Below are 57,671 nucleotides of genomic sequence, written 5' to 3'. Positions count from 1 at the left end.
TCCTGTGAATAACTGCCACGAAATGGTGCAGGACAGCAAGGGCCGGCTTATTATGGTCGGTGACGAGATCAAAAACAACATCCTTATTTACGACCGGTCGGGCAAGTTGCTTGAAAGCTGGGGACATGAATTTCCTGGTGGCCATGGACTTACGCTCTGGAATGCCAACGGCGAAGAATCTCTCTTCATTACCGACCCCAATACAGGGAAGGTATTTAAGACGGATTTGAAAGGCAAAATCCTGTTGACTATTGAACACCCCTCAAAAGCCGGTGCTTACAAAGAAGCTGATCCATTCAAGCCAACGGAAACAGCAATCGGCCCCGACGGAACAATTTACGTTGCAGACGGTTACGGATCACAATGGATCTTACGATATACACCAAACGGCGAATACATTGACAAATTTGGCGGATCCGGAGACGGTGATGCCCAATTCTCAACCGCTCACGGCGTAGCTATTGACTATCGTGATAAAGCGAATCCTACTCTTCTTGTAACTTCCCGGGCTCACAACGCTTTCAAACGTTTTACACTGGACGGTAAATACATCAGCACATTATTCCTTCCAGGTGCGTTCGTATGCAGGCCTGTTTTTAAGGAGGACACGCTTTTCGCTGGTGTATGCTGGTCAAGATTACGTTATCTGAACCAAACACCAAACTCCGGATTTGTCACTATCCTGGATAAAAACAACAAGGTAGTTTCAAATCCAGGTGGTACAAAACCAACATACGTGAACGGTGAGTTACAATTGATGATTCAGGACAAACCGATTTTCATGCATTGCCACGATGTATGCATAGACAATGACCATAACATCTACGTCTGTCAGTGGAATGCAAAAAAGACCTATCCTGTGAAATTGGAGAGGGTTTAAGCCAAGTGCAGTCAGGCTGATTGATGATCAACGAACCAGCCTGACTGTCACCGCATTGATCAGCATCGTTCCGATAGTCAGAATTCCGTACGCCATGCCAATAGGCATCTGGGGTACGAGCCAAAAAACCCCCACCAGAAAGGCTGTAAATCCATATCCCGCCAAAAGAAGTCCGTAAAGAATTCTGGTCGCCGCATTGGAACCCTGCTGAGCATGGGTAAAAACTGCTAGCGTAGAAGTCATGATAGGGAACGGCGTCAAAATCCCACTCCAAGTAGGTCCGAGAAAATCTGCCGCCTGCGTTAAGATGACCACGAAGAAAGTCGTCACAAGCATCCTGAGAGGGATATCGTACACTGGCTGCTTTTTTACATCAGCATTCCCTTTGGGCTTTGGAAAAAAATAAAGTACCGAGGTAAGCATTACTAAATTTAAAGCTGCCGCCGCAGGAAGAGACACCGCCCTGCCCAACGACAATAATGCCACAGCAAAAAAAGCAAGATAACTGATCAGTACTGTCGGAAACCATGACAAACGTGGAGAAACAATCGCGTATACCAGGGCAAACAGAATTGTTCCGACAGAGCCCAGTAACGCCGAAGTAATGGTAGAAGCAGCAAAAAGAGCCCCGTGTTCCAATGCAATAAAAAAGGAAATAGGGCCTGCCACCCAGGGAAATCCGCCTATCAAACCGCCAAGGCCCTCTCCCCACCTCCTGACAGCAAGCGTTACACCGGCAATCAAAGGCGGCATTAAAAGTATTTTCGTAATTAACAGGTCAGACAAAATCGGAAAGAAAAATTAACGGTGCAAATTTACGATCCGCCAGTCAATACCGCCGAAAAATGATAAAATAGTTGCAAAAATTTCTTGCAACAAAGTTGCATTACTGGTACTTTTGCAGCACTTTCAAGATTTTCGATGAACCGTCTTATATTCAGTGCTTTAATAATTCTTATTGCCAGCAACGTTTTTGGTCAAAAAACAGACTGTGAATGTTTTGTAAAAGGGATTGTCAAGGATCAACATACTAACTTGCCTATTGTTGGCGCAACAGTACTTGTGGTTGGCCAGAACAACGGCGTTTTTACAGATGAAAAAGGCAGGTACCAGCTTGGCAATCTTTGTCCGGGAAGGTATACGCTGGAATGCCGCATCATAGGTTACAATTCATTCCGGGAAACACTCGATCTGACTGAGGGACATGAAGAAAATTTCAGCTTGCTGGAGCAGGAAGTCCACCTGAAAGATGTGGAAATAACAGCACACCGGTCGAATGCCCCCTCTTCCCAGCCTTTGAGTACCATCAGCGGAAGCGATCTCGAAAATACCCGGGGACAAAACCTTGCAGAAAGCCTGAAAGGACTGAGTGGCGTAACAACTCTTCAGACAGGATCTTCCATCTCAAAACCGGTCATACACGGACTCCACAGCAACCGCGTGCTGATTATGAACAACGGGGTGCGGCAGGAAGGCCAGCAATGGGGCTCGGAACATGCCCCCGAAATAGATCCTTTTATTGCGACCAGACTATCTGTAGTGAAAGGCGCAGCTGGTGTACGGTACGGCTCAGATGCAATCGGCGGGGTGATCCTGGTGGAACCTGAGGAACTGCCATTTGACAAGAGTCTGACTGGGGAGGTGAATATGGTCGGGTTTACAAATGGGCGACAGGGTGTTGCGTCGGGAACCTTACAGGGAGGATTCAAAAACCTGAAGGGTTTTGGCTGGCGCGCACAGGGTACTCTGAAGCGCGGCGGAAACATCAGAACGCCAAGGTACTTTCTGGATAATACCGGAATCAGTGAGAACAACTTTTCACTGGCTGCTGGTTATCGCAATAAAGGATTTGGAATTGATATCTTTTATAGCCGTTTTGATACCAAAATCGGCATTTTCTCAGGTTCGCACATTGGCAGCGTAACAGACCTGCTTAACGTGATCCAGAATGGAGAGCCTTTTATTAAATCAGGTTTTAGTTATCAAATCGGTCGGCCAAACCAAAATGTTACGCATAATCTCCTAAAGGCAGAGACCCACTACCATTTCCACAATGGCAACCGTATTCAATGGACCATTGCCAGGCAATTTAACAATCGGAATGAATATGACCTCCACGTACCTAGGAATGACTCCATAGCCGCGCTGAACCATCCCGAGCTGAGTTTTAAACTAACTACCTTAACAAACGATATCGTTTGGGACCATAAACCTATTGCAGGAAAGCTGGCAGGACAACTGGGGCTTAGTACACTTTATCAATACAACTTAATGGATGGCCGTCCCTTGATCCCGAATTTTAACCAGTTTAATATTGGTATTTTCTGGATGGAAAAGTATGTTAAAAATAACTGGGAACTGGAAGCCGGCATCAGATATGATTACCGGACGTTGAAATCCTACCGTATCGTAAACCGGGAAAAGGTGGCTGATGAATTTTCTTTTTCAAATTTTTCCGGCACGCTTGGCGCTACCAGGACATTTTCTGAGCATCTCTCGGCCAGGCTCAATGTCGGCTCTGCCTGGCGTGCACCTAACGTAAGTGAGTTGTTCAGTGACGGCGTACATCACGGCGCGGCAGCCTATGAAAAAGGCGATGCTACCCTGAAACCGGAAAAAGCACTCAACACCATTGCAAGTGTCAAGTATTCTGACGCAATTGTGACATTCGAAATTGGAGGTTATTACAATTTTATATCCGATTTTATTTACCTGAAACCTCAACCAGAGCCAATTTTAACTATACGGGGTGCATTTCCCTATTTTAAATACACTCAAACAGACGCAACGTTCAAAGGGATTGACGTGTCGGGAAGCTGGCTCTTTACCCGGAATACAACCGTTTCAAGTAAGCTAAGCTATCTGAGGGTTTACGATCAGCGGAACGACAGTTATCTGGTGATGATACCTTCCAACCGACTCGACAATCAATTGAAATATGAATTCCCTGATTTGGGAAAATGGCAAAAGGTTTTCGTTTCCGTGGGAAATCTTTTGGTAGCCAGGCAAAAACGTGTGCCCGAGGCCAGCGACTTTCTCCCTCCTCCAAAAGGTTATTCACTGTGGAACGTACAGGCAGGAGGCTCTTTTAAGATCGCTGAAAAACATGAGCTTGAGGTAGGAGTTTCAGTACAAAATCTCTTCAACACGGTTTACAGAGACTATTTAAACCGTTTCAGGTATTATGCGGACGACATGGGCCGCAATGCTTCCCTTCGCCTTAAATGGAAATTCGGGGGCTGAGATTATTTACAATTCGGGCAGATTCCCTGGATTAGCAAATTGAAATTTTCAGGCTGATATCCTTTTGGTAACTGAACCGCCGGGATATGCAGATTTTCCAGACAATTTGTTTCCCCGCATTCATTGCATTTGAAATGGATATGATCGTGGTGATGCTTTTCTTCGGAGCAATTCTGCGAACACAATGCATAACGCAGCCCTTCGTCGTCCAAAACCTTATGAATGATACCTTTTTCCAGGAAAGTTTTCAGGGTCCGGTAAATGGTAACGCGATCGTAATTTTCCCCCAAAACACCTTCAAGGTCTCCGTGCGAAAGGGCATTCTTTTTATTTATAAATGTGGAAAGCACATCCTCTCTGCAAGTTGTAGTGCGAAGATGGTGTCCTTTTAGCGTCTCTCTTAACTGGTCCATTGTTTCCAACAGTTAAATTATTAATCAGGTGTCACAACTGTAAAACCCTTCGCATCAAAGTTAAGTTCTATGACCCAAAGTTTCCAATTCTTTTCCACAATCGTTGAAAAGCCGGTTTCGTTCAATCTGAAAAATGGTGTGCAACTCTGTTGCAAATGAACAGACTTAGTTGTATTTTTGCAACGTTATTGTATTTAGCATGAAAGCATCACACGCACATGGCAAGGCCGACTACATTGGGATTCTGGGTTCTGTATTATGCATAATCCACTGTCTTCTCGTACCTGCGCTTGCATTTGGAACGACTTTGAGCCAGGACCATCACGTTCACTCAGGCCTTATCTCTCTGGATTATCTTTTTATCCTGATCAACGGTGTCGCGGTTTATTATGCTACCCGTGAGCATAAGTCACTTCCTGTAAGAATTCTGTTGTGGGGAGCTCTGCTGATATTTTCAGTATCCCTCATTTTCGAAAACCGTCATGCCGCTTTCACCTGGCTGGGATATGTAGGATCGGGTTTATTGATTATCGGACATCTGATCAATCTGTATATCTGCCAGATCGCCCCGAGGCTGAAATTCAAGCTTTTTTAATTCTTTCTATTTATCGTATTGCACTTCGTACCGGCTGAGGTCCGGACGCACAAGCCTTTTGCGGTTAAGCTCGTAGTCGAAGATGGTTTTCCCGAGATTCGCCAAAAACGGAAGTCCTACCGAATCGTATTCATATTTATCATCATTGAAAATCTGGTCTTCGTTGCAATAGATCACGGCCGTCAGCATAAATTCGATCCCTTTCTCAAAGTCTGCTATGTAGGCATTATCCAGCAAAAACCCATAGGCATCTCCGGATTTGTTGAAGAGACGGATATGCCTCGGAAGACGTGTTTTAGTTGCCCCGAATAACAAAAATTTTGTATAGCCGTCGTAATAATCGTCGGTATAGCTGGCGGGGAAACTGGTCTCCACCGGAAACTGCGACATATATTGGTATAAAAACTGGTAATCGTCCTTTGTCAGATTAAAGCGCTGCGATGGTGACACATCTTCGGGGAAAAACAAAGCTTTTAATAGTTTGTGCTGTTCTTCCAGGGCAAAGAAATTCTTGGCAGCAAAGTCAAAAGGTTCATTGATCAGTTTTCCATCTTTAATATAACCGTTACCCCAAAGAATTGGCTGCGGCGAAGTATAATCCTTACTACTATACGCAGCGGGTTGGTCGTAAATTACCTTCTCGTCTTTTTCAAAGCGGGCAGGATTGGTATGCCTGTTATCCTCCACACTTGCCGGTATTTCCAGGCGGTGCGTGATTCTTGTATTCTTATAACCTTTTTTCCGGAGGGAATCATTAAATTCCTCCTGCCCGATAAACTCATACAATCTGTTAAAAGCGTCATTATCGCTTGCCAGTAGTATTTTTTTTGCATAATGGGCCACGGAAGGCAACCCGTCTTCGGAACTGCTATCGCTCGAAACAGCAGTCTGCCCAGGCCTGGCAGCGCCTGTGAACATGGGCGTATACTTGTCTATTCCAAGGCGGTTGAGCTTTTCAAATGCAAGGGCAACTGCAGAAAGTTTTACGGTGCTGGCCGGGTAGAAATAGTCGTCACTTTTTACGTGATAGCCATGCGTCGTAAAATGTGGTACGTTCTTACGGTTCCTGTCGATTCGGGTATAAAGTATCTGGACTTTGTACTTTTCCTGATTTTTTAAAATTTCCGAAAACCGTTCGGGATGTTTTTTAAGGAGTTTTTCTAAAAAATTATCATCCTGAAATTGTGCCGTTGACTGCAAAGCAAACATTTGTAAAAGCAACAACAGCAACAATTTATAGTGTCTAAACAAAGTCATGAACAATCCGGGCACGTGTAAAACGAAGATACTATATTTATTTTAAAGCGCTCGCAGAATTATATTTTACTGATTCGGGGCTTTACTTATTTAAATATAAACTATGGCGAATAATGGAGGATAATAAATTGCGCAGTCGCGGCTGGTTTGGAAAGTCTGGAAAAGACGGATTTATATACCGTGCGTGGATGAAAAACCAGGGATACCCGGCGGATGTATTTGAAGGCAGACCGATCATCGGTATTTGTAATACTTTTTCGGAATTGACACCATGTAACGGGCATTTCCGTGAACTGGCCGAAGCCGTAAAACGCGGGGTTTGGGAAGCAGGCGGGTTTCCGCTGGAATTTCCTGTAATGTCCCTGGGCGAAACCCTGATCAAGCCAACAGCTATGCTCTACCGTAACCTGGCAAGTATGGATGTCGAAGAATCCATCCGGGCGAACCCAATCGACGGTGTGGTTTTGCTGTGTGGCTGCGACAAAACGACCCCATCGCTGGTTATGGGCGCTGCAAGTGTAAATATTCCTACCATTGTGGTATCCGGCGGCCCTATGCTGACAGGCAGGTACCGCGGCAAAACCATCGGGACAAGCGACGTCTGGAGGTTCAGCGAAATGCACCGCAAAGGAGAGATTTCCCAGGAAGAACTCACCACCGCAGAAGCCTGCATGTGTCGGAGTAATGGTCACTGCGCAGTGATGGGCACCGCGTCGACGATGGCTTGTATGGTTGAATCGCTCGGACTCACATTGCCGGAAAATGCGGCTATTCCTGCTGCCGACTCCCGCAGGAAAGTGCAAGCGCATTTGACCGGACGCCGGATTGTAGAAATGGTAAAAGAAGACCTGCGCATGTCGCAGATTTTAACGAAAGAAGCTTTTGAGAACGCAATTATGCTGAACGCGGCAATCGGTGGCTCAACAAATTTCGTGATACATCTCCTGGCAATTGCCGGTAGGATCGGTGTGGACCTTTCACTGGACCACTTCAATGATCTCTGCTCAAAAGTACCGCTGTTGCTTAATTTACAGCCTTCCGGCGGTTATTTCATGGAAGATTTTTATTACGCGGGAGGGCTGCCCGTAGTGATTAAGGAAATGATCGGGATGCTGCACGATAATGTGATCACCGCCAATGGGAAAACAATGGCGGAAAACTGCGCCTCGGCAGAATGTTTTGACACCGATGTGATAGGTACTTTGCAGGACCCTGTGAAAACGCTGACAGGACTGGCGGTCGTCAGGGGTAACCTGGCCGAAAATGGAGCGGTGATCAAGCCCTCAGCCTCTCTCAAACCTGAATTGATGCAACACCGTGGGAAGGCGGTTGTTTTCGAAGATATAGACGATTACAAAGCGCGTTTGGACGACCCGGATCTCGATGTAGATGAAAACAGCATCCTGGTACTGAAAAATGTGGGGCCAAAAGGATATCCGGGAATGCCGGAGGTCGGTAATATGTCCCTACCCAAAAAATTGCTCGCACAAGGTGTAATTGATATGATCCGGATATCCGACGGCCGTATGAGCGGCACCGGGTTCGGAACAGTTGTGCTGCACGTCTCTCCGGAAGCTGCCGTCGGCGGAAATCTTGCTTTGGTGCAGGACGGAGACTTTATTGAACTTGATGTAGAAAACAGAAGGCTTCATTTGGAAGTTTCGGATGAAGAACTTTCCCGCCGCCGCTCTTTTTGGCAGCCACTGGATATGGGTTATAATCGCGGATATGTCAATCTTCATATCAACCACGTTACCCAGGCCCATGAAGGAGCTGATCTGGATTTCCTCAGGGGCGGTTCAGGCGATAAAGTGACCAGAGATTCTCATTGATATTTTTCCCGGAGGAAATAGCACCTCCGGGAGTCTAACTTTTGAATATAAAAAAATGCATAACCAGCTATTCGACAACCAGGTGGCAATCATTACCGGCGCCGGGCAGGGGATCGGATTTGAAATAGCCAAACAACTTGCTTCCCAGGGAGCGGGTATTATCCTGAATGATGCTGACGAGACACTAGCAGCCGAAGCTGCACGTACCATCAGAGATAAGGGTGGAGAATGTGTTGCTTTCGCAGGAGATGCATCGAATCCCGAAATTATTGAAGGAATGGTGGATGAGTCGATAAAGTGTTTTGGCAAACTTACCATAGCTGTTGCCAATGCCGGCATTACCCTGTTCGGAGATTTTTTTGAATACCCGGTTGAAAGTCTCAGAAAAGTGCTGGAAGTAAACCTGATGGGATCTTTTATGCTTGCCCAGGCCGCCGCCCGGCAGATGCGTCTTCAAAAAGAAGGTGGAAGGATCTTGCTAATGTCATCTGTTGTCGGGCATCAGGCGCATCAGTTTCTCGGCGCCTACGCCATGACAAAAGCCGGCCTCGAAATGCTTGCCAAGAATCTTGTTCTTGAGCTCTCACCGTACGGTATTACCATCAATAGCGTTGCCCCGGGTGCTACTCTCACGGAAAGAACGCTTGCCGAAGATCCCACTTACCCCAAAATATGGTCGGCGATCACCCCTATGGGCAGACCCGCTATTTGCGAAGACATTGCGAATGCGGCCTTGTTTCTGCTTTCACCTTTATCAGGACATATAACCGGGCAAAGCCTGGTGGTTGACGGCGGATGGACATCTGTGAGCCCTCTTCCTGACCTTAGTAACCTGGATGTAAAAAAAACAAACCTGGGCTAGTCGCCCAGGCCTTGTGAAAACAGCTGCGCCTCCAGATCATCAATATTTCCGTCTTTTGAAATAAATAACTCTCTCGGTTTCGCGGAAGCAAACGGCACGACAGTCATGAAACTCCTGTACTGTTCGTCCGTAATTATTTTTAAGGTCAAAGCTCTTTTCAAAACCATTGGAAACGGTACTTTGAAGAAATTGGCAATATCTGCGGCAAGAAATCCGGGAATTTTAGAAATATCATTCCTGAAAAAACTTTCTACTTCTTCGAACGGAAGCAATGCTTCAAATATCAATTGCTCGGAGCGGGCCGCCAGTGAGTTTGTATTGTAATATAATGAATGCAGGCCCAGAGAAACAGTTAATAAATGAATGTGGTAATTACGTTCATTTATTTCCGAAGCAGCATTTACAAATACCCAACCTTTCTGACGAAAAATCGCTGAAAATCCTTTGAACGCAAGGTCTACGTTGTGGAGTTGCGCAATTTTGATACCTTCGGGGTAGGGTAATTTGTGGCCGATCTGATGTACAATATCCTGGGCATAAGAAACATCCGCTACTTCACCCGCAGGCTCTATCATCCAGTCACCGTTAACCAAACCGTTAAAAAGATGGTCAGCCAAACGCTGGCTTTCAACTTGCCCGAGTTGCAGGACGATACGGTTTCCTCTAACCGAAAAATCAAGTGAAAGCTGGTTTTTAGGTTGTTTTTTTGGCATAGTGCATATAGAGTTGAGGTGAGAACCTCAAAGATACGTGCTAAGAATTTCCACTCCAATAGCCTTTCTAATTTTTATCTCCACTGCAAAGTATTGAGAAGCTGGATCATGTCTTTCCGTAGATAATCAATAACTGGAGCTAGGGAGTCGTTCTTTGTCGCGGTCGGGAAATAGATAGCCCCTCTCAGAAAATGCCTGGAACTATCCGTAGTATAAAACTGATACGGACTTGGCACATCTCCTTCAATCCTGAAAATAACCGCCGTTTTTCCACTTTGGCTTAACACCCTCTGTTCCTGAATCGATGACGCCCGGATCTGATGTTTTGTAGTCAGCTTGTATGAGTCTTCGATAAAATCTTTCAGACTTTGAGGGCTATTGTTCAACGGTTTGTAAGTAAGCTGGATATTTGCTTTAAAAGCAGGATAGTTTACAAAGATCCAGTCTTTCCCCGCCATTGGAAACGTATCCGGCACTACCTCCGCGTACTTTGAAAATTCAAATGTATAAGGATGTATCTCGGTAAGTTTCCGGTAAGCGTGCGCCGGGAGGTCAATTCGGTTATATCCTTTGGGTTTTGGCACGTAATTCTTTTCTTCTTTCCCGCATGAAAACGCAGCGAAAATAAGAACTGAAATTAGTACGGAATGGAGAAATAGCTTAAACATGCGATTGCAGGGGAATCCAGAAAATAAATGATTGCGCAAAACTAACGAAAAGGCGCATACATTATTTCCGGGTTCTTACTCGACTGTTACCGATTTGGCAAGATTGCGTGGCTGGTCTACATTACGTCCGCGCATCACAGCGATGTAGTAGGAAAGCAGCTGCAACGGGATCACTGATACCAGAGGAGTCAGAAGCTCATGCGTCTTTGGCACCTCGATCACGAAATCCACAATTCCCGGAATAAAGGTATCCCCCTCAGTAATTATAGCGATTACCCTACCCTTCCGCGCTTTTACCTCCTGAATATTGGAGACTATTTTCTCATAGGAACTATCCTTTGTGGCAAGAAAGACAACCGGCATATCTTCATCAATAAGCGCAATGGGTCCATGCTTCATTTCGGCAGCGGGATATCCCTCGGCATGTATATAGGAAATCTCTTTGAGTTTAAGCGCGCCTTCCAATGCCACAGGGAAATTAAGGCCTCTTCCCAGATAAATAAAGTTGCGGGCATAGGTAAAAATGAACGCGATCTCCTTAATCTTTGATGCGTTCTCAAAAACCTTCTGCACTTTGGCTGGAATTGCTTCGAGTTCCAGGAGCAACTCCTGGTAGGTCTCGATGGAAATTGTCCCTTTCCTTTTGGCAACAGCAATGGCCATTAATGCAAGAACTGTCACTTGCGCAGTGAAGGCTTTTGTACTCGCCACTCCAATTTCAGGTCCAGCATGTGTATAGGCACCGGCATGCGTTGCCCGTGCAATCGACGAGCCAACCACATTACAAACACCAAAAATGGTCGCTCCCTTGGACTTGGCAAGTTCAATAGCTGCCAGTGTATCAGCGGTTTCCCCGGATTGTGAAATAGCTATGACAATATCATTTTCGTTAATCACAGGATTTCTGTAACGAAACTCAGAAGCATATTCTACTTCCACATTGACGCGGGCCAGCTCTTCGAACAGATATTCCGCCACCAGGCCGGCATGCCAGGAGGTTCCGCAGCCTACGATCACGATCCGGTTTGCGGCAGCCAAGTTGTCAAGATGATTGTTGAGTCCGCCGAGCAGTAACTGACCTTCCCCTGCATGCAATCTTCCGCGCATGCTATCGGTAATGGAACGTGGCTGTTCAAATATTTCTTTGATCATGAAATGCTCATAACCTCCTTTTTCAATGGTATCCAACTCCATTTCCAGCTTTTGGATATAAGGGATGGTTTCTGTGTTGTCAAGATTCTGGATACTCAGCTTACCATCGTTCACTACGGCTACTTCGTAATCATCCAGATAAACCACATTTTTGGTGTACTCAATAATCGGTGTTGCGTCGGAAGCAAAAAAGTACTCATCCACTCCTATCCCAATTACCAGGGGGCTTCCTTTTCTCGCAGCTATGAGTTGCCTTGGATTATCCACCGACATCACAACTATGGCATACGCGCCGACAACCTCTTTAAGCGCCAGTTTTACAGCCGACTCCAGAGAACCGCCAGTCTCCCACTGAATATCTTCAATAAAATGGATCAGAACTTCTGTATCCGTATCGCTGAGAAAAATATGTCCTTTCTTGATCAGGTTTTGTTTGATCGAGGAATAATTTTCTATAATTCCATTGTGGATGATGGATAATTTTCGGTTGTTGGAATAGTGCGGGTGGGCATTTACATCGTTTGGTTCTCCATGAGTAGCCCATCTGGTGTGACCTATACCAATGGTGGCTTGCAGATCTTTTCCGGCAAGCTCGCCTTCCAAATCCGCTACCTTTCCTTTTTTCTTGTAAATATTCAATTTGTTGTTTTCCAGGAGCGCGATGCCAGAGCTGTCATAACCACGGTATTCAAGCCGTTTTAATCCCTTTAGAATTAAAGGATATGCTTTCCTGTTTCCAATATAAGCCACTATTCCGCACATAATTTCGAAAATTTGGTTTAAGTGTATGTTTAACTTGACATACAAATTAATATCAATCAAACCGTCACGACAAGACAATTTTCAATTAAATACTAAAAAATATCCAATTTAGATTGAGTGTTCGTACACATGACTGATATTAAATCTGAAACATAATCGAAAAAAGGCATAAAAAAAGCGGCCAAAATAGCCGCCTTCATTTCAATCACTTCATGTTATCACTAGTTCATCAAATCCGTGTACAGATTGTAGTATGATTCAGAGAACTTTTCATCCTGCTCGTCCAGTTCGACGCGCTTAGGAGCATTGTTGAAAATTTGATTCAGGCTTTCGCTGCAATGGTCGTCAGCTTTCAAAACTGCATCGGCATATGCACAGCCTATTTTAACAAAGCCTTCAAAATCCGCTGAGTGCAAATGTGCCAAAGCCTCATCACTCACATCCATCGCTTTCGCTTTGTTTTGTAAATCCGCATCGAATTTGAAATCAAACGCATTGTTGTGTACTGTAAAAACACTTTTCGTATCCTTAAACATCGGATCGTTGCGATAAGTTGTTTTCAGGTACAATGGGATCAAGGCAGTCATCCAATCATTGCAATGCACCACATCCGGAGCCCAGCCCAGTTTTTTTACTGTCTCCAACACACCTTTGCAAAAGAAAATCGCACGCTCATCATTATCATCATAAAAATTATTCTCCTTATCAAAGAATACTGATTTACGGTGAAAATAATCGTCATTGTCAATGAAGTATACCTGTAACTTCGCATTTGGTATGGAAGCAACTTTGATAATCAGTGGCTTTTCTTCATCTCCTACGGTAATATTTATTCCTGACAGTCGAACTACTTCATGAAGCCGGTTTTTGCGTTCATTGATAAGACCAAAACGGGGAACAAGAATTCTAATTTCTGCACCTCGTTCCTGCATTGCCTGAGGAAGTTTTCTTACGTAATCGGCAACATCGGTGGTTTGGAGGAAGGGGTTGATTTCACTGGCTACATACAAAATTCGTAGTTTCTCCATAGATCTTTTAGCAGTTTGTGAAAAAAAGTTTTGCAAAATTATACAAAAAAAATCGCAAAATCAAAAGATATTCCAAACTAATTGTAATATTGCGTTCAGTTTGGCATCTCCCAGTCCAAAATTTTCCAATCGGTACACGCGCTTTGATTTTCTTAAAAAAGCGAACTTAAAAGGCCGGTTACTCTTCAGATTTAATTTTTTCCATGGAAGTATTTACTTCAGTTAAAAGTCTCCGCATTTTCCTGGATCAGCAGCTTTCCCATCAAAAAACCATTGGATTAATTCCCACTATGGGTGCTTTGCATGAGGGACATATTTCGCTGATCGATGCTTCGGTAAAGGAAAATGATATCACCGTATGCAGCATTTTTGTAAATCCTGTTCAGTTCAATAATCCAGAGGACCTGCTGAAATATCCCCGCACGTTGGAAGCTGATTGCCAAATGCTTGAAAAAGCAGGCTGCGACGCAGTATTTGCACCGTCCGTAGAAGAAATGTATCCTGAACCGCCGCTCTTGACAATGAATTTCGGTGCATTGGAAAATGTGATGGAGGGGGCTTCACGCCCCGGCCACTTCAACGGTGTCGGAATTGTAGTTTCCCGTTTATTTAATATAGCTCGCCCGCACCATGCCTATTTTGGGCAAAAGGATCTGCAGCAGGTTTCCGTCATCAAACGATTGATAACTGACCTTGCATTTGATCTTAAACTTGTGGTCTGCCCGACAGTCCGGGAAACGGATGGGTTGGCTATGTCGTCACGAAACAGGCGGTTGAACGATGAAGAAAGAAATACCGCTCCTTATATATATCAAATACTTTCGGCGGCGAAAGAAGAACTTTTAAGGGGAAGGGACATTTGGGAAGTCACCGCAGCAGCCCAGGGCCGGTTCGCAGCTATTGGATCTTTTACGCTGGATTACCTCGAAGTGGTAGATATCAAAACCCTGCAGCCCATTCAGGAATTGGGACCGGAAGGTAGTAATGCAATATGTGTGGCAACCTTTCTTGGCCCGGTACGTTTGATCGATAACCTGATATTTTAAATGTCGTACTGAGCGAGGGCTAAAAACTGTCATGTTAAGCGCAGTAGAAGCTGTTTGGGCTTCTACTGCGCTTAACATGACAAGAACAATTAAGACAATTTCCAGTCTCCGCGGTACTTGCGCTTTACAAACTGGTTTGCTTCGTCGAAATTGGTAATTTTCATATTGTTTCCATCCCAAAGCAATTTCTTGCGCCCCGGGAAGTCAAAACCTTTTCCATCTGCCTTGGCCTGGCGTAAATTATAGCTTCTGATGCCAAGGTTACCCATGATAACCGTTTCCGTCAAAGGACCGGCGTAGTCGAAGGAAGAAGTAAGTGCTTTATGCTCTTTGCTATTGAACCCAGCCTTACAAGCATCCGACCATGAAACATGGTGCCCGAATTCCGGCATTGTTGTGTATTTATTACCGAAATCTCCGGCCTTATATTCGAGTTTCGAGCCGTCTTTCAGATATACTTTCGGAGAAATCCCATAGGTTCCGCAAGTCATAACCCCTTTTTCACCGATCAAAAGTACCCCATTGCTGCTGTCTGGTTCGCCAAGCGGATCATTTGCAGGAATAAGGTCCGGATGGAACGGACGTAAGCCGCCGTCGTGCCAGGTAAGGGTTACTTCCGACTTGTTTATTTTGTTAGCAGGAAATTTAAGCTGTACGCGCGCAGATGGCGGGCAACCTTCCGGGATATATTCAGCAGTCCAGTCTTTAATGAAAACCTGACCTACGCTGCATTCCAGCTCTGTCGGATAGCCTAAGCCAAGCGTACGGAAAGCCGGATCGATCAGGTGGCATCCCATGTCTCCCAAAGCACCTGTTCCGAAATTCCACCAACCACGCCATTTGAACGGGTGCCAGGCAGGATTGTAATCCACCCATTCAGCGCAACCTACCCAAAGCTCCCAATCAATATCTGCAGGGACATCAAATTTGCCGGTAGGAACAGGAATTCCTTGAGGCCACACGGGCCGGTTTGTCCATACGTGTGCTTCGTGTACATTCCCTATCAACCCTTTGTTAAACCATTCTTTCATCTGGGTCTGAGCAGGATTCGATGCTCCCTGATTTCCCATTTGGGTCACCACCTTGTATTTGCGGGCAGCTTCTGTCAACATTCTTGCCTCATAAATATTATGTGTCAAAGGTTTTTGCACATAAACGTGCTTTCCCCTCTGCATGGCTGCCATGGCTATAATCGCATGCATGTGGTCCGTTGTAGAAACAGTCACCGCATCGATATCTTTTTCCATTTCATCAAACATCTTTCTGAAATCCTTATACTTTTTAGCATCAGGATGCAGTTCGAAGTTCTTTTTTGCCTGTCCCCAGTCCACATCGCAAAGCGCAACCAGATTCTCCGCACCTTTGTTCCAGGCATTGTTCGTGTCAGAAAAACCTTTTCCGCCCACTCCTATACCTGCAATATTCAACTTATCGCTGGGTGCACGGTATCCTTTACCCAATACATGCCTTGGGACTATAAAAAAACTGCCGACTGCCGCTGCCGTGCTCTTCTGCAGGAAATCCCGGCGGGTCACATCTTTGGGTTTATCTTTTGTATTCATTGGTTTAATAATGAAAAAATAAAGTTGATAATAATTTCCTAAAGCAATTCTGATCTTATAATTACTTAACAGCTAAAAAGCCCCGATAAATATAACGATGTTCCAATAAATCCAACGAAAAATGCACTATTAATGGACAACAAGTATCGCTTACGCCTAGTTATCAGCGGCTTATTTTATTTCCAAACTGCAAAATTCTAACCGGGAACCCTAAGCCAGGGCAGTATGTTTTGAAGGCAGCACATTATTCCTGTAACTTTGCGGAATAATGCATTTTTGAAATTAAGTCTCGACCCACATCACCGAGTAATGCAAATAACAATCATGAAATCGAAGATTCACCGTGTTAAGGTGACTCAGGCGGAGTTGAATTATGTAGGCAGCATCACCATTGACGAAGATTTAATGGACGCGGCCGGGCTGGTAGAAAATGAACAAGTACATATTGTTAACAATAACAATGGAGAGCGCTTTGTAACCTATGTGATCAAAGGAGAGCGTGCATCCGGGATGATCTGTCTTAATGGCGCTGCGGCCAGAAGGGTTCAGATCGGAGATATCATTATTATCATTGCGTACGGTTCCATGACCCAGGAAGAAGCGAAATCTTTCAAACCAATGGTCGTATTTCCTGACCACAACAACCATCTGGTTGTCTAGTGATCGGCCTGCTTTATAAACACCACTACTTTATCCTATCCAACAATTATGAAAAGTGCGCTACGCTACGCCATATCTCTTGTGCTTGCCGGAGGTTTGATCTGGTTTGTTTTCAAAGATATCGACACATCCGAAATGCTCGACAGATTTGCCAAATCGGATTGGAGATGGATAGCGGTATCATGTGCCTTTTTGCTTTGTGCCCATGTACTGCGGGCGTGGAGGTGGAGCATGCTTATCGAGCCATTGGTTCACAAGCCCGGGCTCTGGAATAGTTCCATCTCCGTTTTGACAGGCTATTTTGCCAACTATATTGTTCCAAGAATGGGAGAAGTTACCCGTTGTGGTACGCTATACCGGTTCGAACGTATACCTGTCAATCTCAGCTTCGGGACGGTTGTGGCTGAACGTATCTTTGATGTACTGATCTTGCTGGTGCTCATCGGCCTGAACTTTATTCTTGAATTTGAAAGGCTCAGTACTTTTTTCACCGATTTTTTTCAAAGTAAAATTAGTGGCGGGCAAACCAGCTCCGGCAGTAGCTTGCTGCTGGGTATCCTGATTACCGGCATGCTGGCTTTTTTGATTGCAGCATTTTTGATTTTTAAAAATGCGACGCTGCGAAACAAACTCCAGCAAAATGCGATCATTCAAAAAATACTCGGATTTGTGACAGGTATGCTTGAGGGACTTCTTAGCGTACGCCAGCTCAAAAATCCAGGGTTGTTTATCCTGAGCACTATAGGAATCTGGATTATGTATTACCTCGTTTCCTATGTATTGTTTTTCTGTATTCCCGAAACATCCGATCTGGGTCCTCTCGCAGGATTGACACTACTGGTAGTCGGTGCGATAGGAATGACGGCACCTACCCAGGGCGGAATCGGTGCTTATCACTTGTTGGTCGGGAATGTGATGGTTTTGTACGGATTATCTCAAAATGACGGTATTACGCTGGCAACATTTATCCACGGGGCGCAAATGTTATTTATGTTGCTGGTCGGCGCACTTGCTTTTTTATATGTGCTTTTGCAAAACAAAAAAGCTGTTCCCTCTGCTGTGGAAGTTCCCGCAGAAAATTAAATCATATTAATTCGATAGTCTGGAGGCAAGGAAAGTCAGTATTTTACCATATTGAGTTTCAAAAATCCTATACCTGTTCAACAATGAATTCCACAGAAAGTAAAATTTTAAGATTAGAAGAAGCCATTACAACCGTAGAGGACTGGCAACGGGCAGGCCAGAAAGTAGTGTTTACCAATGGCTGCTTCGACATTGTTCACCTCGGCCACATAGACTACTTGGAAAAAGCCCGCGCTCTGGGGGATAAGATGGTTCTGGGCCTGAATACTGATGCTTCCGTCAGTCGGCTGAAGGGTCCGTTGCGTCCAGTGGTAAATGAATATGCCAGGGCAAGATTAATGGCTGCACTTTCTTTCATAGATGCTGTCATTTTGTTCGACGAACCGACGCCTAGTCAGCTTATCGAGGCAGTAAAACCTGACATTTTGGTCAAAGGGGACGATTATACGGTAGAGAATATTGCTGGTGCGGATTTTGTTCTTGGTAAAGGAGGTGAGGTGAAAACGATAGCCCTTGTAAAAGGTTACTCCACAACCGCACTGATTGAAAAAATAAAACAAGGCTACAATTAACGTCCAACATTTTGAATGTTACGTTATATTTATTCGTTGTTTTGAGTGAAGAGTTAACTATTCGTAACAATTTAAAAAGTAACTATGGCTGGTGCATATTTAATTGGTATAATCGTCATGGCCGTCAGCTTTTATGTCCAATGGCGGTTGAAGAGTAAATTTGAAGAGTATTCTCAGGTAGGATTGAGCAATGGAATGAGCGGAAAGGAAATCGCAGAAACCATGCTCAGGGAAAGTGGGATTTATGATGTAAGGGTACTTTCCGTAGAAGGGAGACTGACAGACCATTATAATCCTCAAGATAAAACCGTTAACCTTAGTCCGGACGTTTATCACGGCCGGAGCGTAGCGGCTGCGGCGGTTGCCTCCCACGAATGCGGGCACGCTGTACAGCATGCTACTGCCTATAAATGGCTGCAGTTCCGGTCACAAATGGTGCCGTTCTTGAGTATTGCGTCTAACTATATGCAATGGATCATTTTGGGAGGTATTCTTTTATTAAATACAACCCCTATACCATTGACAATTGGTGTGGCCTTATTTGCTGCCACTACGCTGTTCAGTTTCATTACGCTGCCGGTTGAGTATGATGCAAGTAACAGAGCATTAGCCTGGATCCAGAAAAACCGTATTGTGAACGAAAGAGAGTACATTATGTCTGCAGATGCTCTGAAATGGGCTGCACGTACCTATCTGGTTGCTGCGATCGGTTCTCTAGCTACGTTGCTCTATTATGTAAGCATATTAATGGGCCGCAGGGACTAAGTATAAGAGAGTCATAAAAAAACGGGTGATATGCAATTATCATCCGTTTTTTTATGACTCTGAATTGGGGAGCGATTCTATTTTTTCAGCTGGTTCCAGTACACCACTACATTATGCGTGGAGCGGCCGGAAGCTACAACATCCATATCGCCATCCCCGTCCAGATCAGCCGCAGTAATGTCTTCACACGCGATTTTTATTTTTTCGTCCAATGTATATTCCTGCCACTTTTTGCCTTCCGCGTCCGAGCCAACAAAGATCCGGACCCCCGTTTCTCCCACAACATTCGGGTTTCGCCAGCCCATGACAATCTGATCCCTGCCCTGTCCGAAAAAATCAGCACAGACTAATGCATGCCCCTCTTTGATTTTTTCTGTAAGTACGGTACGGCTGTCTTTGGAATAAACCACCAGGGAAGTTCCATGCATCGGTTCAACAGTAGCCGTAAAAAGCTGGCCTTTACCAAGGCTACCTGTTCTGATCTCTCCCACTCCCTGGTTTGGAACCATCCAATTTCCCGAAGGTGCCCAGCCATCAGCTCCATTCAGAAATACCTGAACTCCTTCTTTACCTCCGACCGCCAGCCCCAAAAACCTTCCGGAAACTTCCATAGGCTGAAGATTATGCGTCATGTGCATACTGGTTTCCAGCAATTCGTAGCCCCAGATCGATTTTCGGTTTTCCGGAACATCAAAGGTGATAAGCTTTACACCGGCTCCCTCGCCTCCCGTATTGCCTTCCCCATGCAAAGGCAGTACTGCCAACTGAAAATCACCATCTGCCTTCTTTACCCATTGCATTCTGTGAATAGTCACCTCATGATGCAGACGGACAGGCTCCCATAATTGTGTGCGGTCGTCAGGTGGAGCCATATAAAACACAGCCCCCGATTGTTTTGAATTTTTCGTCTCCGATGGATTCCACTGCGCCCCGACAGCAACTTCAACTTTCCCATCGCCGTCAATATCCCGGGCAGCAATACATACATTATCATGTTCCGTAAGATCTTTTGCAATCACATATCTCACCCACTTTTCAGCTTTTTTGCCTGGATTTTTGTACCAGACAATCTCTTTTTTATCAGCCAAAAGTATATCCGGTTTTCCATCGCCGTCCACATCTCCTGTGGCCACGCCGTAGCCAATACTGATATTGCCGTCGATCACCTCTCCCGAAAATGTTGCAGTTTGCGCATACAGCTTTCCGGCAAGCAGGCAAGCTGTAAAATATAATAATCGTTTTTTCATACGTCCCCATGAAAGGCTTTACCAGCCGTAAATCTTTTAACCTATTTTTTCACAATATACTTCAAAAACACCAGCAGCGTATTTGAAAAAACAGTTTTTTGTGTCGCTTTGATCGGCTTTGCCTACTTTTGTAAATTAATGTGAACCAATTAATCCTTCATGAAAACTGTCCCTTTACATCAAGTACACATCCGACTAGGTGCCAAAATGGTCCCGTTTGCTGGTTTTGAGATGCCGGTGCGCTATTCTTCGGATCTTGATGAACATCATACCGTGCGAAACAATGTTGGTGTTTTCGATGTGTCGCACATGGGAGAGTTTAGTGTAAAAGGCCCGAAAGCACTGGCTTTAATCCAGAAAGTGTCATCCAATGATGCGGCCACACTATACGATGGCAAAGTACAATACAGCTATTTGCCAAATGCGAAGGGAGGGGTTGTGGATGATCTGCTGGTTTACAGGATTGCTGAAGATGATTACATGCTGGTTGTGAATGCTTCCAACATAGAAAAAGACTGGGACTGGATTCAAAGCCATAATACCGAAGGCGCAGAAATGACAAACCTTTCGGATGATCTCTGCCTTTGTGCAGTGCAGGGGCCAAATGCCACAGCTACGCTCCAGAAATTAACCGGTTCCGATCTGGGAGCCATGGAATATTATACATTTCATATCGGTGAAATGGCTGGTATTGAAGATGTGATTATTTCCGCAACAGGCTACACTGGCGCAGGCGGGTTTGAAATATATGTGAATAAAGAAAATGCGGAAAAAATGTGGGATGCCATTTTTGAAGCGGGAAAAGAATTTGGCATAAAACCCGTAGGGCTGGGTGCTCGCGACACTTTGCGGTTGGAAAAAGGATTTTGTCTTTACGGAAATGATATTGATGACATTACTTCTCCACTCGAAGCCGGGCTGGGCTGGGTTACCAAATTTTCCAAAGATTTTATCAATTCTCAGAGCCTTAAAACTCAGAAAGAAGCTGGTTTAAACCGAAAACTGGTTGGTTTTGAGATGATTGACCGCGGAATTCCAAGAAGTCACTATGAGCTTTGTGATGCATCAGGACATAAATTAGGGGAAGTTACTTCCGGTACCCAGTCACCTACACTTCAAAAGGGAATCGGAATGGGGTATGTGCCGACCCCTTTCAGCAAACCGGATACGGAAATTTTCGTAAAAGTCAGGGACAAGCTGTTGAAAGCAAGAACGGTAAAATTGCCGTTTGTAAAAAATTAACCCTTCATCATCCCATATTATCCTGTTCTGATTGCATTTTATGAAACAACTTGATGTTTGCCTGACTCCTGATTTACTACACTTACATAAACTTAATAATTCGATTGTCGTTGTTGCCGATATTTTCAGAGCGACCTCCTGTATGGTTACGGGGCTGGCCTATGGTGTAAAAAGCATTACGCCTGTTGCCTCTGTTGAAGAATGTAAATTTTTGCAGGATAAAGGCTTTATTGCCGCGGCAGAGCGCGACGCCAGGAAAGTAGAAGGCTTTGACCTCGATAATTCTCCGTTCAGCTATATGGACGAAAGGCTGATTGGTTCAGAAATCGCAATGACAACTACCAACGGAACGTTATCTATTGCCAAAGCCAAATCTTCCGCGGTGAAAGTAATGATAGGATCGTTTTTGAACTTAGGTGCACTGGCAAATCATCTTCGGTCGGAACCTTACGATGTGCTGGTGCTTTGCGCAGGCTGGAAAGGCCGGCCAAATCTGGAAGATACACTTTTTGCGGGCGCATTGGCGGATTCTCTGAAAGATCAGTTTATGCTACTGGAAGATGGTACGCTCATGGCACAACGCCTGTTTGACCAAAGCCGCGACAATCTGCTCGCCAGTGTTTCCAATTCTTCGCACGTTCGGCGTTTACAGCGTTTAGGGATTCAAAAAGATATTTCCTACTGTCTCCAGAATGATCTGTATGACATAGTACCTGTTTTGCGTGGAAGCACTTTGGTTGCAATGAACTAACTTAAAAAAACATTTACATGTTAAGATCCGTCTTCATTATTTTTTTTGGATTACTGATTTACTCCTGCCCTGTTTTTGGTCAAAATAAAAAACCAGTTACTCCCGGAAGACAGGCTTCTCCTCTTAAAAAAACAACGGGCACTCCTGCCAGACAAGCTGTGAAACCGAAACCGGCAACCATTACAAAACCTGTCACCGTCGCCCCTGCAGATACGACAAAACCCGATACACTGAACCCCGTCGGAAATGATCTCAATGCACCAGAAATTACACCTGACAGTCTGACGGAGAAAGCCGCCGAGGATAAACTGGAAAGTGCGGAAAAATCGGTTGCGGACAGCGTTCGTGCATATCAGATTATTGCAGGTGATATTTCTTACCTCTCTGTTTGCCCGGGTACCAATGTGACGCTTCCATTTAAAACACAAGGTCCTTTTGATGAAGGTAATACCTTTACCGCCTATATCATCGACGCCTCCGGTAAATCAATTGCCATCTCTTTACCTGTGAAAAGCGGCCCTATCAAAGCTGTTATCCCCTCATACAAAATTGGTGGCGAGGTATATAGGATACAGATCGTAAGTACTATCCCAGTAGTCAGAAGTCAGGAAGTTTCTTTGCGCCTCTTGCAGCTTCCAACCGCAAAAATTGAAGTTACAGACGGGACACAGTCTGTAAGGATAATGCCTGGACAGGAAGCACAGCTTCGTGTCCATCTGGCAGGAGCTGCACCATGGTCATTCCGGCTTTCTGACAGTACTACGGTACTTAACACGCTGTCAAACCCGCACTATATCGCTGTAAAACCACTGGATGTAAAAGCATATAAGTTACTTGCCGTTTCCAATTCCTGCGGAAGCGGAACTACATCGGGAGAGGCCATTGTAAATGTGAATAACAACCCAGAGCCCAAACTGGAATTAAAAGAAGCTGAAAAACTTGCCAGACTTTGTAGTGGTGTACCTTTTCAGGTGCCTTTTAACGCTACCGGAAAATTCAAAGAGGGAAATCATTTTATTGTTCAGATCGCAGACCGTACCGGAGCGTTCAAGACGATATCAAGCCCTGACACAACCGGATTTATTACCACACAAATCCCAGCAGACTATAAACCTGGCGAATATCGCCTGCGTGTGATTTCATCTGCTCCGTACCTCGTGACCCAGGCTGCCAACGTTACAATTGTTTCCGCTACTGTTGCAACTTTACAAAAAGACTCCCTGCATCTGGGGGAAAATCAAAGCGGAGCCCTTACCGTAAAATTCACCGGCGGAGGGCCCTGGTTTGTGCTGCTTTCCGACGGAACTTATGAAAACAACATCCAGGAATCACCTTATAAGATAAAGGTTAAACCTTTGTATGATACCAATTATCAGATCACTTCCGCGGGTGGCCTTTGTGGGGTGGGACAATTCTCCGGTAGAGCGAAAGTTTCTGTAAAAAGTGCCCCTGCAAGTATCACACTTGAAAAACTACCCCAAAACCTGGTCTGCTCAGGTTCATCGATTGACATACCTTATAAAACAGAAGGAAGATACAATCCGGGTAATAAGTTCACGGTACAGATCACCGATAAGTCCGGCCGCTTTATAGATTTACCAACGACTGTAACTCCAACTTCGATGAAAGTCAAACTACCGGCTGCATCTCAAGGTGACACAGTTCGGGTACAAAAAATCCGAATCATTTCATCATCTCCAGCAGTTTCCAGTGCAATTGAGGAACTAGACGTAATTGCGCCGGATCAAGCTATTGGAGAAGTTTCGGGAAGAGGCACAATTACAAAAGGACGCTCGACCAGGATTCAGCTGAAATTCAAAAACGGCTTACCGCCTTGGTCCTTTACGTTGTCCGATGGAACTTCCATCAACGGAACATTCCTTAACCCGTACCTGATTTCAGTAGCGCCTGCAACAACCACCGAATACAAGATCAGCTCGCTAAAAAGTGGTTGCGGAGCGGGCACAGGAAGAGGCTCTGCGATTGTGACGGTGGATAATTGAGAAATTGTTTCAACAGAAAAGCGAGCTGCTGATGGGACGAGCTATATTATTGATGCTGTTGTGCGTAGTTTTTTTTAAGGCGAAGGCTCAAAATATACCTTTGGGCGGGTGGAAAACACATTTTAATTACCTTTCCGCCAGGCACGTTCTAGTTGTTAATGATCGGATCTTCTGCTCCACATATAATGGCTTATTCAGCATAAATCCTGTTGATAAAAAAATAAAAACATTTTCGAAGTCCGATGGACTAAGTGAAACAGGCATCAGCAGCCTGGCTTACAATGCTTCTGACAGCCTTCTGATCTTAGCTTACCGGAGCGGACAAATTGATCTTGTTTATTTAAACGAACGGTCTGAACCGGATCAAGTAATTCCATGGCCAACCCTTAAAACCTCCGCCGGCCTTCCCGAAAACAAGAGCGTTAGCCGCATTAATCTACAAAATCATCTGGCCTATTTGTGTACCAGTTTTGGGGTCGTTGTGCTGGACACCAAACTCCGGGAGGCGGAAGAAAACTACAGGTACATTGGTCCAAACGGAGCAGAAGTGGCGGTTAGCGATATGTTAATTGCAAATGATTCGATTTACGCTGTCACTGATCAAGGTATTTTGGCCGCATCAATGAAAGCCACTGTTAACCGGCAGTATTTTGCCAATTGGAAATTGATTACTGCTCCCTCCAATCCGATAGCCATCTCCTTTTTTAACGACAATATTTATGCTGGCTTTTCCGGAAAAGGTGTATTTAAAAGAGAAAAAACCAACTGGAAATCTGTTGTAACTTCTGATAGTAAAGGCTGTTCATTTACAAATTACCGTGGAAGCTTGATTGTTACCCTAGATCGGGAGATTGTGAAATTGGATGAACAGGATAAAACGACGACTTTAAAGGATCCTTTATTCCAGTCAGCATCCGGAACAGTAGCAACCGCTTCTGAAATATTTTGGACTGCGGATGCAAAAAATGGTTTGATAAGCAACACCAGCAATGGTTTCACTTCCTATATCCCAGAGCAAAGCGACACAACTATATTTCCTAAAAAGGATTCTTTAATCGTTGACCGGAACGGTTTGGCCTGGGTCCGGCTCCCTGCAAACCTTGCCGGAGGAATCCTTGTCAAAAACAACCAGACTAACCAGCAGCGAAGACTTAGTTCCACGGTCGGCACCGGCAGCCTTCCATCTCCCTTTATCAATAGTCTGGCTTCCGATCAGGAAGGTTATATATGGTTCGCGAGCGATAAGGGGGTCGGCTATATCATACCCGACGATGTTCTGGGAAGTGCGCGCGTGGATGCTATATCACCTATCTACGGCCAGCGGAAGCTTTTTGCAAATGAAAAATGTACTGCTATCGCCATTGAGCCTGGCAACCGTAAGTGGATCGGGACACGAAATGGACTATATCTCTTTAATGAAGATGGAACAGAACTAATTCAAAAATTTACAGCAGCAGACAGCCCCCTTCCCTCAGACCAGATTAATGCATTGCAATTTGATAGTGAAAGCGGTGTCCTTTTTATCGACACCCCCAATGGTATGGTATCCTACCGCAGCAATTCAACAACTGCCTTAGAAAATCTATCTGCTGTTGCTATTTTCCCCAATCCGGTGCGTCCTGGGTACAGTGGAAACATTGGTATACAAGGTCTGATGGACAATTCCATCGTAAAAATTACAGAACTTTCAGGCCGACTTGTTTTTGAAACAAGATCCGAGGGCGGTACCGCCTCCTGGAATCTCAACACCTACAACGGTTCGCGGGTGAGAGGCGGGATTTATATGGTATTTGTCGTGTCCGCAGACGGAACAGAGAAATACGTCACCAAATTTGCCGTCATTGACTGAAACAATACCTTAAATTTATTCACGCGGTTAACAAGCTCCGTAGTCTGATTATGACAGCACAAGAGAAACCACCCTATATTGTCGGGATTACCGGAGGCAGTGCTTCGGGCAAAACATATTTTATGAAGAGCCTGATGGATGCATTTACGAAGGAAGAAGTCACGCGCATTTCACAGGACAACTACTACCGACCTATCCACGAAATTCCTAGGGACGAAAACGGCGTGGAAAATTTTGATCTTCCCGAAACAATTGACCATCACCTGTTTGCGGAACATATTGCCGTTTTGCGGGCTGGAAGAGAAGTGCATCAAAAAGAATATACCTTCAACAACCCGCTCATAAAACCCGAAATCCTTGTTTTTGAACCAAGGCCGATTATCATAGTTGAAGGCATTTTTGTTTTTTACTTCCCTGAAATCGCCCGCCTCATCGACCTGAAAATCTTTGTGGACGCGAAGGAGCATGTAAAAATCAAAAGACGGATCATCCGCGACAACAACGAACGTGGCTACGATCTGGACGACGTATTGTATCGGTGGGAACACCACGTTGCGCCCACATACGACAAGTTCATCTTACCGCTCCGTTCCGAGGCAGACATCATTATCAACAACAATTCCCGCTTTGATACAGGCTTGCAGGTGCTGATTGGATTCTTAAAAGGTAAGCTTGAAACGAGGTAACAAAACCCAGTGTCAGATCTAAATTTGGCCGCAGAATGAAATCCTGGGTGTCCAATGGTCTACAATTCAAAAAACATTATTTATCTTTAAGGCTCAATACTCTTCTTCCTCTACGGTATGGTACGACTTTTGTGATGAATCGACGGATGTTTATAAATCACGCGGTTTAAAGTCAGCCAAAACGAAACTTGTAACTTTTAATTCTTACTAAACGATATACTACTCATGAAACGTTATGCTTCTACTCTCGTTCTCTTTACGTTTATTTTGTCATCAGTTGTTTTGTCTTCCTGCAAGAAGGAGGAAATAGATCCGGATTTATCGAAGGTTTTTGTTGGGAAGTGGATTGGCGAGCTTAATGTTGAAAATGGTTACGATTATAAAACCGATTTAGATATTTCCCGTGTTAGTGACAACTCCGTGAAAGTCACATCAACATATAATTTTATTGCAAGAGACCCACAGTATACCTCAGAGACGACTACCAGCGTTGTTGATAATATTGTTTTAACGACGACAGTTGCAAATAGTGTGACCATGAACGTAGAAAAGGAGATAACGGTACCTGGTGACGTATTAATGACTAAGGAAATAGGAATAGTTACTGGTCGTACTCTTACCATTAAATCTACCGGAACGTATAAAAAAACAGGTAAAGTGGTTACTCCACCAACAAGAATATACAAAAGACAGTAAATATTGGATTATTATATATGCACACATTTTCTGACGGAATAAGACTTATAAAAGGAAATACAAAAAAAATCCCTTGGACGGTCATCTTATTTTTTTTTTGGATCTCTGCTTGTCAGGAATCTTCCAACACACCAGTTGATTCATACAGATATTTCCCGTTAGAATTGGGGTCTTTTATAGTTTATGATGTAAAACAAGATGTTTTTGCTGCGGGAAGTTCAGAGCCTGTTACTTCGGCATGGCAAGAGAAAGATCAGGTTGAGTCATCAACTTCAAATGTAGACAACGTAACAGATTTTATTGTATCAAAATATAGGCGAAATTCGGAAACTGATTATTGGCATAAATTCAAAGAATACAGCATAAAAAGCTCCCCAGATAAGATTTTAACTACTATTGACAATCAAACGGTATTCTCGTTAGCACTTCCGGTAGAATCATATGTAAGATGGAATGGCAATACCTATAATTCTCTGGACGTTGAAAATTATCACTACGAAAATATCGATAAATCTGTTTCCTTATCCGGGCACCTTTTTGAAAGTACCGTAAAGGTTGTTGAAAGGATGGATTCGTCAGTTATTAATAAATATGTAAGTGTAAAACAATACGCAAAGGGAGTTGGGCTTATATTTGATGAACAAATATCTTTTGAGTATTGTCAGACAGAACAGTGCCTCAGTAGCGATACTAGAGAAATTGAATCAGGGTATCATATTGTAAAATCCTTCAATAGCGTCGGAAAAAATAATTGAGTTGACCAATCAGCTAAGGAGTCAATTTTGATGTTTTTTCCAAAAGCATTTGAATAGTTATTAAAGAAGCTTAACTTTACCAGGTAGAATTTAAAACACTTTAAACAACTTGTGATGAAAACATTTCGTACACACCCTACAGCAGCAAAAAAAATGTATCGTCGTCCGATGCTTAATCAATTGGGTTCTATTGAACAATTAACTAAGGGGAAGCTTGGCAGCTCTTTTGACGGAGGTTTCGATCCAGCAAAATATGATGGCAAAACCGAACAGTAGAGAATAGTCTATTTTTCGATTTCTAATGCCGTTTCTTATAGAAGGTGTAATACATTATCGTAGTCGTATTGATGAAAAATCATCGAATGGTTATGATAATGTATTTTTTTTTGAAAATGGTCTCATCGGAGAGTCTGGATTCGACGAAATTAAATGCTCTGACCTTAATACAATCATAGGTTACAGAACCAAAGCCGGTGACACTAAAATTTTGAGTAGTGACGAAGTCAGGGCCCACTATTCCTTCAGTGACTTTCGACAAGGCTTAAGTTCTTCCCCTTTTATTGGCCCAAACATCGGTGTATGGTTTGATGAAGAAAGTCAAACCCTATTTTTATTCCGGGATGTTTTTGGCTCAATACCTCTTTTTTACATACATGTTCCGAATGCATTTTTTGCATTTTCAACCAACATCAATGGTCTGCTGAGGAGGTTTAATCTGGCGGATTTTTCTCATATAAATACGTACAAAATTGTCTCTTATATTTCTGATAATTATGTTGATTCAGATCGGGATGCGTCATCAACATTTTTTGGTCAGATAAAGTCAGCATTACCAGGTCACATATTGACAGTGGGCTCTCGTATGGCAGCAAGTGAGGTTGCAATACGCTTCAACCCGGACAAATGGGCATTTTTAAAAACCACGGAAGATTTTGGAGATGCTATTCGTGACCAATTTTTAAAGTCAATTCGAATAGCCACACGTGACCAAACCAAGGTGATTGGGTCGGATTTGAGTGGTGGATTAGACTCGTCCTCTATATGCTCTTCTTTTCGACACTTATACCCAGACAGGCCGTTGCATACATTTCATATCCGTGCAAACAATCAGGAATCAGATGAAAGTGGATACGCCGAGCTAGTGGCCAAAGATGTCGATTCTGTTCATCATCTGATGTACCGCTCCGAAGATGACATAAAAAACCTTAAACTAAGTATCGACTTATACGGTCAACCCGAAGCACAGTTTCTCTCTCCTGCCACTCACTGGCATTTTCTTTCCCAGATCAAGGGTTATGGTTGCGATATCCTTCTGAATGGCCTTGGGGGAGATTCTATAATTGGTTATGGCGATGAAGTCCTTGGGCAATCTTTCGACGAAAAGAATTGGCCATTGTTTAAGCATCTCACCCGGCTGAGCACGAGTCATATCAGGCTTTCCAGGCAGTTTTCAACCTGGGACACGTTTTCTTTTGAAAAACGGTACCACCTTATTCTACAAAACTATTTATACAGACGCTTCACCGCATTTAGGAATCTACCTATTCGTGAGTTATTCGCTATGTATAAAGAAGTATCAAGAGAATTGGGTATCTCTTATTACTACTTTGCAAGAAGGGCATCGAAAACTTTGTTTTTGAGAGCAGTCAAGAGACGGGCTGAAAATGTAGCTTCCATTGCCAGGGATGACTTTGCTACATCGGTGAAGCCTTCCCACGGTGAGATAAACTTTCCGGTGTCCTTAAGAAATGGTTTACCTAGCGAGTACCAAGACTCATTTGATGACGTGTTTCATCCACATATTATAAGAAGTAGGGAGCAGCACTTCATGCTGGACAATCATTTCGGGCTTAGGACTTGTTCGCCCCTCATGAACAAAGATCTCTTCGAACTTTCCATGGCTGTTCCAAACATCATAAAGTATGGCGATGGTATAGGACGAGCTCATTTTCGCGAAGCAATGAAGGGAATTTTAATTGAAGAGGTTCGGAGACGTAACACAAAGTCCACAGTCAGCTCTTTAGACGGCGAAAAAATGACGCTGAGGCTATTTACACAAGGGCAGGACTACCTAAGTGATGGCCGGGATGTATGGAATTACGTTGATAAAAGAAAATTTAACCAGTTGGTGAAAATATTGCTGAATGACAGGATTCCCTACGCTCAGAAATCAATAACTTACTTCTATATAACAAGGACAATATCTTTGTCTGTGTGGCTTGACTCTCTAAAAAATTAGATAGTTTTTTACTAGCTACCCCTCAACTCATTGCTATCGAATCAATGCTATTTTACCGGTAATGTGATTTTCTAAATTATCCCCCTTAAAAAAGTTAACTTTATAATAGTAAATACCCCCGGGTAAAAAATGGGGTGTCCAATACCATTCCTTGATTCCTGGGCCGGGCGAGTTTATTCGTTTGCTGTCTATCAACACGCTGTTCTTATTATATACCAGCATTTCGATGTAGTCATAAGTTTGCAGTTCTGTGGCCTCCGTCTCAAATCTGACATAAGTAGTAGCAGGATTAGGACTGACGATAACTTTTAGCGGATTTGTCACCTCTGAAACAATCTGAAAACTTATGGTATAAGGATTCGCAGAAGTATTTCCCACATGATCACTACCGGTCACCAGCAATTCATAACTTCCAGGCGTAGCGAGAATTTCAGAATTACAGTTTAGCACAGCTGATTTGTCCGTTGTCGAAGTTATTTTCAAAGTACCATCAGAGTAATTGATACGCTTGAAATCACAGCTATTGTCAGGACAGGATCTCAAAAAAACAGATACGTTTGTGGTATCTACGGTTAAAAAACGGTCGTCCGTTAAAACGATCTGAATATTCGGATTGACACCAACCCCCTCACCGTTTCTGATCATTCTGTTGTTAAACCAAACATCAATTGCTGGCGCAATAAGATCTTCTACTATTCCTTCCGGATATATGGTTTCATTCTTAGCTACCTCCCAGTCAACAAACAATTCAGCACTATTGTTATTATCGCTTAACTCAACTTTTGTTTTCTTAGGGTCAATTCTCACCTGTATTTTGCTAATCTTTCTCTCATTAGGCAATGAGATTGAAAGCGTGTCCCGTTGGGCAAAACCAGTAACATTATGTGTGCTGATTTCGGATGCCCCCCCATAGGAAACACTCAGTTCAATTGGAATACTTTCAGACTTGTTATACCTCCCGAAGTTTTGAAGGTAAATCTTCACTGATAACGTAGTTGATTGTCCGATGGTCTTATCAGGAGATTCTGAGACAATTTTGATGCCGGCATCACGGTCTATTGCATAATCGGGGAGCGGCATCGAAATTACTTTTAGTGCTGGATCTCCCTGCAAAACAGATTGATGAACATTTGACACGTTGAATACATTCGCATCCTCAGATATGATTTTCCTTGCAACTGCCGACTGTATATCGCCGATTGGCAAATTTGATGTGTTAGGATCTGTAAATATGTTGTTATACAACTCTTTCAAATATCTGGATGCCGGCGTTACAAAACTATTGTATGAGTTTGCGATGATGGAAACTGCACCTTTGTTTGGCGTCAAAAGCCAATCTAAAGACAGTGCGTACTTATCACCCGCTGATAGGTTGGTGTTGTATCGTCCACTAAAAACATTTCCGACACCGCACCCGGTAAAGTACATAACAGGGTACATTTTGTTCGTATTATAACCTCTGCTCGCGTCTGTCACATAACCCATATCAAGATCTGTTACAGTGAGTGAACCGTGACCAAAATAAGTTATCAACCCAACGCCGTTATTAACTTCCGGAGCAATTACCACCTTTTCTACTTCCGCTATCGCTTGCTGCTTTACAAAGGCCTTGACCTCACCACCTACCAATCCATTTTCAACCGTTGGTGTAAGTGCTGACAATATATTTTTTAACTGGGTTATTTCGGACACTGATTTTCCGCCGTTTAGATGAAGTACTTTCTTTCTCCAGCTATAATCCCCAGACAAACTATTTTCGTATTCCTTTACTTTTTGTAAGTAATCAGAAATATTTTTATTACTAACCGCCGTAAGTCTGCCCACTGGCACCGCCGGCACATCTCGTGGAGCACCTGCTAATCCTTCTACTAACAGGATGTCTGACCCAGGATAACCAATTGAAGGTACTTCATCAGGAAGCTCTCTAACCATTCTTTCGTTCAGCGTAATAGACTTCCCAATCAAAAATAAGTATTTGCCCTCTGTGCCTGCGGCAAGAATATGTTCCATAAATCTCCTGATCGCAACCGGGCTAGGCTCCCCATAATTAAATTGATTATATATATCCTTAATATTTGCCACCAGGGTCTTGTGTTCACCCCCGTGGACGGACGAACGATACGAAGCGTATTCATTGGCTCCTGTGAGAAGATTCTCGCTGGTAACAATAATGAAATTAGGCGATGTCGGGTATTTAGCGAAAGGAGGCAGATTTGTCACTTTTGCAGTTGGTACCGTCACAACTTCACTGCTTACAAATAGTTTTAGTTCTTTCCCTGCAATGCGCGGCACCATCAAGGCGTTCAATGATCCAATAACAATTGAGGCACGATCTGGATCAGTAATATCCAAAACACGAACCTTAGAATCCGCGTTAGTCAGACTAATTTTTGAATATTGGTCATTCGTGCCCTCCAATTGCAATTCAGCCAAACTCTTACCCTCAAGATCAAAATTCTGAGGGTAAGAAATGGAGTAGTAAGCTATTGAAAAAGCATCATTCACATCACTGCTGACGGATTTTACACTCAATACTCCACTGTTAGTGACAGTGTCAAAGTCTCCTTCGTCCAGATTGAAAGAATAATCAACACCTGAAAACCCCTGACTACTAATTGATTTTACTAACCTTAATGAAGCGGCGCTTTTGCCAACATAAACTTCGACATTCCGAATGCCCGGACTTCTGCCATGAACCATGAGCTTTATAGATGGCCTCGATAGATCTGTCGATACCCTATTTGTCAATTGAAAGGCAATGTTGATTGGTTTACCTTGTACAATAATTTTCCCCGTCCTACTTGCGCCTATTTCAAAGAAACTATTTATTAGTGATGGACTGAGGTAAGTGAGAGTGCTGAGCGAATATTCATCCTTCAAAACGGTTACTGAGCTGGCACGGTGATAAAGCGTGGATTGCAAACCTGTATCAACTGGTTTGGTGATTTGCACCGACCGCAGCCCCGCGGACTTCCCAATAGTTAAAAAATAAGAGCTCTCATCAGAAAAAAAACTCCAATATGGATTTATTCTTGCGCTGTGAGGTCTATACAAAATCGAATCGCTAGAGCCATCGTTGGGTACTCCATAAAACAGGATCCCCTCATTGTCGATATTCAATATCGCTACTTGCTTTCCCCTTCGCCAAAGCTGAATATTATCCTTCAGACCTGTGGCAAAATTCCCTGGAAGAGCAGAAAATTGTATCTTATGGACTCCCTTTTGAACGACTCCTATTTTTACATAAGATTGTTCGTACTCTATCCAGCTATTAGCCGGTTGCACCTGAGAATAAGCAATAGGAATTTTTGCTATGCCTAAAGTCACTATTGTGCAAATAGCTATAGTCCGGGATAATATATTTTTCATGTTTATAGTGTTAGCAAAGAACGCGGGCAAATTTCTATACCCGCGCCCTTCGAGGCAGTTATTTCTTCACAACTTTTTTATTGAAAACGTCGCCGTTATCAGTCGTAATTTTAACGATGTACTCGCCACTTTCCAAGTCTGAAAGATAAACTCGGACTCCCAGCTGATTCTGCTTTCTCAATCTTCCCTTGACGTCATACAAATCCCATTTTTTTATTTGAACCGGAGCATCCAATGACAATTCAACAAAATCTGTAGTTGGATTAGGAGATGCCGTCAGTAGATTCGATTGCCCCCTATTTACAGACACTATTATGGAGTTAGTGAAACTTCCATCGACCACTGTGCCATCCGGATTTACATTTGTGTCAAATTGTTTCAAACGATAATAACTGGTTCCCGACAGAGGATTTATGTCATAAAAAAAATAATTGCTTTCCGTAGTGACTGTTCCATTTCCCTCAACAACCCCTATTTTCTCGAAATTCCTTGCATTGTAGCTCCTTTCAACTTCAAACCGACCATTATTTTTTTCAACTGCCGTTTTCCAAATTAATTTCACACGACCCGGCTCATTAATAGCCTCAATAGACATCAGTTCTACCGGAAGCGACGATTCAGACAACAATATTTTCAAAGCCGGATCGCCCTGTAAGAGAACTTGATGAATATTGGCCCTGTCCTTATCATAATATGCAGCTATCCTTCCGTTATTAGCGCCACTATAAGAATATCCTTTGGCAGTTTTCATTTGCTGTGCTACGTCTTGAAGAATATTGCCAATCGGCTTACGCTGTATATCTGGAACAGAAAACAGCAACGGGTAGAGCCTGTCGAGATATTCGTTCGAATTACTTGCATAAGCATCCCAGGAATTACCCATCACAATTATTGCACCTTTGCCAGGGGCCAGAAGCCAGTCCAAGGACATCGGTCGCACGAGACTAGGTGCTCCAAAAAGAGCCTGACGTCCGCTAAAAACGTTATTTACTCCACAACCATTGTAAAACAGAACAGGAAAATTATTGGGATTATTATACCCCTTTGCCGGATTCATTACGTGTCCCGCGTTGTAGTCAGTTTCATTTAAACTTCCATGTCCGAAATACGATATCATCCCAAGTCCACTGATCCCCTGCGCCGTTCCATTCAGCTCTGGTGACAATGAAACTTCCTCGGTAACATCGGCGGCAATTGTTTTAATTTTCGGCACTACCTTCCCTGAAAAAGGACTATTTGTCACCGTTCCCGAGATTGCTGAAAGATACCCCGCGAATTCTGAAACTTCTGCCGGACTTTTTCCCCCGTTCATATGAAGAACATTCTTGCGCCAGGATACATCAGTCTGACTTTCATACTTAATAATCTTCGCTAGGTAATCTAAAACCTGCTGATCTGATATGGCAGCGATCCTGCCAACTGGAATCGCCGGAACATCGTCCTGAGTGCCACGTAATCCATCTACCAATAGCAAGTCCGACCCAGGAAACCCAATGGTTGGAACCTCATCAGGTAATTCTCTCACGGCTCGTTCAAAGTATGTAACTGACTTACCAATTAAGAGCAAATATTTGTCCTTATTGTTGTCCGAGATCATGAAATCCACAAATCTCCGTATCGCAACCGGACTCGGCTCTCCATAATTAAACTGATTATATATGTCCTTGATATTTTTGACAATGGGTTTATACTTTTTCCCGGGAGACGTCAACTGCCTATAATTAGCATACGTATTAGACGACGAATTTAAAGATCCGCTGCAAACAATGAGGTAATCGTACGATGCCGGAGAAATATCCTGAAAATTTATAGACTCAATTTTTACTGGATTAATACTGATTGTCTCCTTTGTTGCAAGCAGCGTTAACTTTTCACTGTTCCTATCAACAGCAAAATCACCAGGAGTACTAGAGATGATACGAGGTACATCCGGATCTGAAACATCATAAACTTTTACGTCCGCAGGGGCATTTGAAATGGCAATCTTAGATTGGGTCCCTGAAGAAACTGCAGGAAAACTAAACAGATACGTGTTAAGATTTTGCATATCAGTATTTTGCTCGTACTCCACAGTAAAATATGATACGCAAAATGCACTTCCATCTGCGCCGGTTTTCGTCGATTTGAAACCTAGTGTACCTCCGTTACCATCAAAGTCATCGTTCTGTAAATCGAAAGCATAGTCATAGTCATTAAAATTCGTAACAGGAAGTGTTCCGACAGAACGTAAGTTTGTAGCGTCTTTGCCAACATATATTTCCGCAGTAGAGGCACCCAATCTCGCTTTAATGTGAACATTGACTTTTTTAGGTGCGCTCCCGTACGGAACTTTCACCTGAAAAGAAAAAGGTACAGGTTGATAGGGATCACCTGGGTCTAGCTGAGATTTCGGGTTGGAAGTCTGAATATTCCCATTCAAGAATTGTCCATAAAGTGAAGTTCCTGTCCCTTGCTTCCCTTCCTCGAGGTAACTATTTAAGGTAGCAGGTTTATAAAAATATACTGTCGAATGCGAATATTCATTAACATACTTCTTCAAATCCGTCTTAATGTGAAACAGAGCCTGCACGGCCGACGGATTATTAACTACGACCGGGGTAACGGCACGGTTGCCATTGATTGTGGGATTGATAGTTAAGAAATAAGCACTTTCATCAGAATAGTGACTATAGTGCGGATTCTTCCTCGAAGTAGGCAGCCTGTAAAGCAGCTGATCCGAAGACCCGTCGTTGGGAATTCCGTAGAAAAGAATTTCGCTCGCATCTGCTTTGATAATACTGACTTGCTTTCCGCGGTGATAAAGTTCCAGCCTGTTTTTGTCAGCATCCTTGAATGCCTGGGGGAGATTATTAACATCCACTTTGTGAATTCCGGCCGCTGTAACACCTATTCGAACCCACTGCTGACCATATTTTCCAGCCAACCATTCATTTCCATTTACACCGCTCCACTTCTGGGCAAAAGATTCATTTAAAACTAAAACGAAGAAAAGGGATACAATTTTAAAAATTCTCATAGTTCCAGTGTGCTTAAAGTAAAATTTGTTTTCCATTGTCGACTGTTGATGTGTTACCTTTTTGTGTTAGATGATATTGACGCTTAATACTGTGAAAAGTCACCAGGCTTCAAAAATTATCGTATAAAGTCAAATCTGAGTAAAAGTTATCCGAAACATAAATTTACGAGAACTTTTCGTGTGGGCAAATATTAGTTCAACAAGAATATTTGCCGCTACTTCCTTAGTGTCTTCACTTTATGGAATCAGGACCTCCCCGACTGCAGTTTTATGCGAAGCGCGTCCTACACGCATGCTAATTCCGATTTTTGCAACTAATTAAGTTTTAATTGATCCTAAAAAAGAAGTTATAACCGGGGGTAACTTTATTTTTAAAATTATACTATTTTCGAAACAATTGGCTCTCAAACCGTTGTTATGTAGTTGCCTTTTGTACTTTTCCGGGCCAAGGCGCCCGATCAAACAATATATTTTCTCCGATGAATACCATAAATTCTTCAAAAACAATCTACCCCGATGTAGTTTTGATAGGGGCAGGTATTATGAGTGCGACTCTGGGAGTTTTGCTTAAAAAATTAAATCCTTCAGTTACAATTTCCATTTTTGAGCGTCTCGACCGGATCACTGCTGAAAGCTCCGACGCATGGAATAACGCGGGAACAGGACATTCTGCCTTTTGCGAGCTTAACTATACGCCTCAGTTACCCGACGGCTCAATAGATTACTCCAAAGCTGTTAAAATTGCCGAGTCCTTTGAGATTTCCAAAGAGTTCTGGGCATACCTGGTTGAAAATGAAATCATTGATTCGCCAGATTCATTTATCCATCATATCCCGCATATGAGCTTTGTATGGGGAGAAGAAAATGCTGAATACCTCAGAAAACGTTTCGAAGCGCTCACAAGTCATCATTTGTTCGATGGTATGGAATATACTGAGGACAAAGATGAAATCAGCAGCTGGATCCCTTTGGTGATGGAAGGACGCGACCCGAACGAAAGAGTGGCCGCTACAAAAATGGAACTGGGTACAGACGTCAATTTTGGTGCTTTGACCAGGTCTATGTTTAACCACCTCGAAGAACAGGCCGGCGTCCATCTTTTTCTAAATCATGAGGTGGATGATTTTGAGCGTAAAAAAGATGGATCCTGGATACTGGAAGTAAAAGACAGAGGCTCAAAAAAAATACACAAGGTACAAACCAAATTTGTGTTCATCGGAGCGGGAGGCGGTTCTTTACCACTTTTGGAAAAGTCCGGCATTCCCGAAGGCAAAGGTTTCGGCGGATTTCCTGTGAGCGGGCAGTGGCTCGTCTGCAATAACCCAGAAATTGTGGAAAAACATCAGGCAAAGGTATATGGAAAAGCTTCCGTTGGCTCGCCTCCGATGTCCGTTCCTCATCTCGATACACGGTTGATTGATGGTCAAAAAGCTTTGCTGTTCGGCCCGTACGCAGGATTTTCAACCAAATTCCTTAAAAACGGTTCGTATATGGATTTGCCGTTATCCATCAAGCTGAATAATATCAAACCAATGCTCGCGGCAGGTATTCACAATATGCCGCTGACCAAGTACCTTATCGATCAGGTAAGACAATCTCCGGAGGACCGTATTCTTGCTTTGAAAGATTATCTTCCCGAAGCTCGGCTCGAAGATTGGGATCTGGAAACTGCCGGTCAGCGCGTACAGGTGATTAAAAAAGACAAGAAAGTAGGCGGTGTGCTGGAATTTGGTACCGAGATGGTCACTGCCGCAGACGGATCTCTGGCTGCGTTGTTAGGAGCGTCACCAGGAGCATCTACTTCGGTTTCAATCATGATCGACCTGATCCACAAATGTTTCAAAGATGCTAAATCAGAAGAATGGCAGACGGAATTCAGGAATATGATCCCTTCTTTTGGCCAGTCACTGGCAAAGGATGCTAAGCTTGCAGCCAAGACCCGCGCCCGAACAACTGAAGTTTTGCAATTAGGTGCATCCAGACTGGAAGAAGAAATTCCTTTTTGATCGTTGTTTGATAAAATATATAATACAAAGTCCCGGGTGTTGAGTCCGGGACTTTTTTTGTTCATCATTTAATAATATCGCTACTCCAAGAACACTTCTCTCAGATCAATAGCGAGTTCAGGGAAGACCACTGATTTTAATAAATCTCCCTTAATTTTCGGATGCTGTCCCACAAATTTCCCGGATTCATCCAATGCGAAAATCAATACATGTTCGAAGTCGGAATATACCATCCAATATTCTTTCACGCCACTTTCTTCGTAAGCATTATATTTCTGTTTCATTTCCTTGTCGGAATTTTCTGGCGAAAGTACCTCGATCACAAGATCAGGTGCGCCAACACAGCCTTTATCATCCAGCTTTGAAATATCACAAATCACACAAATATCCGGCTGCAAAACTGTGGTTATTTCTTGATTGCTTTTTTTATCTTTTATCGGCAAACGCACATCGAAAGGTGCAGCGTAAGCCTGGCAGGGCTGATTTTTTAAAAAACTCCAGATAATTCCATTCAAGTTCCACACAATAGCCTGATGCCGGCGGGAAGGTGCCGGCGACATTTTGTATATATAGCCCTTGATGAGTTCCAAACGTTCCTTAACCTGCCATTTGAGGTAATCGGCATAAGTATATTGTTTGGCAAAATCCAGCTGTTCAAGTGTGTCGATCATAGCTTAAACCATTCGTTTATACAATATTACCGAAATTATGGCCAAGATAATTTCATTTAGCATCATAAGATAAAGACTCCCTACCTTCAATTATCAAAAGGCTACTGACCTCAAAAATTTCAGCCCGTCAATAGCGATGGCCTCCTTGGAAGGCTCGATCTGTCTCCAGATCGACGCGGCTTTGGCAATAACCTTTACATCTGGCGTGAAGGATTCAATCACAATATCACCCTGGTAATTAATGTGATCAAGAGCCGCAAAAATTCTGTCCCAATTGATCTGATCACCACCCGGCGTACCCCGGTCACTTCCTGATGCATGTAATAACCCGAGCTTTTCACCGGCTTTTTGAATTGCCAAAGCCGGATCTTTTTCTTCCAGATTCATGTGAAAGGAATCCAGATGTACCACCAACGCGTCGCTGCCGACGTCATGGATCAGCTGCATGGCCTGTTCACAGGTATTGATAAAATCCGTTTCGTACCGGTTCAGTGGCTCGATGGCCAGTTTTACATCATGCTCCTGAGCATAGGCTGTCAGTAACTGCAAATTTTTCACCACCAGTTTCCACTGTTTTTTGTATTTTTCCTCAGGAACCAGATCTGCCCTCCCCACGGAAGAATATATGGGGCCGGCAACAAGCTTACTGCCCAAAACCGGGGCAAAGTCGATTAACTTCTGAATGTATTCGATAGAAGTTACCTGCTCCTTACGGTTCCCACGAAGATCCCGCCCGGGGCCGGTTGCAGCGCAAACGGAACGACATTCGAGTGCATTGGCATCCAGTGCTTTTCTGATCAACACGGGATCAATCAGTTCAGGCTCTTCCAGTGCTATTTCGACAAAGTCAAATCCCCATTCTTTGAATTTCGGAAAGAACTTGACGCTTTCATTGGTGAAAGGCGACGAAAACAAATATGTGTTGATGCCAAAGTTCATCCGGATGGATTTTAAGCGGCTATTTCTTTTGGGTAAATATCCTTACGCCTTTCTTGTTGCCCGTCACTATGTCAAGCAGGCCGTCATTGTTAATATCCTCCACTGTCACATGCAGCCCCACTCCTGAATCCGTATCAATATCATGCTTTACCCAGGTGGGTGTTTTACCCGGTTTGTATTCGAACCAACAAATAAGCGCAGGCTCAAATTCGCCAGGATCGTTACCGTTGTGGGCAAAATAGCGCTTTCCAGTAACAAGGTCAAGGTTTCCGTCACCGTTTATATCTTTCAATGCCAGGCCGTGGGTCTGCGAAAACGACTTGTCGATTTCATGATGTGTCCAGGTAGTATTTCCCTGAGCATCTTTACCCTGTTCATGCCACCAGATACCATAGTTATGAGCCGAGGCACTGATTACATCGTTCAGTTTATCACCATTTAAATCCAATACATACATCTGCGAACAATCCTGCCCCAGGTCGGCAGCATGAAAAACCCAGTCTCTATCTTTCGCACGTTTGGCAGGGCCCTCAGCAGGACCTTCCCACCAGCCATTTTTCACCACAACATCTTTTCGTCCGTCCCCATTAATATCCCCGTATCCCAGGCCGTGCGTATACATATGCGTCGCATTTTTTTCGTCATTGCTGATAATGTACTTTTCCCAGACAGTATCACCTTTTTTAGAAGGGCTTTTCAGCCAGATCACCTTTTTGGCCGTCGGGTCATTGCATAAAAGATCCAGCCGCCCATCACCGTCGATATCAACAAGCAGTGGTGATTCATTCCCGACCGACGAATGAATGATGTGCATAGGCCAGTGCCCCTCCTTTCCTTTCGGATTCTCATGCCAGGCAGCCGCCTTTCCCGGCCAGTCGATCCGGATCAGATCAATCCAACCGTCCTGGTTTACATCCATAGCAAAATCAAGAAAAGAATCGCTGTAACTTCCGTTCACAATGAAAGAATCAGGCTTGGCCAATTCATGTGCTTTCCAGTCGGGTGCTTCGAACCAGTATGCGCCAGCCAGCACATCTTTTTTCCCGTCCTTATTTACATCGCCCATTGCGGCTCCCTCTGCAATGAATTTTTTGGTGAGTTCTTTTTTGGTGAACGAAACTTCCCTTCCCGCCTTCTTTTTAGTCTGTGCCTGTGTTACCGTCGTTACCAAAAACGCGATCTGTATCAGGAACAGCCATTTGAGTTGTTTTTTAAAATTCATCATTATTTATAAGGATTTAGCAACTTGTTGTACGTTTTGAAACGCAATTTTATCTTTTACATTTTGTGACCGGAACACTAACTCATTTTATCCCCAGCAAATAATCCAGTAAAGCATAAAAATCCTTTTCCGGAATGATATCTCTGAACTGATCGGGCATAACAGTATATTTTGATGCCCGATACTCCTTCATTTCATTCTTGGCTACCGAAAACTCCTGTCCGGTCAGATCAGCGAAGACCATGGCAGCCCCCTCCGTTCTCCGATATAGGCCCGTCAGGGTTTTATCGTTGGTCAAGGTAATGTTATAAGTCCGGAAAGCCTCCGTTATATTCCTGTTTGGATCGAGTATTTTTTGGGTTAGTGCCTTATGTCCCCAATTTCCTATTCCATCCAACTGCGGGCCGATCATCCCGCCTGAGCCCTGGATCTGGTGGCAAGAACTGCAATTTTGGACAAAAACCGCCCTTCCTGCCTCCGTCGTGCCTCCGGATGGTTTGAAAGCCTCAATCCTGGCGTCGACCAGTTTTTGCCGCTCCTCTCTTTCGTTTGCCCCGCTGGCCAGGAACCCCTCCAGTTTCGTTTGCTGCTCAGAATTTGAATGGATAGCCAGCCTTTCTTTAACTGGAATTTCGTTGGCGATATCAGGATTTGCTTCTTCGTCTTTGAAGGCATTTAACAAATAGGCGATTCCGTCCGTAGTATTTGATAAAACCGTTGCAATCACTACCTGAAGATTCCTCGCACCTCCCGCCAGCTGTTTTTTCAGCATCTCATAAACTGACGCTGAAGGCGCCTGACCCATAGAAACTGCCAGCTTTTCGCGCAGCACCGGGATTTCTGCCGGGTCACCGAATACCTCGGCCAATACCTGCACATTCGCTTTGGGATCCAGATTCATCAGTGCCCCGGCTGCGGCACTCCTGACCTGATAATCCATCCACGGAGCTCTTACTATCTGTTTCAATGCCGGTTCAAGCGACTTGATTTTGTATTCTCCCGCTATCTCTGCCGCGAGTGCACGTTGCTCCAATAACACAGCCGGCCCCTTCGCCGGAATCTCCAGAACGGCCGGTTCGAATTTGCCAATACCAACTGATCCGGTTTGGGAACTGTCGACAGCCTCGATATAGCCCATCTGCCGCTCATAACCGCTCAGGTTAAAGGATGCATTTTTGATCAGGTCTTTGACCTGAGTCGGTTCCGTCTGACTGGCCCTGTATTCTCCGATTATCTTTCCGCCGTCGGCGAGACGTATGCGAACGGCATTTTTCGACAAGCCCGTTTTCAATGTTGTATTATTAATGTCATTATCAAAAACATTCATTTTCAACGTTCCAGGCAATTTAAAAGGAACCGAATACAACGTACCTTTAGCCAGATTACCGTTTTTCAAGCTCATAATGATCCTGAATGGCGGCATAATTTCTGTCAGGAATTTGTCGGAGACTTCCCAGGGGTTCACCTGCTCGCCGGTCCTTACCATCGGCCTGTTTTTCCAGGTATCGGTATTTTCAGTGATATTGCCCAAAAAATGTGTAGCAAGGCTCTCTCCCCAATCCTTCATTTTTTGTCCAGGCTCCGCGCCACTTTGCTTTACACCGGCCTGAATGGTTTTATACAGAGAAAGCTGCGTCTCCGGATCATTTTCAAACTTCCTGTTGATCAGATCAATGGCTTTTTCCAGCTGATAAGGCGAAACATACCTGCCAATATATTCCAGATTGTTCACCAGTATTTTGGGAGCCAGCTCATGTGTCAGCGTGTAATCCAACACAAAAGCTGCTGCCTGAGCATTGGGAACATCTAGCATCGCCTTGGTCATCAAAGCCAGCTGACCCTCACTCCATTTCAGACCCGGAACCCGCCACATGACACTTTTATCCCGAAGGTTGTTCCGTACGCCAAGCAAAGCAGTATATTTTAAATGACTATCCTCCTCCCCTGTTTTTTCATACAGATCCATTAACCCTGCAAGATTTTCGATTCTTGGAAACCTTGTCAGGATTTCGGCTGAGGTGCGCTGCAAAAATGGGTCATCACCTGACAATGCCGCCAATACCAGCTTGTGATGCAATTCCGAAAGCGATCCTTTTTCCGAAAGTATCCGATAGGCATGTTGCCTGATGACAGCATTTCCGTGGTTCAGCGCTTTGCCGAGCATTGCATCGTCCAACACACTTAACCGGTGCAATACCCAAAGTCCGTGAACGTAAGAAACCTGATCCGTTTGTGTTGAGCTCAAAAGTGCCTTAACAGGATCACCGGCCTTGCTTTTCCAGGTATCGACCAAACGGTCCGCTACTTTCAGCCGGGTATTGAGCTGAGGATGTTTCAAGCCCTCAAGAAGTTGCTCAATAGTAGCTTTCGACCAATCGGTAATTGGCATATTTTGATGGGGCTCGTCTCCTTTATATGTTATTTTCCAAATTCTGCCGCTCAGCCGGTCCCTGCCAGGATGATTGAGCGCCACTTCGTAATGCCCGATGATCCGGTTGTAAAAATCGGCAATATAAAGTGCACCGTCGGGGCCAAGCTTTACGTCCACCGGTCTAAACCAGGGATCTTTGCTGATCAAAAAAGGCTCTTCTTTTTTTGAAACCGGAGTTGTTCCTTTGTAGCTCATAGTATTGCGGTCGATGCGGCAGGTTACCACGTCACCGGTGAAAAAGCTTTTTCTGTATTTTTCAGGAAATTGGGTACCGGTGTAGTACACCAGCCCCGCCAGTGCAGTAGAGCCCAATTCGTAGCTCATCATCTCAGGAGCAAAACCGAGTCCGGCAGGTGCTTTTTTACCAAAATGCGGATAGTCGCCCCCAAAGATCAACTGGGTGATCGGCTTGGTGTGGCAGTCCACAGAATACAAATATCCCCGCTCATCATAAGCATAGCCAAACGGATTGACCCGCCCGAAAGTAGTCTGCTCCACACGACTACCATCCATTTTTACCCTGAATGTATTGCCTGACACCATTTTGATAGAATCCCCGTCCGTTCCGGCAACCGCCGACGTATTGGAAAAACCATGGCAGACATGCAGCCAGCCATCATATCCGCGCATGATATTGTTCACCATGCCATGCGTGTCTTTGGAGCCGAAAGGACCTAGCAGCACATTTTTGCTATCCGCTTTTCCGTCCTGGTCGGTGTCTTTCAGATAATAAAGATTGGGAATGCTATATGCGATAGCCCCGTCCGAAACCGGCATGACACCGATCGGGATATTGAGATTATTATCAAAATTTGTAAAGGTATCCGCTTTCCCGTCCCCGTTTTTATCTTCCAGGATCGTGATCCTGTCCGTCCCGTTGCCGGTCCCCGCCGCCATCGGATATTCTGAAGACTGGGTCACCCACAATCTTCCCCGGTCATCAAACTCCATATTCATCGGTTTGGTAATGTCGGGTTCGGACGCAAAAAGGGTTATTTCAAATCCGGGAGGCAATTGAAAAGATAACCGTTCTTCCTCAGGTGTCTGAAATTTACTGGTCCTGATATGCTCTGCATAAATATCCGCAGGTGCCGGCGAAGCAGCCTGAGTAACCGTCGCCTGCCGGGCAGTCTTATTTTTCGGGCTGCTGCAACTTTGCGCCACAACGATAGAGGCCGCCGCAATGAAAACTGCATGCTGTTTCAGTTTCAAAAATTTCATCATTTCAGTAAAATTCGCCAGTTTAGGATTCAGGGAATTTGGTCAATAGCTACGCCCAATATCTGTTTTGCAATGTTATTGAGACTGCCTTTTTCGCCTTCAAAATGGTAGGTACGGTGAACATGCGTCAGCTTTTCGTTCTTTTTCAAAAGCTTTACCGAAGAATTCGATTCCAGCTCGTAAAACGGCCCCATTTGTGACCCGTCGTCCAGCGGACCATCATTATATGCATTCAGTGCATCGCCTTTGTAAGGTTCTTTGTGAAGCTCCCAGGTGGATTTAAGGTAATCCCCTTTTGTGTCCAGATCGTATTGTATAATGGTGAGGATCTGCTTTTCGGCGTCGTAGCTTCCGGCTACCGGCCTGGCCGACTGGGGCGCCAGCCCGATTTTGCTCCTGAATTTCCCATCTGCTTTGAGGAAAACTGCGCTGTCTCTGATAGTCAGACGTTCTGCCGGAATGCTCCCGAAATAGTTGTCCGTCAAAGCAGGTTTCTCTGATTGTTCTTTGGAAAACGGTGCTATAATGGTCGTTTTTTCACCGGGCGTGAACATTCCCAATATCCACACTCCAACTGCCCCAGTTTCCTTTTTCCAGTCGGCTCCATGATTGGTTAACGTATTTTCGGATTCGTAGGCGGTGATTTTAATGTTTTCAAATGAAGAAACCGACAGCAGCCTGCTCACATCCGACTTGCTCAGCATCGAAACTTTTCTGTCAATGCCAAATTCAAGGCGGGTACCGGAGTGGTTCTCCAGAACTGCATTTTTTTTGAAAAGAACCGAATGCTGATCCGAAGAAACGACTTCATAAGGTTCGGAATCGATCACAGCTGGAGTTTGCCAGTTTTCAAAATCGAACTTTTGCCCTCTTTTAAAATAAACCGAAAACTGCCCGCCTTCCGGCGACAGCCAGAACCTGTCCTCACCACCGAAAGCATTGATATGCGGCTTGTTTTCTCCGCTGCCGATCAGCTCGTAATTGATCCAGCCGTAGCTGTTTCCCGCCTCTCCGTCCGCAGTACTGGTCATTACCCTGCCCTGATAATCGGCTACTACTATGGCCTTTGACTTTTCATCGTCCGGTGCTGTGAGCACGATTACTTCTTTGTGTTTTTTCAAAAAGGCCAGATCGTAACCGAAAGTCCCTTTTTTCTCCGTTGTATTTTCCACTTTGCTTTGATCGCTGTCTGTCTTTTTCGCGCATCCTGCCAGCAAGGCAGCCGCCATAAAAAGTACCAGGTTTGAAGTTATTTTTAACATGAACTTATTGGATTACTTTATTCACGTAAATAATTACCATAACCTACAATCAAAACCGACAGAACAATCACCAGAATACCGGTAATGATGGTCGTTAACGTCTTTTTGGTAATACCCTTCCATTCTTTCAGGATAAGTCCCCAGGAGTTGGCAACAAGAATAATGAACGCCATGTGCAGGATCCATGAACTCGGTCCGTTGCCCAGCTTGCTTTCCCCCATTCCATAGAAAAAGAACTGAAGGAACCAGGTAGTACCTGCCAGGGCCGAAAAGATATAGTTAGAAAGAAGGGGTGTGGCGGAGTCGGTATAGTTGTGGAAGGTTTTATTACGTGCATTCAGGAGCATACACCAGATAAAATTGGTAGTTAGTCCGCCCAAAAGGATCACCACATAGGTTACATTATTTTGGAACAAAAACTCCCCCTGGCCCGGATTGGCAGCTTTCCAGACTTCGTTGGCTTCTTCTGCCATCACTTTCCCGGCATCGATCCCGAATGCAAAACACGCACTCAGGATACCCGAAATGATCGAAACCGTCAGTCCGAGACCGATCTTGAATTCTGTTTTATCATCGGCGATATAGCCGCTTTTTTTGAGATCATTATCTTTCATGGCACCTGCCTTTCCGCAGATAATAATCCCGATCACACAAACAAGCAACCCAAGCAGAACCATTTGCCCCCAGCTGTTATTGAAAAGATCCGAAATGGAGTCTTTTCCCGCTACGGGATTGAACTGATAATATACTGATGGGATCAGCGCACCAAAAACCGAACAAAGACCCAGTATGATCGAACTTCCCAGCGAAACACCCAGATACCTCACGCCCAATCCGTAGGTAAGGCCGCCGATACCCCACAAAACGCCGAAAAAATAAGTGAGAAACAGTATTCCGCCGTTGGTATGGGCTATGATTTCTGTAAATCCGGGAATGGTAAGGTAGGCTGCGAGCGGGGGGACGATCAGCCAGGAAAAAAGGCCGCCAACGATCCAGTAGGATTCCCAGGCCCAGCCTTTAACTTGTTTGTAAGGGATATAAAAACTGCCGGAAGCAAAACCACCAATGAAATGAAAAATTACGCCAAGAAGAGCTTGCATGAAAAATTTGGTTTTAGGGAATAACATTTAAAGAGCAGAAGCAGTGTATCTACTCGCAGTTATGACCCTAAACCCCGCCTGCTTAACGCACTACAATCTTCTTGACAAACTTGGTGGTTGCATTCTCGAATTCCAGCAAATACAATCCGGAAGGCCATTTCAATGTCGGGATTTCCCGCTCAACGTTTGCCCGGAGATTGATATCGTGGGCTAAAATCCGGCCGCTTGAATTCAATATTCTCAGCGAACCGCTTTTTGTGGAAAGGACTTTCAGATAGTCAGCCGCGGGATTGGGATAAACCTTAACAATGTTATCAGCAACCGGCTCGGTACCCGTGACGGTAACGGGCAATATGTTGCTCAGTAACCGTAACCCGCCTGCATTGCTCCCGATCAAGATATCCGGTTTTTGATCTCCATTGTAATCTCCGGCAGTTGGCGCAAGGTATGTACCGAAAACCGGTGCCGATGCTTTTGCATTGACAGAAACCAGCAAGCTTTCTCTTTCAGTCCACTTGCCCCAGTCCGCACTATGGAATATACGGATGGTGCCAGTCTGGTCACCAGTGAGCAAGTCGGGGCGGCCGTCCAGATCAAAATCGGCAACTGAAAACTGAGGTAACCGACCTTCAAAACTGACGGAAACACCGGCAAATGCATCGGTTTCCAGACTGAATGTATATTGTTTGTTTACCCCGGTATTGATGTAATAGTTAATATTCCCCAATACCCTTCCCGCCAGCAAATCCAGATCGCCGTCCCCATCGCCGTCATAGAAATAGGGAGAATCACCAGCCTGCAGCTCGGCGGGCAGCGTAATCGTTACAGCATCGGCTATGTTCAGCTGAGCCGGTGCGCCGGGGGCGGCTTTGTTGGGTATGTAGCGGTATTCAAGTTTCAGGCCGGTGGTAGAAGTACCTGCAAAACCCAGGTCCAAAACACCGTCGCCGTTGAAATCCGCCCATTGCGGTTTGATGTTATATAATGCCAATGAGCCTGACAGATTGAGGTAATTCTCGGTTTCAACATTAAAAACGGGCCCGTTGGGAGTACCCGTATTTTTGAGATACCACAGACTGCCTTTGAAACCGCCCGTGCCCGGTACTCCTCCTGTCCCAACGATCATATCCAGATCCCCGTCACCATCCACATCAAAAAGAGCAGGCGCCGCATTTTCGCCTACATCGATCATCTGATCTTGCAAAAAATTCTTTTGCACCAGTTTGAAGTCGGTCTGAGTGTCTGTTCCGGCATTGTGATACAACCAGGCAGCCGACTTGAAATCCGTCATATTCAGATCATTGGATGGAATGGTCGGTGTGATCAGCAGATCCTTCACTCCATCGAAATCGACGTCCTCCATAAAAGCCGCCGGGAAAATATGCATGGAAACCGGATCCGCGGTAGGGTAAGTATTGGTATAACTGGTAAAATTTCCGATCAGCCCGCTCTCGGAATTGGTTAGGAAAGAGATATGTTCATTGCTGATATGCCCGGCCAACAGGTCTTTTTTCCCGTCTCCGTTCAGGTCATGCAGGAGAATAGAGTTACCCGCATGCATCACCCGGTTTCCTGAATTATCCACCACACCACAGCCGATACCAAACACAAAACCTTCGCCCTCACCTTTATTGAAATTTCCCCAGCAGTCCCCGTTTCTCTGGAAAACAGGGTTTGCCTGAGTTCCAAGACTATCCGGCACACCGAATTTTTCCATACTCAGGTTCTGGTGAAGCTCAATAAACGTTCCTGAAAAATCGAAAGCCAGCAAGTCAAGATCGCCGTCGTCGTCCACATCCACAATACCCGGAATGTCCGTTCCTGATACCTGCAAGTTTATATTTCCCGAAAAACCTTTTGTATATAACACTTCCTGTTTCAGCACAAACGACCAGGAATTTCCGGTTTTGACCTGCTGGTAAACCGTTACTCCGAGCGGTGTGCTGGTGAAAAGATCTTTGAGACCGTCGCCATTATAGTCGGCCAGGATCATCCAGTTATCAGCGTGCGGAAAAACAGACTCGTAGGCTGGGGCATGTACGAAAACCATTTTACCCGGATTAGCAGGATCAGCCGCAGCGACCAAAGTGGTAATCTTACTATTGGTCCTGTCGTAAATGACCAGATCTTCAGTATCGTCCCCATTCAGGTGCATTTTCAAAAATTGGGAAGAATTCAGCCCGCCGGCCCAGGGGTTGACCAACTTCACGCCCTTTGAAGTTACACCCGCAATTGTATCCAATTTAAACCAGGCTTGCTGCGCCCGGCTTTGAAAAAGTATTGTCGTATATAATAAAATGAAAAGGCAGGAGGTATATTTTGTTCTCATCGTTGGAGAATATTCCGTTAATTTTGTTGGACGTGCAAGGTATGGCTCTTAAGCCTAACGAAATAAAACTCTATAATTTTATAACGACCGAAGATTTCATGTTTACGCCCACAACTACGCTTTACGATATATATCTTACAGGTGCCAAAATCTGCACCGACACCCGTAAAATCACGCCTGGGTGCATTTTTTTCGCATTAAAGGGAGATAATTTTGACGGCAATAAGTATGCTGCGGAAGCACTGGAAAAAGGCGCTGCTTATGCCGTAGTGGACGATGCCGAAGTGGTTGCCGACAGCAGGTTTTTACTCGTCGAAAACGTACTGGCCGCATTGCAGGATCTGGCCAGACATCACCGTAAAACCTTCACTTTCCCCGTGATCGCACTGACCGGCTCCAACGGCAAGACGACCACGAAGGAATTGATCGCCAAAGTGTTGTCGATGAAATACAATACATACGCTACACAGGGAAATCTTAACAACCACATCGGCGTACCGCTGACAATCCTTTCTGTGGATACCGCAAAGCATGAAATGGCGGTGATCGAAATGGGCGCAAACCATCAGGAAGAAATTGCCCTGCTGAGCAGCATCGCGCAGCCTACGCACGGACTGATCACGAATATCGGCAAAGCACACCTGGAAGGTTTCGGGGGAATTGCAGGTATCGTCAAAGGAAAAGGCGAATTGTTTGATTTCCTGTCCAAAAAGAAAGGTACCGTTTTCGTGAATGCACAAAACGATGTAACGATGGAAATGGTGAGCAAGCGACGCGCTTTTGGAGATATCGTTTTTTATTGTTCCGAAAACAGCCCCGTCAATCCGGTGTTGGTGAAGGAAAGTCCTTTTGTGATTTTTAAAGCCAACAACGGCAAAACTGTAACTACGCACCTACCCGGACAATATAACTTCGATAATATATGCGCAGCCCTGGCTGTTGGCAAGCATTTCGATGTGGCGGATGAAGATGCGAATGAGGCCGTGGCCAGCTATCAGCCTGACAACAACCGTTCGCAGATCGTGCGCAAAGGAACCAATACCGTCATCATGGACGCCTATAATGCTAATCCTTCTTCGATGGCGGCGGCTATTACCAACTTCGCCCGGCTCGATGCGCCCCGGAAAATGCTGATCCTGGGCGATATGTTTGAACTGGGAGATGCTGCACCCGAGGAACACCTGGCGCTCGGCAAACAAATCGCTTCTGAAAAGTTCGATATCGTGATTTTATCCGGCAAACTCATGCAGCATGCTTTGCCCGCTTTACCCAAAGCATACTATTTCCCGGACAAATTTTCGCTCCATAACTGGGTAATGGATAATCCGCAGGAAAATACAAGTATTCTGATCAAAGGCTCGCGGGGTATGGCGCTGGAAACAGTATTAAGCGTCATGCCGGGCTAGCTTTTATAATTACCTTAATTATTAATATAATTATATTGCCCAAATTTATACTATTATTGAAAATATCGATAACATCTTGTTTTGTATATATAAAAACAAATTCATTTGATTAAAACAAGTCTTTCCATGGAAAGTACCAGCGCTAACCTTGCCTTCGATACCTTTGTGGTTGTAAATTTGTGACATAATAAAGTACAATTTATAAACAACGAATAATCATGGCTAATAGGCTTCTCTCCGTGGGATCGACTTTCCCCGAATTCAAAAAAACATCAGTTGTTTCTCTTGAAAAAGGAAATGAATTCTACGATATTACCTCAGAAGATCACAAAAATGCCGGCAAATGGATGGTCATGTTCTGGTGGCCAAAAGATTTTACTTTTGTATGCCCTACTGAAATTGCTGAGTTCAACAAACATAACGAAGACTTCGCTGACCGCGACGCTATCCTCATCGGCGCATCTACAGACAGTGAGTTTGTTCACCTTGCATGGCGTAAAAACCACGATGATCTTCGTGACCTTACTTTCCCTATGCTGGCTGATACTTCAAAATCACTTGCAGAAGATCTGGGTATCCTTGAAGCAAACGAAAAAATCGCTTACCGTGTAACTTACATCGTTGATCCGCAAGGGATCGTACGTTGGGTTAGCGTTAACGACCTTTCAGTGGGTCGTAACGTTCCTGAGGTTCTACGCGTACTGGATGCTCTTCAGACTGACGAACTTTGCCCATGCAACTGGCAAAAAGGCGAAGCTACACTTGCATAATTAACGCTGAATAAGAAGCAGTTCACACCAGGCAGTCAGCGGTGTCGCACGCCGGGCTGTGAACTGCTTTTATTTTTCCCTCAAACGACACGTTCTGCCAAAATAACAATCCGATATGTATCCATTTGCAGCAACAGGGAACACGAAAGAGTCCCTGTATAAAGAAAACAACTTGCCGGCAGACTTTGAAAGTGTGCTGATCAACAAACTGGCGGCGCTCGACCACCGCTATTTGAAAGACCTGAAAATCAATCTTGGCAATGTTCTTAAGTCACAAAACCTCAACCGTAAGGAAGCACTTCTGATCGCTCTGTCAGTTGCCGTCAACGAGAAGAACGCAGCTTTGATCTCAGCCATCGAAGAGCTTGCCGTGGCCGAAGGCGCTGACGAAAAAGAAATTGCTGAAGTGACTGCCTGCGTTTCCCTGATGAACGCCAACAATGTATTTTACCGTTTCAGGCACTTTATGCACAAGGAATTTTATGATACGGCACCTGCAGGTATCAAGATGAGCATTATGGTAAACCCTGTTCTAGGCAAGGAGTTTTTTGAATTGCTGAGCCTCGTTGTTTCGGCACTCAACGGTTGTGAAATGTGTGTGACTTCACACGAACAATCTGTACTGAACCATGGCGGAACACAAGCACGTATCTTCGATGCCGTTAGAGTCGGCGCTGTTTTCAAGAGCTTTACTGTTCTTGTATAAAAAAAGACTTGCCAGACCTTGAAGGTCTGGCAAGTCTGAACGATTATAACCTATTGTTAACCAGCTTTCCATATCATATCGATCAGGAGCAGTACAAATCCTGTGACGGACAAGCTTCCGCGAATCGATATGAATTTCAGCCATTGATGCCTCAGTTCTTTAAGGCTTTCATTTGATTCCAGAATGTTGCCATTGATCGTTGCGTTGAGAGGCTCGCTGAATTTGACGATCAGCACCATATCGGCGAGCAGCAACAGGAAAGCTCCCAACACGCACCCGTACGACATGATCCCACCCGACTTATCTGCCATTACCAGCCACGTAAAAACAACGGCCAACGCAGACAGGCAAACCACCTTAAACCTGCCTCTCATCACAGGGTCCACTGCTTTTCGCAGATCGATAAAGTTTTCTGAGGGTACATTGTAAAGCGCCTTTCCGAAGCCAAAAAGATAAAAAGCACCCTGCGCCGCGATCAGGAAGTACAATAACATTCCTGCAATTCTTATTGTAAACGTTAGTTCAACGGATTTCATAGAGGCGAATTTTGGTTGCGTTGGTCGTGTCCTTTGACAATTCTTCGGCCAGTTTTTTGTTCAGATATTTTCTTACCGGAAGTTTTGTGATATCAAGAATCCGCGGCTCCCTGGTTTCCGAAATGAGACTGATACTATTGGCATAATACCTTACAATCGTGGCTTTTTCTTCTGTCAGTAGTTCTGTGGTCCAAAACCCAGAATCGGGATAAGGCTGCCGGGCTGAACTGCGCTGAACAGCTTCCATGGCCTGGACATTCAAGGCCATGATGAGTACCATGAATGCATTTTTATACATTTTCATGATGTACAATTTTCGTTTTTTATTACACGCTTAGCTGTATACGGGCTATGTTTAGGCTCATGCCAGTATGCTTTTACCAGGTTTCTGATTACTGCAAGATGTGCCCAGAGCAAAATCGGGATGATGACGCCCGGAAGCAGCACGAAAGGAAAATGAAGCATTGCGGTATTGGGCTGCCCAAAAGCAATTTCCTGAGAGAAAAACGGCGCCGCCAGTACTGATTTCAGAACCATGTTCAATAGCAAGCCGAAACATACCAGATTCCAGACCACCAGCATTTTCCACCGGATTTTGCCGCTCATTATCCCCAGGTAATAAACTACCGGAACGGTCAGGCCCGCAATAATATCGGGATTTCCCCCTCCCACTGTCATTTCGTGCGGTAATGCCTTGCAGATAAAAAGCCCGTAAATAACCAGTTCAATTGGTACCCTGACCACGTGTATCACGATTAGCATGTGGATATTGACGTTATCCAGCAATGATTTTCCGCGTGCGGAGAAAAAAAGCCATAACATAAATGATACAGGAGGAAGTACCAGGACAGCAACTCTGAGCGGGAAGACGTTTGTACCTTCGTAAAACCCCGAAATCGAAATACCAGTCTGCAGGAAAATCCAGCCGAGTGTGAGTATCAAAAACCCCTTTGAACTATTTACCCCCTTGTAGAAAGTGAACACCGAGAGAAACACGATCAGTCCGAAAATGATACTGATGTAAAATGTGATGTCTTCCATAATGATATTGAAAGATTGCTTTGCTATTCCTTTAACAGTTTGCCATCCACATTTCCCGTAAACGTATTCACCGTTTCGACATCATTATTGATACGCGCCTGGTAATTGACAAAAATCCCGTAACCGCCGCTATTGTTGATCTTCGAATTTTTGATTTGCATGACTGCATTGCTTCCATAAACAGCAATGTTGGTTTTCTTGCCTGAAACAAGAGCAGTACTTCCCCCGCCTGTGATTTCTGCATAATCAAAAACATTCAGCGCGCTGGTAGAGAAGCAAATAAGGCCTCGCCAATATGCAGGCGTGTTTTCAATCCCCTTGATCACAATAGGCAGTTCGGTAGTTCCGACGGCATTCAGGTAATTTTCACCATCCAGTGAGATCTGCGCGCCCCTCGACATTTCGATCACCACTCCCGGCGAAAGTTTAAGTCCGGCATCAATGGTCAGCGATTCCAGGACGCGGTAGGGAGTTTTGTCTTTGAACCCTTTCCAGGCCACTTCTTTGTTTGGCCCGCCTGATACCTGCGAAGCAAATATCTCCACCACATTTCTACCATTTCCACCCGTAAAAACCGAATTGATATCCAGCTGGGCAACGTTGTCTGCACTAAGCAAAATTCCCGCCTCGGCATTTTCCCGGAAAATGTTTTTGGTAAATTCTGCCAACACTGCGCCTTGTTCCGCGAACAACCCAAAGCCGTTATTTTTCTCAAAAAGACTGTTCTTGATTGAAATTTGGGCTTTTGACCCTCCAATAACAAGCATACCAGCCTTGGTTACATTAGTGAGCGCCTTGCTGCCGGTATGCAATACATCCACATAATCCAGCACATTGCCACTGCTCGCGGACCGGATAACCACCCCTGCCCAGAAACCTTTGGTGGTTTCCTTGCCAATGAAACGGATCCTTTTCGCCGAATCTCCTTTCGCGATCAGAATACCCTTGCCGTCGTTTACTTCCAGCCTGGCGTCTCTTGCGAACGCGATAACAACTCCCGGTTTGAGAGTGAGCTCCGCGTTTACAAGCACATTCTGGTTGGCCACATAATCGGGAATATCCGGGTTATTGACGCGGTCTTCCAAAACCAGGTTTGTCTTGATCTCAGCCTCCAGTGCAATGGGCTGTATAACGGAAGCCGTGATCATAACTCTGTCCTTACTCTCGCCATTTGCATTACTAATCGTCAGCTCCGCCTCGTATTCACCGGGCAGATCGGGAGTAAAACTAGGCTTGCTGGTACTGGCAGCATTGAGGTTGGTGGTACTTCCCGCAGGTTTTTTGGTAAAAGCCCAACGATAATCGAATGGCTTGTTATCCTTATCAACAGACGTACTACCGTCCAGGGTAACGTTATCTCCGACATTTACATTTTGGTCGTCCCCGGCTTTCGCAGTAAGCGTGTTGGAGGGATCCGGCTGTTTGTCTTCGCACCCGGCAATAATAATCAAGGACAGGAACAATGCGCTCCCTAGGAAATTTTTCGTATTTAACATGGCTAACACTGAATGAATGAAACGATTAACTCCATTTTTGAAATGGCGCTGCAAGTTTAATCCGTTTTTTTTACGCAGTAATCAGCCGGGTCGGGGGCGTCGATCAACAACTTTTATTATCGACAAACGGCATAAAATCGTAGTGGAAACGCATTGCTAAAAAGTCAGCCTGAACCGGCGCTGGCATTCATTCCTGAAATTGCGGCCTATGGGAAGTTCTTTTCCGGCAATTTCTATTTTATGGGAATGATAGCTTTCGATTTTATCCACAGAAACAATGAAAGAGCGGTGGACGCGCACGAATCCGTCCTCTGGCAGAAGTTCTTCGAGCAGGCTTATTTTATGTTTGGAGATCAGAACTTTATCTTTCAGGACTACCTTAATATAATCACGCAGGCTTTCGACCCAGAAAATATCCTTCACGTTCACCTTAACCATTTTCCGGTCTACTTTTAGATACAAAAAGACATCCTGATTGCTTATGTAAGGTTTTTCCGGCACTATTTCAGAACGGCGGCCGACATCCATACTTCCAAAGACCTTGTCCATTGCACGCAAAAAACGTTCAAAGGGGATAGGTTTTAACAAGTAATCGACAGCATTCAGGTCAAAACCTGCAAGCGCATAGTCCTCGTAGGCAGTGGTAAATATTACTTTTGGAGGTGTCGTGAGGCTTCTGAGTAAATCTGTGCCCTTCAATCCCGGCATTTTCACGTCCAAGAACATCAGATCAATTTTGTTCTGCTGCAAAATCTGAAAGGCCTGAATTGCATTCCGACACCGCGCAATGACTTCGATTTCACTGAAATTACCGAGATAATTGTCCAGTACTTCTATCGCGTGTGGTTCATCGTCCACCAGGATTGCCCTCAGTTTCATAATTAATTTGATGCGACAAGCTTTTTCAGATCTATTTCAAGAATGACAGCGAACAGATCCTCCTCTTCCCGGATTTTGAGCTGATATGCCGCAGGGTAAAGGATTTCCAGCCTTTTTCTGACATTGGCCAGTCCGATGCTCACATAATGCTTCTCCCGCTCCTCCGGAAACGTATGCTCCGGTTTACTGTTCACTATTTTAAATTTAAGTAAATTGTTCTTAATCAGCAGGTCCATGTTGATCCAGGCATCGCCCAGCTGCTCGCTGGCACCATGTTTGAACGCATTTTCAACCAACGGCAGGATCAGCAGGGGCGCAATCCGGAGGCCCGGCAACAGACCATTGATACTAAAATTGATATCCAGACGATCCTCATACCTGATCTTTTCCAGCTCGATATAACTTTCAACAATACGGACATCTTTTTGCAGGTCCACCACATCGGTATTCGCCTCATAAAGCATATAGCGCAATATTTCCGACAATCCCATCACGACACCGGCCGACCGGGGCGACTGGTTTAAAGTCAGTGCATATAAATTATTGAGGGTGTTGAATAAAAAATGAGGATGCAGCTGGCCTTTCAGAAAGTTCAGTTCTGCTTCAATGGCCGCTTGCCGTCTTTCGAACCACATTTTGAAAAATTTAACCGACAACGCTACCCAAACAAAAATATTCGTCTGCTCAAAGGCACTTGTGAGATAAACGGA

The 57,671-nt window shown here is 44.5% G+C and carries 47 protein-coding genes (2 of these 47 running past the window's edge); 23 read left to right on the top strand and 24 right to left on the bottom strand.

Annotation, left to right across the window (positions count from 1 at the left end):
• Window positions 1-880, top strand: partial view of an NHL repeat-containing protein gene (locus FBF61_RS21705; protein WP_138481266.1) — the 3' portion only. The gene continues 182 nt to the left of window position 1, outside the view; 880 of the gene's 1,062 nt are visible here — the last part of the coding sequence; the start codon falls outside the window, past its left edge; it ends in the stop codon at window positions 878-880.
• 27 nt (window positions 881-907) lie between these two features.
• On the opposite strand, the gene FBF61_RS21700 is transcribed toward FBF61_RS21705, so the two are convergent.
• Entirely contained in the window at window positions 908-1,633 is a 726-nt protein-coding gene (locus FBF61_RS21700) for a hypothetical protein (protein WP_138481264.1), read from the bottom strand.
• A gap of 168 nt (window positions 1,634-1,801) precedes the next feature.
• On the opposite strand from FBF61_RS21700, the gene FBF61_RS21695 reads away from it, so the two are divergent.
• Complete coding sequence (locus FBF61_RS21695; protein WP_138481262.1) at window positions 1,802-4,123, top strand: TonB-dependent receptor; 2,322 nt, start codon at window positions 1,802-1,804, stop codon at window positions 4,121-4,123.
• 2 nt (window positions 4,124-4,125) lie between these two features.
• Here FBF61_RS21695 and FBF61_RS21690 read toward each other — a convergent pair whose 3' ends face one another.
• Window positions 4,126-4,536: a Fur family transcriptional regulator gene (locus FBF61_RS21690; RefSeq protein ID WP_138481260.1), complete on the bottom strand. Its 411-nt coding sequence runs from the start codon at window positions 4,534-4,536 to the stop codon at window positions 4,126-4,128.
• 199 nt (window positions 4,537-4,735) lie between these two features.
• Here FBF61_RS21690 and FBF61_RS21685 point away from each other — a divergent pair, with 199 nt between their 5' ends.
• Window positions 4,736-5,131, top strand: coding sequence for a MerC domain-containing protein (locus FBF61_RS21685; RefSeq protein ID WP_138481258.1), 396 nt, complete (start codon window positions 4,736-4,738; stop codon window positions 5,129-5,131).
• A gap of 6 nt (window positions 5,132-5,137) precedes the next feature.
• Here FBF61_RS21685 and FBF61_RS21680 read toward each other — a convergent pair whose 3' ends face one another.
• Window positions 5,138-6,388, bottom strand: coding sequence for a serine hydrolase (locus tag FBF61_RS21680; RefSeq protein WP_138481256.1), 1,251 nt, complete (start codon window positions 6,386-6,388; stop codon window positions 5,138-5,140).
• Between the two features lie 113 nt (window positions 6,389-6,501).
• On the opposite strand from FBF61_RS21680, the gene FBF61_RS21675 reads away from it, so the two are divergent.
• Window positions 6,502-8,220, top strand: coding sequence for an IlvD/Edd family dehydratase (locus FBF61_RS21675; RefSeq protein WP_138481254.1), 1,719 nt, complete (start codon window positions 6,502-6,504; stop codon window positions 8,218-8,220).
• Window positions 8,221-8,275: 55 nt separating this feature from the next.
• A complete protein-coding gene (locus tag FBF61_RS21670; RefSeq protein ID WP_138481251.1) occupies window positions 8,276-9,082 on the top strand; it encodes an SDR family NAD(P)-dependent oxidoreductase in 807 nt (268 codons plus the stop codon).
• Here the strand turns inward: FBF61_RS21670 and FBF61_RS21665 are convergent.
• From FBF61_RS21665 to FBF61_RS21650, 4 genes are all read right to left on the bottom strand, one after another.
• Entirely contained in the window at window positions 9,079-9,795 is a 717-nt protein-coding gene (locus FBF61_RS21665; protein ID WP_138481249.1) for a hypothetical protein, read from the bottom strand. The genes FBF61_RS21670 and FBF61_RS21665 overlap by 4 nt on opposite strands.
• 74 nt (window positions 9,796-9,869) lie before the next feature.
• Entirely contained in the window at window positions 9,870-10,463 is a 594-nt protein-coding gene (gldD, locus tag FBF61_RS21660) for a gliding motility lipoprotein GldD (protein WP_138481247.1), read from the bottom strand.
• Window positions 10,464-10,538: 75 nt separating this feature from the next.
• Entirely contained in the window at window positions 10,539-12,377 is a 1,839-nt protein-coding gene (gene glmS, locus FBF61_RS21655) for a glutamine--fructose-6-phosphate transaminase (isomerizing) (RefSeq protein ID WP_138481245.1), read from the bottom strand.
• A 221-nt stretch (window positions 12,378-12,598) separates the two neighbouring features.
• Window positions 12,599-13,405 carry a glycogen/starch synthase gene (locus FBF61_RS21650; protein ID WP_138481341.1) on the bottom strand — a complete coding sequence of 269 codons (807 nt, stop codon included), beginning with the start codon at window positions 13,403-13,405 and terminating at the stop codon, window positions 12,599-12,601.
• A 203-nt stretch (window positions 13,406-13,608) separates the two neighbouring features.
• Here FBF61_RS21650 and panC point away from each other — a divergent pair, with 203 nt between their 5' ends.
• Window positions 13,609-14,451: a pantoate--beta-alanine ligase gene (gene panC / locus FBF61_RS21645; protein WP_138481243.1), complete on the top strand. Its 843-nt coding sequence runs from the start codon at window positions 13,609-13,611 to the stop codon at window positions 14,449-14,451.
• Between the two features lie 89 nt (window positions 14,452-14,540).
• Here panC and FBF61_RS21640 read toward each other — a convergent pair whose 3' ends face one another.
• The gene (locus FBF61_RS21640) at window positions 14,541-16,013 is read right to left on the bottom strand and encodes a Gfo/Idh/MocA family protein (protein WP_138481241.1); all 1,473 of its coding nucleotides are present in this window, start codon (window positions 16,011-16,013) and stop codon (window positions 14,541-14,543) included.
• Between the two features lie 309 nt (window positions 16,014-16,322).
• On the opposite strand from FBF61_RS21640, the gene panD reads away from it, so the two are divergent.
• The 4 genes from panD to FBF61_RS21620 all read left to right on the top strand — a co-directional run bounded on the left by panD (window position 16,323) and on the right by FBF61_RS21620 (window position 19,093).
• Complete coding sequence (panD, locus tag FBF61_RS21635; protein ID WP_138481239.1) at window positions 16,323-16,673, top strand: aspartate 1-decarboxylase; 351 nt, start codon at window positions 16,323-16,325, stop codon at window positions 16,671-16,673.
• Between the two features lie 48 nt (window positions 16,674-16,721).
• On the top strand, window positions 16,722-17,756 hold the full coding sequence (locus FBF61_RS21630; RefSeq protein ID WP_138481237.1) for a lysylphosphatidylglycerol synthase transmembrane domain-containing protein: 1,035 nt from the start codon (window positions 16,722-16,724) through the stop codon (window positions 17,754-17,756).
• Between the two features lie 83 nt (window positions 17,757-17,839).
• Window positions 17,840-18,328 carry a D-glycero-beta-D-manno-heptose 1-phosphate adenylyltransferase gene (gene rfaE2, locus FBF61_RS21625; RefSeq protein ID WP_138481235.1) on the top strand — a complete coding sequence of 163 codons (489 nt, stop codon included), beginning with the start codon at window positions 17,840-17,842 and terminating at the stop codon, window positions 18,326-18,328.
• 84 nt (window positions 18,329-18,412) lie between these two features.
• Window positions 18,413-19,093, top strand: a complete 681-nt coding sequence (locus FBF61_RS21620; RefSeq protein ID WP_138481233.1) for a zinc metallopeptidase — start codon at window positions 18,413-18,415, stop codon at window positions 19,091-19,093.
• 77 nt (window positions 19,094-19,170) lie between these two features.
• Here FBF61_RS21620 and FBF61_RS21615 read toward each other — a convergent pair whose 3' ends face one another.
• On the bottom strand, window positions 19,171-20,340 hold the full coding sequence (locus FBF61_RS21615) for an FG-GAP repeat domain-containing protein (protein ID WP_138481231.1): 1,170 nt from the start codon (window positions 20,338-20,340) through the stop codon (window positions 19,171-19,173).
• A 159-nt stretch (window positions 20,341-20,499) separates the two neighbouring features.
• Between FBF61_RS21615 and gcvT the strand changes: the two genes are divergently transcribed.
• The 9 genes from gcvT (at window position 20,500) to FBF61_RS21575 (ending at window position 30,561) form a co-directional block, all read left to right on the top strand.
• Window positions 20,500-21,582 (top strand): glycine cleavage system aminomethyltransferase GcvT, encoded by a 1,083-nt coding sequence (gcvT, locus tag FBF61_RS21610; RefSeq protein ID WP_138481229.1) that lies wholly within the window; start codon window positions 20,500-20,502, stop codon window positions 21,580-21,582.
• A 40-nt stretch (window positions 21,583-21,622) separates the two neighbouring features.
• Window positions 21,623-22,333 carry a 2-phosphosulfolactate phosphatase gene (locus FBF61_RS21605; protein WP_138481227.1) on the top strand — a complete coding sequence of 237 codons (711 nt, stop codon included), beginning with the start codon at window positions 21,623-21,625 and terminating at the stop codon, window positions 22,331-22,333.
• Window positions 22,334-22,350: 17 nt separating this feature from the next.
• Window positions 22,351-24,336: a PDZ domain-containing protein gene (locus FBF61_RS21600; protein ID WP_138481225.1), complete on the top strand. Its 1,986-nt coding sequence runs from the start codon at window positions 22,351-22,353 to the stop codon at window positions 24,334-24,336.
• Between the two features lie 31 nt (window positions 24,337-24,367).
• Window positions 24,368-26,185 (top strand): PorZ beta-propeller-like domain-containing protein, encoded by a 1,818-nt coding sequence (locus tag FBF61_RS21595; protein ID WP_138481223.1) that lies wholly within the window; start codon window positions 24,368-24,370, stop codon window positions 26,183-26,185.
• A gap of 50 nt (window positions 26,186-26,235) precedes the next feature.
• Window positions 26,236-26,871: a uridine kinase family protein gene (locus FBF61_RS21590; RefSeq protein ID WP_138481221.1), complete on the top strand. Its 636-nt coding sequence runs from the start codon at window positions 26,236-26,238 to the stop codon at window positions 26,869-26,871.
• 225 nt (window positions 26,872-27,096) lie between these two features.
• Entirely contained in the window at window positions 27,097-27,567 is a 471-nt protein-coding gene (locus FBF61_RS21585; protein WP_138481219.1) for a hypothetical protein, read from the top strand.
• Between the two features lie 17 nt (window positions 27,568-27,584).
• On the top strand, window positions 27,585-28,322 hold the full coding sequence (locus FBF61_RS21580; protein WP_138481216.1) for a hypothetical protein: 738 nt from the start codon (window positions 27,585-27,587) through the stop codon (window positions 28,320-28,322).
• 114 nt (window positions 28,323-28,436) lie between these two features.
• Window positions 28,437-28,598, top strand: coding sequence for a hypothetical protein (locus FBF61_RS34685; RefSeq protein WP_166444578.1), 162 nt, complete (start codon window positions 28,437-28,439; stop codon window positions 28,596-28,598).
• 25 nt (window positions 28,599-28,623) lie between these two features.
• A complete protein-coding gene (locus FBF61_RS21575; protein WP_138481214.1) occupies window positions 28,624-30,561 on the top strand; it encodes an asparagine synthase-related protein in 1,938 nt (645 codons plus the stop codon).
• Window positions 30,562-30,594: 33 nt separating this feature from the next.
• On the opposite strand, the gene porU2 (FBF61_RS21570) is transcribed toward FBF61_RS21575, so the two are convergent.
• Complete coding sequence (gene porU2 / locus FBF61_RS21570) at window positions 30,595-33,930, bottom strand: putative type IX secretion system sortase PorU2 (protein WP_138481212.1); 3,336 nt, start codon at window positions 33,928-33,930, stop codon at window positions 30,595-30,597.
• 58 nt (window positions 33,931-33,988) lie between these two features.
• Complete coding sequence (porU2, locus tag FBF61_RS21565; RefSeq protein ID WP_138481210.1) at window positions 33,989-36,982, bottom strand: putative type IX secretion system sortase PorU2; 2,994 nt, start codon at window positions 36,980-36,982, stop codon at window positions 33,989-33,991.
• 443 nt (window positions 36,983-37,425) lie between these two features.
• Between porU2 (FBF61_RS21565) and FBF61_RS21560 the strand changes: the two genes are divergently transcribed.
• Window positions 37,426-38,952, top strand: coding sequence for a malate:quinone oxidoreductase (locus tag FBF61_RS21560; RefSeq protein WP_138481208.1), 1,527 nt, complete (start codon window positions 37,426-37,428; stop codon window positions 38,950-38,952).
• Window positions 38,953-39,032: 80 nt separating this feature from the next.
• Here the strand turns inward: FBF61_RS21560 and FBF61_RS21555 are convergent, their stop codons facing one another.
• The 7 genes from FBF61_RS21555 to FBF61_RS21525 form a co-directional block, all read right to left on the bottom strand.
• Entirely contained in the window at window positions 39,033-39,623 is a 591-nt protein-coding gene (locus tag FBF61_RS21555) for a Uma2 family endonuclease (RefSeq protein WP_138481206.1), read from the bottom strand.
• A gap of 93 nt (window positions 39,624-39,716) precedes the next feature.
• Window positions 39,717-40,562: a sugar phosphate isomerase/epimerase family protein gene (locus tag FBF61_RS21550; protein WP_138481204.1), complete on the bottom strand. Its 846-nt coding sequence runs from the start codon at window positions 40,560-40,562 to the stop codon at window positions 39,717-39,719.
• A gap of 19 nt (window positions 40,563-40,581) precedes the next feature.
• Window positions 40,582-41,787, bottom strand: coding sequence for an FG-GAP repeat domain-containing protein (locus FBF61_RS21545; RefSeq protein WP_138481202.1), 1,206 nt, complete (start codon window positions 41,785-41,787; stop codon window positions 40,582-40,584).
• Between the two features lie 79 nt (window positions 41,788-41,866).
• Window positions 41,867-45,439, bottom strand: coding sequence for a PVC-type heme-binding CxxCH protein (locus FBF61_RS21540; protein ID WP_138481200.1), 3,573 nt, complete (start codon window positions 45,437-45,439; stop codon window positions 41,867-41,869).
• A gap of 26 nt (window positions 45,440-45,465) precedes the next feature.
• On the bottom strand, window positions 45,466-46,698 hold the full coding sequence (locus tag FBF61_RS21535) for a DUF6786 family protein (protein WP_138481198.1): 1,233 nt from the start codon (window positions 46,696-46,698) through the stop codon (window positions 45,466-45,468).
• A 17-nt stretch (window positions 46,699-46,715) separates the two neighbouring features.
• Window positions 46,716-47,798 (bottom strand): L-rhamnose/proton symporter RhaT, encoded by a 1,083-nt coding sequence (rhaT, locus tag FBF61_RS21530; RefSeq protein ID WP_138481196.1) that lies wholly within the window; start codon window positions 47,796-47,798, stop codon window positions 46,716-46,718.
• 82 nt (window positions 47,799-47,880) lie between these two features.
• Window positions 47,881-50,127 (bottom strand): FG-GAP-like repeat-containing protein, encoded by a 2,247-nt coding sequence (locus FBF61_RS21525; RefSeq protein ID WP_138481194.1) that lies wholly within the window; start codon window positions 50,125-50,127, stop codon window positions 47,881-47,883.
• Window positions 50,128-50,225: 98 nt separating this feature from the next.
• Here FBF61_RS21525 and FBF61_RS21520 point away from each other — a divergent pair, with 98 nt between their 5' ends.
• The 3 genes from FBF61_RS21520 to FBF61_RS21510 all read left to right on the top strand — a co-directional run bounded on the left by FBF61_RS21520 (window position 50,226) and on the right by FBF61_RS21510 (window position 53,009).
• The gene (locus FBF61_RS21520; protein WP_138481192.1) at window positions 50,226-51,533 is read left to right on the top strand and encodes a UDP-N-acetylmuramoyl-tripeptide--D-alanyl-D-alanine ligase; all 1,308 of its coding nucleotides are present in this window, start codon (window positions 50,226-50,228) and stop codon (window positions 51,531-51,533) included.
• Between the two features lie 218 nt (window positions 51,534-51,751).
• The gene (locus FBF61_RS21515; protein WP_138481190.1) at window positions 51,752-52,303 is read left to right on the top strand and encodes a peroxiredoxin; all 552 of its coding nucleotides are present in this window, start codon (window positions 51,752-51,754) and stop codon (window positions 52,301-52,303) included.
• A 115-nt stretch (window positions 52,304-52,418) separates the two neighbouring features.
• Window positions 52,419-53,009, top strand: coding sequence for a carboxymuconolactone decarboxylase family protein (locus FBF61_RS21510; RefSeq protein WP_138481188.1), 591 nt, complete (start codon window positions 52,419-52,421; stop codon window positions 53,007-53,009).
• A 56-nt stretch (window positions 53,010-53,065) separates the two neighbouring features.
• Here the strand turns inward: FBF61_RS21510 and FBF61_RS21505 are convergent, their stop codons facing one another.
• The 6 genes from FBF61_RS21505 to FBF61_RS21480 all read right to left on the bottom strand — a co-directional run.
• Window positions 53,066-53,545, bottom strand: a complete 480-nt coding sequence (locus FBF61_RS21505) for a DUF1772 domain-containing protein (protein WP_138481186.1) — start codon at window positions 53,543-53,545, stop codon at window positions 53,066-53,068.
• Window positions 53,532-53,849 (bottom strand): hypothetical protein, encoded by a 318-nt coding sequence (locus tag FBF61_RS21500; RefSeq protein ID WP_138481184.1) that lies wholly within the window; start codon window positions 53,847-53,849, stop codon window positions 53,532-53,534. The genes FBF61_RS21505 and FBF61_RS21500 overlap by 14 nt, the downstream gene beginning before the upstream one ends.
• Window positions 53,846-54,586 carry a DUF8737 domain-containing protein gene (locus tag FBF61_RS21495; RefSeq protein ID WP_138481182.1) on the bottom strand — a complete coding sequence of 247 codons (741 nt, stop codon included), beginning with the start codon at window positions 54,584-54,586 and terminating at the stop codon, window positions 53,846-53,848. Before FBF61_RS21495 ends, FBF61_RS21500 begins: the two co-directional genes overlap by 4 nt.
• Window positions 54,587-54,609: 23 nt before the next feature.
• Window positions 54,610-56,082 carry a PKD domain-containing protein gene (locus FBF61_RS21490; RefSeq protein WP_138481180.1) on the bottom strand — a complete coding sequence of 491 codons (1,473 nt, stop codon included), beginning with the start codon at window positions 56,080-56,082 and terminating at the stop codon, window positions 54,610-54,612.
• A 156-nt stretch (window positions 56,083-56,238) separates the two neighbouring features.
• The gene (locus tag FBF61_RS21485) at window positions 56,239-56,961 is read right to left on the bottom strand and encodes a LytR/AlgR family response regulator transcription factor (RefSeq protein ID WP_138481178.1); all 723 of its coding nucleotides are present in this window, start codon (window positions 56,959-56,961) and stop codon (window positions 56,239-56,241) included.
• A 2-nt stretch (window positions 56,962-56,963) separates the two neighbouring features.
• A protein-coding gene (locus FBF61_RS21480) for a sensor histidine kinase (protein ID WP_138481176.1) crosses the window boundary here: on the bottom strand, window positions 56,964-57,671 show its 3' portion. It continues 378 nt past the right edge of the window; 708 of the gene's 1,086 nt are visible here — the last part of the coding sequence; the start codon falls outside the window, past its right edge; it ends in the stop codon at window positions 56,964-56,966.

The organism is Dyadobacter bucti (assembly GCF_005869225.1).
In the GTDB taxonomy this organism is placed as follows: Bacteria; Bacteroidota; Bacteroidia; order Cytophagales; family Spirosomataceae; genus Dyadobacter; species Dyadobacter bucti.
This window is presented reverse-complemented; position numbering and strand designations above follow the sequence as displayed.

What these genes read in the sequence shown, in the direction of transcription:
- FBF61_RS21515 (WP_138481190.1), top strand. Translation starts at nt 51,752, where the DNA reads ATGGCTAATAGGCTTCTCTCCGTGGGATCGACTTTCCCCGAATTCAAA.
- FBF61_RS21575 (WP_138481214.1), top strand. Translation starts at nt 28,624, where the DNA reads ATGCCGTTTCTTATAGAAGGTGTAATACATTATCGTAGTCGTATTGAT.
- FBF61_RS21665 (WP_138481249.1), bottom strand. Translation starts at nt 9,795, where the DNA reads ATGCCAAAAAAACAACCTAAAAACCAGCTTTCACTTGATTTTTCGGTT.
- FBF61_RS21605 (WP_138481227.1), top strand. Translation starts at nt 21,623, where the DNA reads ATGAAACAACTTGATGTTTGCCTGACTCCTGATTTACTACACTTACAT.
- FBF61_RS21700 (WP_138481264.1), bottom strand. Translation starts at nt 1,633, where the DNA reads ATGCCGCCTTTGATTGCCGGTGTAACGCTTGCTGTCAGGAGGTGGGGA.
- FBF61_RS21680 (WP_138481256.1), bottom strand. Translation starts at nt 6,388, where the DNA reads ATGACTTTGTTTAGACACTATAAATTGTTGCTGTTGTTGCTTTTACAA.
- FBF61_RS21615 (WP_138481231.1), bottom strand. Translation starts at nt 20,340, where the DNA reads ATGAAAAAACGATTATTATATTTTACAGCTTGCCTGCTTGCCGGAAAG.
- porU2 (WP_138481210.1), bottom strand. Translation starts at nt 36,982, where the DNA reads ATGGAAAACAAATTTTACTTTAAGCACACTGGAACTATGAGAATTTTT.
- FBF61_RS21650 (WP_138481341.1), bottom strand. Translation starts at nt 13,405, where the DNA reads ATGGAGAAACTACGAATTTTGTATGTAGCCAGTGAAATCAACCCCTTC.
- FBF61_RS21545 (WP_138481202.1), bottom strand. Translation starts at nt 41,787, where the DNA reads ATGATGAATTTTAAAAAACAACTCAAATGGCTGTTCCTGATACAGATC.
- FBF61_RS21585 (WP_138481219.1), top strand. Translation starts at nt 27,097, where the DNA reads ATGAAACGTTATGCTTCTACTCTCGTTCTCTTTACGTTTATTTTGTCA.
- FBF61_RS21540 (WP_138481200.1), bottom strand. Translation starts at nt 45,439, where the DNA reads ATGATGAAATTTTTGAAACTGAAACAGCATGCAGTTTTCATTGCGGCG.
- FBF61_RS21525 (WP_138481194.1), bottom strand. Translation starts at nt 50,127, where the DNA reads ATGAGAACAAAATATACCTCCTGCCTTTTCATTTTATTATATACGACA.
- FBF61_RS21580 (WP_138481216.1), top strand. Translation starts at nt 27,585, where the DNA reads ATGCACACATTTTCTGACGGAATAAGACTTATAAAAGGAAATACAAAA.
- FBF61_RS21620 (WP_138481233.1), top strand. Translation starts at nt 18,413, where the DNA reads ATGGCTGGTGCATATTTAATTGGTATAATCGTCATGGCCGTCAGCTTT.
- FBF61_RS34685 (WP_166444578.1), top strand. Translation starts at nt 28,437, where the DNA reads ATGAAAACATTTCGTACACACCCTACAGCAGCAAAAAAAATGTATCGT.
- glmS (WP_138481245.1), bottom strand. Translation starts at nt 12,377, where the DNA reads ATGTGCGGAATAGTGGCTTATATTGGAAACAGGAAAGCATATCCTTTA.
- FBF61_RS21500 (WP_138481184.1), bottom strand. Translation starts at nt 53,849, where the DNA reads ATGAAAATGTATAAAAATGCATTCATGGTACTCATCATGGCCTTGAAT.
- gldD (WP_138481247.1), bottom strand. Translation starts at nt 10,463, where the DNA reads ATGTTTAAGCTATTTCTCCATTCCGTACTAATTTCAGTTCTTATTTTC.
- gcvT (WP_138481229.1), top strand. Translation starts at nt 20,500, where the DNA reads ATGAAAACTGTCCCTTTACATCAAGTACACATCCGACTAGGTGCCAAA.
- FBF61_RS21600 (WP_138481225.1), top strand. Translation starts at nt 22,351, where the DNA reads ATGTTAAGATCCGTCTTCATTATTTTTTTTGGATTACTGATTTACTCC.
- rfaE2 (WP_138481235.1), top strand. Translation starts at nt 17,840, where the DNA reads ATGAATTCCACAGAAAGTAAAATTTTAAGATTAGAAGAAGCCATTACA.
- FBF61_RS21510 (WP_138481188.1), top strand. Translation starts at nt 52,419, where the DNA reads ATGTATCCATTTGCAGCAACAGGGAACACGAAAGAGTCCCTGTATAAA.
- FBF61_RS21640 (WP_138481241.1), bottom strand. Translation starts at nt 16,013, where the DNA reads ATGAATACAAAAGATAAACCCAAAGATGTGACCCGCCGGGATTTCCTG.
- FBF61_RS21595 (WP_138481223.1), top strand. Translation starts at nt 24,368, where the DNA reads ATGGGACGAGCTATATTATTGATGCTGTTGTGCGTAGTTTTTTTTAAG.
- rhaT (WP_138481196.1), bottom strand. Translation starts at nt 47,798, where the DNA reads ATGCAAGCTCTTCTTGGCGTAATTTTTCATTTCATTGGTGGTTTTGCT.
- FBF61_RS21555 (WP_138481206.1), bottom strand. Translation starts at nt 39,623, where the DNA reads ATGATCGACACACTTGAACAGCTGGATTTTGCCAAACAATATACTTAT.
- FBF61_RS21695 (WP_138481262.1), top strand. Translation starts at nt 1,802, where the DNA reads ATGAACCGTCTTATATTCAGTGCTTTAATAATTCTTATTGCCAGCAAC.
- panD (WP_138481239.1), top strand. Translation starts at nt 16,323, where the DNA reads ATGCAAATAACAATCATGAAATCGAAGATTCACCGTGTTAAGGTGACT.
- porU2 (WP_138481212.1), bottom strand. Translation starts at nt 33,930, where the DNA reads ATGAAAAATATATTATCCCGGACTATAGCTATTTGCACAATAGTGACT.
- FBF61_RS21675 (WP_138481254.1), top strand. Translation starts at nt 6,502, where the DNA reads ATGGAGGATAATAAATTGCGCAGTCGCGGCTGGTTTGGAAAGTCTGGA.
- FBF61_RS21550 (WP_138481204.1), bottom strand. Translation starts at nt 40,562, where the DNA reads ATGAACTTTGGCATCAACACATATTTGTTTTCGTCGCCTTTCACCAAT.
- FBF61_RS21630 (WP_138481237.1), top strand. Translation starts at nt 16,722, where the DNA reads ATGAAAAGTGCGCTACGCTACGCCATATCTCTTGTGCTTGCCGGAGGT.
- FBF61_RS21505 (WP_138481186.1), bottom strand. Translation starts at nt 53,545, where the DNA reads ATGAAATCCGTTGAACTAACGTTTACAATAAGAATTGCAGGAATGTTA.
- FBF61_RS21560 (WP_138481208.1), top strand. Translation starts at nt 37,426, where the DNA reads ATGAATACCATAAATTCTTCAAAAACAATCTACCCCGATGTAGTTTTG.
- FBF61_RS21490 (WP_138481180.1), bottom strand. Translation starts at nt 56,082, where the DNA reads ATGTTAAATACGAAAAATTTCCTAGGGAGCGCATTGTTCCTGTCCTTG.
- FBF61_RS21495 (WP_138481182.1), bottom strand. Translation starts at nt 54,586, where the DNA reads ATGGAAGACATCACATTTTACATCAGTATCATTTTCGGACTGATCGTG.
- FBF61_RS21535 (WP_138481198.1), bottom strand. Translation starts at nt 46,698, where the DNA reads ATGTTAAAAATAACTTCAAACCTGGTACTTTTTATGGCGGCTGCCTTG.
- FBF61_RS21520 (WP_138481192.1), top strand. Translation starts at nt 50,226, where the DNA reads ATGTTTACGCCCACAACTACGCTTTACGATATATATCTTACAGGTGCC.
- FBF61_RS21685 (WP_138481258.1), top strand. Translation starts at nt 4,736, where the DNA reads ATGAAAGCATCACACGCACATGGCAAGGCCGACTACATTGGGATTCTG.
- FBF61_RS21670 (WP_138481251.1), top strand. Translation starts at nt 8,276, where the DNA reads ATGCATAACCAGCTATTCGACAACCAGGTGGCAATCATTACCGGCGCC.
- FBF61_RS21690 (WP_138481260.1), bottom strand. Translation starts at nt 4,536, where the DNA reads ATGGACCAGTTAAGAGAGACGCTAAAAGGACACCATCTTCGCACTACA.
- panC (WP_138481243.1), top strand. Translation starts at nt 13,609, where the DNA reads ATGGAAGTATTTACTTCAGTTAAAAGTCTCCGCATTTTCCTGGATCAG.
- FBF61_RS21485 (WP_138481178.1), bottom strand. Translation starts at nt 56,961, where the DNA reads ATGAAACTGAGGGCAATCCTGGTGGACGATGAACCACACGCGATAGAA.
- FBF61_RS21590 (WP_138481221.1), top strand. Translation starts at nt 26,236, where the DNA reads ATGACAGCACAAGAGAAACCACCCTATATTGTCGGGATTACCGGAGGC.